This is a genomic window from Bradyrhizobium sp. UFLA05-89, assembly GCF_059803475.1.
In genome coordinates this window covers 1-47,824 of sequence record NZ_JBANBA010000070.1, presented here as the reverse complement: position 1 = coordinate 47,824, position 47,824 = coordinate 1, and the positions used below count along the sequence as shown (strand labels likewise).

The window sequence follows — 47,824 nt, the reverse complement described above, 5'->3', positions numbered from 1 at the left end:
GAACTCGCTTTCCACGGCATCCACACCTCCCGCAGAACAAAAGCGGAAAGTGTAACCCATGTGTCCGGTACGTACCGTCACCTATGTCTCAGGCTGCTCAATCAAAGACTTAAGACGAAGCGCCAACCTTCCAAAAAAACCTCGTGTCTGCACCGTGCCTGCAAATGCATTGCCGGCCCTCGCTTCCAGGATCGCGGCGCCGTAGTTGTTCGCCATGATGAGCAGCGCTGTCCGTTCCTCCAGCATGGTGCTGCCGTCGGCCAGATGCCGGCAGATGCTCTCCATGCGCCCGAATTCGTCGATGATGTGCTGATGCCGCCCCATAGCGGCGGACTCCGGCGGCCCGATGCTCGTCAAGGCCTGTTGATGACCGATGCGAGGCCCGGCATTGGAGGCAAATCCGAACCGGGCCTCGCGGCCGCCAACCCCGCGGGGGAATCGACGACGACAGTAGATCGCATGGTGGGCTGACACCCGCCTGACGAGGCCCGCCAACGTGAACCGGCGGGCCTCAGGTTCACCGCCTCAGCCACCTTCGGCGAGATGCGCACCATGGGCGCCTCTGACTGCCGTTCAGGCACGGTGACCGGCGCTTAATTCTTGATGGTTGATCCAAATAAAGAAGACCGCCTCGCGGCGGTCTTCCGAACAAACCAGGTGGTCGAGCGATTGCAGCGACCTATGGTGCCTTGCGGCGGCGCCTAACCAGCCAGTAGACCCCATAGCCCACCGCTAGGATGGGCAATCCTGCGCCCGCAATCGGACCTGGCGCACCGCGAGCACCACCTTGGTCATTATTGTTTTGACCTTGGCTATTTTGGGCGTTGGCCACATTCGGGATACCGAGCGCCAGAGCACCGGCCAGTGCAAACAGCGCCGCAATCTGAGCAAATTTCGTCATTTTGAATTATCCAATTGAAGCACAAATAATAGCCAGATCGATTAATTAGTCAATTTAAATGGCGCTATTAAATGTGGTCAACTTGTCGCAGAGCACGTCCCGAGGCAGCGCTGATCTTCGTGCGGTGCTTCATCGCTTACATAGCAGGCACGCGGATTCGCTTCGCCAGCTCGGCAGCGGCGCGCGACCTCCGGCGCAATAGCGTCATATATCCGCTGCGCTCACCGAAGCGATGCCTCTTGCAGGCAGATCCAAGCACCACGGCGAACGTCCCTTCGCAAATCCGGAAACCCCAGTTCGCGCAAGCTCGTCGAGCTCGCCGCCGGGATCGAGCCCGTCCAGGAACCCGTTCGCGGGCGATCTTGCGCTGATCGTTGGGCCTCCCCTCACGTGAACGGTTGGTGAATGCCTCATTCAGTGGCCGTTGCACGTGGGCGGCGTATACCCACTCGTCGGTGGAACTCGCATGAGTGCCCTTCGTTAGGGATCACGCAAGAGGGAGAACGACAGTGTTACTTATTCGTGCTGCACTACTGGCGCTGGCTACTCTGGGACCAATTTCGGCTGCAAGCGCCCAGGACGCTTCAGTCCAACAAGTCCAGTTTCGGGGCCGTCCGGACGGTGCATGTCCGCCCGGCTACGACTTCAATTTTTCGAACGGCCACTGCTATCCGAACAATTACCACGCCCCCGGCGCCTACAATCGGCCGGCACCCGAGTCATACGGCTACGGTTATTACCGACATCACAGATATGGCGCCTATCCGGAATATGGGTACGCGCCGAGATACTATGACCGCTAGGGCTTGAACGACCCGAGTGCCGCCGCACCACGAACCTGGCTCCCGAAGACGGAGCCCGCTAGCTGCGCGCGACCCTATCGTCGGTGCATGCAGGCGTGCACGTAATCTTTAAAGCCGGAGTCTTTCTTGGCTTTGACGAGACCCATTGCATGTGCCTCGTCGCGGCACATTTCCTTTTTCTCGACAATGTCTGGATGTCTCCCCGCCTTGCACTGAAAGCGGAAAGGTCCTGGCGGATATTGCCTGCAGTTCTGCGCTTCGGCGGCGATGATTAGGCTGCCGAAAACTATCGAAGCGCCGATCAGTTTTCTGATCATGAGGCACCCGATCGAACCAGATTTTTTAACCTCCGCCGTAGGACGAAACGGCCCCAGCACAACCCTAAATGCCGGGGCCGTTGGAGGTTGCTTGGCGTATTCGGGACCAAGCCGTGCGAGCCTAGACCGGCCCTGGATTTTGTTATGTCCACTTTTGGACAGACGGCGGTGGCCGCATTGTATCCGCCGGGCCGCAGGGGATCGTTGCGGGTGAAGCCCGTTTTCATCCTGCCTCGGCGGGCCTTTCCTCAATCAATGGAACCCAAATCATTGTGATTTAATTCACATTGAATTTCGGCAAGCAGAGGCAGTTTATTGCGTCTAATTGACATTGAAGGACGGCAATAATGCCAAAAGATAACTGCCTAATCGTTTTTGCTGCAGGAAGACAATTGGATCTGCTGCGCGGGGAAGCTTCTCGCATCGCCAAAGAAAATAAAGTGGACTGGCACATAGATCGCGCCGACATCGGCACGCTCTTTTGCTTCGAGGACGCCAAGGCGAAAAAAGCCTTCGCACTCACCTGCGATAACTTCGGCATCTCTTGCCGGGACGGTTAGCCGAGAAAAGCCCCGCCGAAAACGTGGGACCGAAGCTCCGCGCCCTGTAAGGCCCACGTGAGTTTGTCGCCGTAAGATGAGCCGAGCGAACGCCGGTGGCGCATCAAACCAATCTGCAGCCTGCGGCTTCTGACCTGTGAGCCCTCGCTGAAAGAACAGAAACAAGGCCTGCCATCGTGAACCGGCGGGCCTTATTGACTCCCGAGACCGTCACACGACCGTGGCATAACCGTTGCATATTAAATCAACCGGGATTTCAGTCCCCAGTTGGAGATTAGATCGCTGCGGGACCCGTGGCATTTCGAGCCCGGCAGCCCGATTTTTTGTTGCTCCGTGGCGCACGCACGCGTGCTCAAGATTAAGAACAAAAGGGCGAGAACATGAGCGATAAGCTACCGTCTGCGCCGAGATTTATGGTGCGGCAGGCTTCTCAGGGTTGGATGGTCTACGATCGACAACGTAAAGGCCCGGCATTGGTCGGGACCAGTCTGGCCCTAGCGGTTAATCTGACGAAAGACCAAGCCGAGCGTGTCCAGCGGTCGCTAGCTGCCGACCTGGGCCACAAGACGTCAATAGTGTCAAATAGAACCGGTCGCCTCTTCGTTAGTCGTTAGCGCAACGTGGCCCCGCTCCGGTTTTGGTATCTCACCCCCGCTAATGCGTCGCCAAAGCTCCCCCCGGTCGGACACTTGCACTGAAGAAAGCCCGCCATTGGCGACGGGCTCAAGGCTGAGGGAGAGGAGAGTAAGACGCCGTGAAGGCGCACCCCGAACGTACGGCGATTCCCAATGATGTGCTGTGTCGCAATTCACACTGTGGACAAGAAAGCATCCCTAGCGCTGAAGAATGAGAAGGGCCGGCGGCTGCCCTTCGACGATCCAACGGAAGCGGACGGTCAAAAGCTCTGCGCGACGTTGGCGAGTAATTGGCGCGGCGCCATCACCAAACTTCCGAAGCTTCGTAGAAAGCTTCGATTGTAGTCGGCGATGAAGCCCTCGCGTGCTTTTGGCACGTTCCTCATTCCGAGGTATTTCCCACGATGACGATGCTGGAGCCAGGCTCCACTTCCATGCCGGAAATCCAGTACTTGGCGTCTTCCCGAAGATGATTTGGCAGGAGTGATCGTACCCAGCGGTACATCTCTTGCTGTTTTTTTCGCGCCCTGCGCTCAACCAGCCAAACCGAAGCCCGATTAATGAATGAGCAACGCTGTTGGCATAAAATGAAATCAACTCGCTGCTGGAGACTCGACAATGACCGAGTACGTCATCAGGGAAGTTGGCTCTCGTCAGTGGCTCGTGTTTGCCGATCGACGATGCATCGCTTTTTGTGCCGATGAAAACGAGGCAGTGAAAGCGATGAACGGACACAGTGCGCGCACTCGCCTTGCGCGTGATGAGATAACGGCTCGGCCGCTCCAGGAAGCTATCACTCCTCAGTCGGGATCGGTTCTCCACACCCGCGAGGCACAGTAGCCCGCTGCCGTCCCGAAGTGCTGGGAATTGATAATCTTGCGAGGGTGCGTGCGTCGGCGCTTTGACGGCGGCATGCGTTTTGTCCGCTGCGAGAGCCGTACACCGCCCGGTCACCGCCCGATCAAGATCACAATCGGCGAGAGGGGCGTGAAGGGCTATTGCGCGGACTACCGGTGCAGCTATAGCGTGCGGGTGATCGTGGTGCCGTTGATCATCCCGCAGATCCCTGCACCGCGTTGACAGTCCAACCGGTTGATGCCGGCCGGACTCTCTGCACCCTAACCTCATGTATCACGACAGGAAATATGATCATGCGCACGATGCTAGTCATATTCACCTTGCTCGCAACCGGAACCGCTGCAGTCGCGGGCTCCGCCTCCCCCGTTTCATACGATTATCCCTGGTGCGTCTATGGTGGGGAGCTCGGCTATTCCGGTGACTGCTCTTATGAGACGAGGGAGCAATGCTTGGCCTCCGCGTCCGGCCGGTCAAACGTGATATGTAAAGAGAACCGGCGCGTTCTATTCCAGCAGCAGGCCGTGCCGCAGCAGGGTGTGCCACAGCCTCGGGCGTACCGGAGACATTGAAAACGGATGCCTCCACTCCGTATCGTCGAAGCGTAGGCCCGTCAGGCTCGAACCGGCAGGCCAAGGTCTTTCACCGCCTCAGCTGGCGGGTGGGCGCCGTCAGCGGTTGATGATTGCGTTTACGGTGCGATCGCCGCCGGCGCTTCTTGCTCTCGGCCGCCAGCGGTCTTTCGGCGCGTCGGATGTGCCGCGTCGCCCCGGCCGGCATTCGCTTCAGACCCTCTCGGCGTTCTCATGGGGCAAGACTTGATGCTCGGCCCCGCAGCTCAACAGGTTATAGGAGACCCCGATGACCACTGCCCGATGCGGTTGCGGCGCCGTGACGCTCTCGCTTCCCGGACCATCCCAACTCATCGTCGCCTGTCACTGCATCGATTGCCAGCGGCGAACCGGCGCGCCGTTCGGTGTGGGTGCGTTCTATCCCGCCGAGTCCGTCACCGTTTCAGGGGAACCGAAGGAGTTCACGCGCGCTGCCGCAAGCGGCGGGAAGGTCCAGAGCTATTTCTGCCCGGACTGCGGCTCAACGGTCTATTGGAAATCCAGCAATCTTCCCGCGTTCATCGGCGTTGCCATCGGCACGATCGCGGACGCAGATTATCCGGCTCCGGCCAGATCGGTTTTCGAGCAGTCGAAACATGCCTGGGTTGAAATCGGGGGGGGCTGGCGTTGAGCACTTCCAGCAAAGCAGCCTGCACAAGACCTCGGGTACGTCTGGCTGATATAGGCTGCATCCATCGACGAGGCTTCCGTCTATCGCGGGACGGAGTGGTCGTTGAGATAAGACTAACCGATCGCCAGCAGAGGTACGTTGCTGCGACGCACTCCCCGCTCCCCTCCTGCGCCATACCACGTTTTCCCGATGGCTGAACTCGAGCCACCATGTTACGTTGCGCGCACATCATTCCTCCTAGGTCTGATGTAGCGGGCTGTGGCCTTCGGACTGCCGCTCGCTGGATACTTTAGCCATTTGTGGCCCCGCCTCCGGACCATGGTTTAAAGTCCGTAGGGCGATGTTTTTTGATACGTTTCCCTCCGTTCTTCCCACAGACTCGGAGGCGGGTCCTTTTTGGCTTCGTCAGCCCTCAGCCGCAGGATCCGTCCGATCGGTCCGGATCCACGCCATCGCCAATTCCCACGCTACCGACAGCACGATCGGCCCTACGAAGAGGCCGACGATGCCATGGGCGAGCGTGCCGCCGATCACGCCGACGAAGATCACGATGGTCGGCGTATTGAGCCCGCGTCCCATCACCAGCGGCTTCAACATGGTGTCGATGAAGCCGACGAGGACGAGGAACACGGTCAGCAGCAGCGCCGTCGTGACGTCCTTTGCGGTCCAGATCCAGATGATCACGGGCAGGAGAACGAGGAAGGCGCCGATCTGCACGATCGACAGCAGCAGCACGATGAAGGCGAGAAGGCCGGCGCTTGGCACGCTCGCGAGCTTGAAGCCGACGCCTGCGAGCAACGCCTGAACGATCGCAACGCCGATCACCCCTTGCGACACGGCGCGGATGGTCGCGCCTGCGAGCTCCAGGAAATGCTCGCTCTGCTCGGGTACGATGCGAAACAAGAAGCCGCGCCCGGCTGCGACGAGCCGCGGACCATGGGGAAACAGGAAGCCGGCAACGAAGACCGAGACGAGAAACTGCAGCGTCCCGACGCTGGCATCGCCGGCGAGCGACAGCAGCGGTCCGGCCAGCGGCTGCAGATACGGCGCCACCTCGCGCAGCACGGCGCGGATGTTGTTGTAGGCCTGCTCCCAGAGCTCGTAGAGCTGCGGGCCGATGATTGGCCAGGATTTGATCTGCTCCGGCGCCGACTGGAGTGCGAGGTCGCCGGTGCCGAGCTGGCGCGCGAGCTCCCTCGCCCCCTCGACCGCACTCAACCCCAACCAGGTCGCCGGCCCGATGACGATGCCAAGCGTCATCAAGGTGAGGATCGCTGCGGCCGTCCTGGGACGGCCGCCAAGCAGCTTGGCGAGCCAGCTGAAGGCTGGATAGAACGCGACCGCCAGCACGGCGCTCCAGGTCAGGATCGGCACGAAAGGCCGGATAATGACGAACGTCCAGATGATCAGGAGCGCGAGCAGGCCGAGCCGGATCAGAAGCTGGACAATGTCCTCTCCCGTCAGGAACTGGCGGAGGGTCTTCACGGGCGCAGCTTTCCTTGCGACTATCTAAGCGATATCCCAGTGCCGGCGGCCGCCGCGATTTGCGCGCGGGGCAGGCCCTCGCCTTATTGCCAGCCGCGGGTCGGGCGTCAAGACGACCCGCCTGTGGGCGTTGCTTCGCTTAGGCGCAACTCGGCGGCCGGATTTGCCTAACCGCCGTTAACCGGATTTGCGCCGATCGATTTACGCGAGCGCAAGCGCGCGAAACCTACACTGGAGACCGTCACCTCAAACATGTTGCTGTGCCATGGCCAATACCGTCTGGACGATCGAAGAATTCTCCTGCCCGAGCTGCAGCATGAACTACACCGCGACGAGGGAAGAGCACGAGGCCAGGCACGCCGGCAGTTTCAAGTGCGGCGTCTGCAACGCGGTGGTCCACACCTGGTCCGGCAATCATCATTACTTCGGCTGGGCGGCCATCAAGGCGAAACCACCGGTGTTCGGCCGGCGGTGGGCAGGCGTGCGCTGATAGGCGCGGACACCGGTTGCACGAACCTCCCGATGTTCCCGGTCGAGCTCCGCCCGAATGTGCAAACCTTCACGCTCGGCGTGAATTGACGCTTCAACACCGGTCCCAGGTCAAGATATTGATCAGCGAAATTCGGCAACACCGGTCCGCCCGGCATACTCTCTGGTCTTCCCTGCGATGGATGCCTGCGAGGGGTGATGGGGAACCATGCGCGGTCGAGCGGCTTGTCAGGTTGCAATGAGCACCATGGCAAACCTACTCGCGCGCAAGCAGGAGCTGCTGGAACGGCTCAAGGGCGACCCCGGCCCGCATGAGCGCGATCAAATCGAACGCCTCATTGAGCAGGTCGATACCGCGCTCAATCTACTCGAGGACGGCGGCCAGGATTACGGCGACCACGACCGCAGCGACGGGCCCTGAAGGTCACCCTGCCGCGTTGCGGACCTGTTCCCACGGAACGAAATCCCCAGGCGGACCGTTGAGACGGTGGGCGGATCTCAGAAGCTTTGCAAGGGACCAGTGGATGTCGAATGATCCCGACCGACGCGAGCGCCACAGCGAATTCTCGATGGACGACTTCTTCCTGTTCGTCCTGTCGAGCAGCTTCTGCCTGCTGGTCGTCGCAGTCAGCCTCTTGATCCGGATGCCGCCCGGCTTGTGAGGGGTGCGCCAATTCCGAGCAGCGCCGTTTGCAGTCCGTTCACCCCTGAGCGGTTAGATCGGGTGCCTTTGCCCCTCCGCCGTAGGCCGCCATGCCGGATCTCAACGCCGTCCTTGCCAAGCTCAACGACCGTCTGCTCAGGCTCGAGGGCGAGCTGTTCGTGCTGCGCTCGCTGGCGCGGGCAACACTGACCGCTGGCGACGATCACGCGGCGCGCATGCGCAAGCTGGTCGAAGCTGCGAAGGTCGCGCTCGACGATGAGGCGCTGCGGCCACTGGACAAGCCGACAAGGAAATACGTCGAGGCTGCGAGCGCGATGGTCGAGGAGCTCCTGGTCGAGCCGACCAAGGCGCGGCCGCTGTTCACGGTCATCGATGGCGGCAAGGCCGACTAGGCCTCTGCGCCTTAGGCCACGGCGGGGTTAGACGTTTTCAGCCGGCTCAGGCCGGCCTCAATGATTGCAATCTCCTCGTCGACCTGACCGATGGGCAGGCTGAAATCATAGCCGGAGCGGCTCTTGAGATCGATTGCCAGCCGCTGGCGGTGCATCATCAGTGCGTCGAGGCCACGGCGATTCTTCAGCCTGACATAGGTGTCGACGATCTGCTCAATCGCGCTCGGCATCCGGTGATTCCAGGAAGAAATAGGCCGCACCGGATATGCACACCAGCGGGCCAACGTTTGTGTCCCGCTTCGCAATACAAATCCGCAACAGATTCGTCGATACGCCAGGCCGGTAGAGAACCCGTTACTACCTTGCTCATCCGGCGCGCGTTTGCGCGATGCGCGGACATGAAAAGGCCGCTGGCAATATCACCAGCGGCCAGCCGGGTTCGAAAACGGATTCGGGATGAAATGTCTGCCAGCCCCGGGCAAGGCCATCCTAAGAGCAGGCTGCCGGCTCGTTCTGCCCGAAATCGTACACAGGAACCTGGAATCCCCGGATCATTCCACCTCGACGCAGAAATAGGTCCGCGGCAGCTTGCGATAGGCGGAATACCGATAATAGGGCCGGTACGCGTAGCCATGCCGGAGTGCCGGCGGCTCCTCGCCGTAATAGGCGCCGTGATAGAAATTGTAGACCGGCCCGAGATTGCAGCGATATTCGTCCCACGCCGGTCCGACGCGCGGCGCCACGCCGATCTCCGGTGGAATTGCCGGCCAAAGCTCGCCCGCACGTACAGGTGGCGCGAGCGCGGCAGCGCCAACGATGGTGACGATGATGCATGCATTTCGCATTCGGCAGCTCCGAGAAGGCCGACGGCCTTGCGCATCGAAGCACGCGCGCAGCGGGCGGCGCAATGGCGGAGATATTGGGGTTAGACGACCTCGGATGCGAGCACGACCGAAGCGCGCCGGTTGTCACTTTTCCTGAGCGTGCATCAGGGACGAACCGACCAGCCCTATCAGGCCGCCAGCCAGCAGCACATATTGCAGCACGGCCAGCGCATGGCTCGGCGCTTCGGTCGAGCTGGTGATTTCATGGATGAGCACGGCCGACGCAACTCCGCTCATCAGCATCAATCTCGGCCATTTCGACACGGCGATCCCCTTCGCGTTGCGCGCCCGTTGGACGCTTCGAATGGACGGCCGGTTCGACAGACTTGCGTCCCGCGCATTGTTGATAACCGGCGCAAAGGGCGCGCGGGGGGTGACAGGGCCTTATGGCGTGTTATCCGGGGGTGACGAAAGCTCCCGAGACGGAACCGAGACCCCATGCGCATCACCTTGATCGGCTCCCGCCATTTCGGCGTGATCACCCTGAACATGCTCCGGGAGCACAGCGTGGACATCGCGCGGGTCGTGGTCGCCGATGGCGAGGACCGCCTCGCGACGACCGCCCGCTCGGCCGGCATCGAGGTGGTGGTCCAGGCCAACCCAAAGCTGGTGACCGCCGCCGAGATCGCGCCAAACACCGACCTGATCATCACCGCACACAGCCATGCCCGCGTCTCCAGGGAGGCGCTTGCGGCCTCGAGGCTTGGCGGCATCGGCTACCACCCGTCACTGCTGCCGCGTCACCGCGGCAAGGCGGCCGTGGAGTGGACCATCAAGGAGGGGGACCCGATCGCCGGCGGCACGATCTACCACCTCGCCGATCGCATGGACGCCGGCGCCGTCGCCGCCCAGGACTGGTGTTTCGTCAAGAAGGGCGAGACGGCGCGCGATCTTTGGGAGCGGGCGCTGGCCCCTCTCGGCCTGAAGCTGCTTGCGGAAGTCATCGACTACATCAAGGTCCACAAGGCGCTGCCGGCAAAGCCGCAAGACGAGCAGTTCGCGACCGCCGCGCCGAGCCTGTCGTAGGCGCTGCCGTGGGATTCATCCTTAACGTCCCGAATCTGGCCGATTCCGTGCCCAAAACGGGTCACGAACGCTCAAATAAACCATTGTTTCCACAGGAACAATTTTCACTTTGGCGATGCAGCAAATTTCTGTCACATTTTCCCCGAATAAGCGTCAGCATCACAGACATAGGCAGGACAGAAATTCATGCGTTTTGATCGCATTGCGTTGATTTTTACCGCCGCGATTGCCACCGGTTCGCTCGCGGCGCCCGCGTTCGCCCAAAATCCCTACGACGGCAACTGGCAGGTCACCATCGTGACCAAGAGCGGCTCCTGCGAAGCGACCGCAAGCTCCATGCTGACGGTTTCCGAGGGCCGGATCACGGCGCCCGGAGCTAACGTTTCCGGCACCATCGGCCGCGAAGGTCTTGTGAAAGTTTCGATCAATGGTGCATATGCCAACGGTCAACTCAGCGGCAACGCCGGATCGGGAAAGTGGAATGGAGCATCAGCAGGCATACCGTGCAGCGGGCGGTGGGAAGCATCGCGCCAATAAGCCAACCGAGGCTCGGGTTATGAACCGGCGGCTGCTCGTTGCGGCCGCCGTTTTGTTTGCGGCCTCAGTCGCAAATTCGGAAAGCAAGGCGCAGTCCGGCCCGTTCGCTGCCCTTGCCGGCAGTTGGAGTGGTGGCGGCACCGTCATGCTCGACGACGGATCGACCGAACGCATCCGTTGCCGCGCCAAGTACGCGCCCGCAGGTCCTGCGATGGAAATGTCGCTGACCTGCGCCAGCGACGCCTACAAGTTCAACCTCTCCGCCAGTGTCCGCGCGGAAGGCAATGCCATCACCGGCAGCTGGAGCGAGGCCAGCCGCAACATCAGCGGCGTGATCAAGGGCCGCGGCGGCGGCGCAAACTTCGAGGTCGTCGCCGAGACCGCCGGCTTCAACGCCAGCATCGCCCTGCACACGAGCGGCACCAAGCAGACGGTCACGATGCGGGCGGACAGCCAGTTCCGCGGTGCGAACATCGCGCTGTCGCGCTAGCTTCAATCCGTTATCGACACGCGATCCGGCCACCCCGCCGGATCGTTTTTTATGCCTCGGCGCGCGACCTCCGTCTCCGCGCCGCGCCGGAATGACATCAGGGCATGGCGCCCTTCCCGCGCAGCCGTGCATCGTTGCATCGACAGATTTGGCCGTTGCAAACTCGCGCCTGGTCGCCGATACCGGCCTGCCCTCTCACGTCCCCTCTCCTGCGCCGATGAGCATCACCCCGTCCAAACCGATGGCCGCGCTTTGGATGGCCGGCTGGCTGTCACTGACGCTGGTCATGGCGGTGGCCGGCCGCGAAGCCGCGCGGCAGATGAACGTCTTCCAACTGATGGAGGTGCGCTCGCTGATCGGTTTCGTCCTGCTCTATCCGTTCGTCTATCGCGCTGGCGGCTTTGCGACGCTCAAGACTGTTCGCCTGCCCCAGCACATCGTGCGCAACCTGATCCACTACGTCTCGCAGCTCGGCTGGTTCTTCGCGCTGACGCTGATCCCGATCGGTCAGGTGGTGGCGATCGAGTTCACCATGCCGATCTGGACCGCGATCCTGGCTGCAAGCTTTCTGTCCGAGCGCATGACGCCGTGGAAGATTGCCGCAATCGTGCTTGGCCTCGTCGGTGTGATCATCATCGTTCGGCCCGCCGCGGGCGAGATCAATCCCGGTCAGTTGATCGCGCTCGGCGCCGCCATGGGTTTTGGCGTGTCGATGGTGCTGGTGAAGTCGCTGGCGCGCACCGAGAGCGCGCTGGCGATCCTGTTCTGGATGATCGTCGTGCAGGCGGTCGCAGGCTTCTTTCCGGCCCTCTATGTCTGGGCCTGGCCGCCGACCTATCTCTGGGGCTGGGTGATGGTGGTCGCCATCTGTGGCACATTCGCGCATTACTGCCTCGCCAGCGCGATGCGCTACGCCGACGCCACGATCGTCGTGCCGATGGATTTCCTGCGGGTCCCCCTGACGGCGATGGCCGGCTGGCTGTTGTATTCAGAGCGGCTCGACGCGTGGACGGTGTTCGGCGCCGTGCTGATCCTGCTGGGCAATCTCCTGAATTTGAAGCCGACACAGGTTCCCGCCCGCGCGCAGTGAACCAATTCGATACGGCTCGCGACCAATCCAGGTGGCAAAGCGTGATCTGGATCACGCTGAAGGGGCGGCTTCTCGGGGCTTGCTTGGTTGTCGACAAGGGTTGGGCACTGTGGGTGCTGACGCGCGGCGTTTTCGTGTAAGTTTGCACCCGCATTTGCTGCTTCGAATTCGATTCTGTTGGGGATTTCACATGCGCTACCTCACCATCCTCGTTTCGCTGATCTGCATGGCGTTGTCGGTCAGCGCCGCGAAGGCCGATCGTCGTGTCGCCTTCGTGGTCGGCAACGGCGCCTACAAGAACGTCGCACAATTGCCGAACCCGCCGATCGACGCCAAGGCGATGGCGGCGACGCTGCGCAATGTCGGCTTCGAGGTGATCGAAGGGTCCAATCTCAGCCGCGACCAGATGACGGAAAAGCTGCTGGACTTCGGCCGCAAGGCGCAGGGCTCCGACATCGCGGTGTTCTATTATGCCGGCCACGGCATTGCCGTCGGCGGCACCAACTACCTCCTGCCGGTCGATGCCGACATCAAGTCGGAGATGGACGTCAAGTTAGGCGCCGCCATCAACATCGACCTGACCCTCGACCAGACCATGGGCGATGCCAAGGTGAAGCTGGTGTTCCTCGACGCCTGCCGCGACAATCCCTTTGCCGCCAAAATCAAGTCGAACTCCGCCACCCGCAGCGTGAACGTGCAGAGCGGCCTTGCCGAGATGAAGTCTGGTGAAGGCACCTTGATCGCGTTCGCGACCGGTCCGGGGCAAACGGCGCTCGACGGCCAGGAGGGCAACAACAGCCCGTTCACACGCGCGCTGATCGACAACATCACCAAGCCCGGCATCGAGATCCAGCAGGCGATGACGTCGGTGCGCGCCCAGGTCAACGAGGAGACTCACAAGGGTCAGCTTCCCTGGGGCCACACCAACCTGATCGGCGCCGTCTATCTCAATCCGTCGCAGCAGGGCCAGCAGGTGGCCAACGCCGCGCCGACCGCGACGGGGGCGGCCCCAACCGCTGCAGGCGGCAACGCGGACGCGGCCAATGTCGAGCTCGAGTACTGGCGCTCGGTGAAGGAATCCAACAAGCCGGAAGAGCTCAACGCCTATCTCTCCGCCTATCCGAACGGCCAGTTCAAGGCCCTGGCGCTGGCACGCATCGCCGCGATCCAGAACGGCCCGTCGACCGCGACCCGGACCCTGAACGCCGGCATCGATCCCGCAACCTTCACCGAAGAAGCGAGCCAGCTCACCGAAGACCAGATCGGCCTGGACAAGAACCAGCGCCGCGACGTGCAGCGCCGCCTCACCGGCCTCGGCTTCGACACCAAGCAGACCGGCGCGTTCAGCGACGAGACCCGCGGCGTGATCAAGCGCTGGCAGGCCGCCCGCGGCTATCCGGCCTCTGGCTACTTCAACAAGCTCCAGCACAAGGCGCTGCTCTCCGAGATCGTCGCCACGACCGCGCCGACCGCGAGTAACGGGAGCAGCCAGCAGCCTCCCCGTCGCGCCCCCAGCAACACCGCCAGCGCGCCTGCGCCCGCCCAGCGCAGCGGCGGCGGCGATGCCGCCGGCGCAGCCTTCATCGGCGGTGTCATGGGCGGCATGATGGGCGGCATGTTGCGGCGGTGAGACGCCAGTCCGTAGCTCCAAAGCAGCGACACAAAAAGCCCGGCTCGCGCCGGGCTTTGTTCTTTCTCAACCGTCATGATGCGCGCTCTCTTCACGGAGCGGTTCTGCCGCACAGCCCGACTGGACGGTTCGACAAAAACATCGAAAACAACCCCGTGCAAAGTAGCCGATGGTCGCGGATCATTGGCTTGCACATACCGCGGGCCGTTTGACACGTCGGGCAAAACAGCGGCGCGAGACGGCATGACAGTTTTGAGACGCGTTTGAATCAAGCACGAAATCCTGCGTTGCATTGATTTACATTTGCAACTCATGTGAGGGACAATCGTAAGGATGATCGGATGGCAAGACCAAAGTTGAAGAATACCGTCAACTGGCAGCCGGTGGTGATGCGGATGCTCTTTATCGATTGGCTTGGGAATACTTCAGGGGAGAGTTCGTTCCGAAGGACGCTGTCGCCGCCATCGCGCAGCTCAGGCAATGGGAGAGGACGAATCCAGAACTAGCACGGTTCAACATCGCGAAAATGAAATACGCCGAAGGCGATGCTTCTTTCATCGAAGAAATTCGAGCAGATTGTAGTGCCGGATTTGGACCATCCCTTTACCTGATGGGGGTGTACTCACTAAACCGGGTGGGGGGACAAGCAGGTCTAGCGAGCGCGGTTGAATATTTCGGGAGGGCGGCTCAGATGGGCCATCTGCCTTCGCAATATTTTGTATGGAAGATTAGCAAGTTGGGCCTTCGACGTCGTCTTACTACGGCTATTCCTGCGTTGCGCGCCGCTTTGGCCGTGGCGGCCGCCGCTTGGCGCAACGAGAGCAATGAGCGTACCCTTACTTGAGGCGGCTACAACGCGGCTGGCCAGGTAACGTCGGTGACCAATCCCCGCGGCCAGACCACGAGCTATCAGTACAACACCAGCGGCGATCTCACCGCGATCGTCAATGCCAACAACGCCACCGCGGCCAGCTTCACTTACGATGCTTATGACCGGGTCAAAACCTACACGGACTCGGAGGGATGGACGGCAACCTACGACTATGACGAATTACGGACGAATTACGGTGACAGTGCATTCAATTGACACCACTCTCTCTGGCCGGCATGCTGGGGCATGGCCCGTCTCGCCCGTGTCGTCATTCCCGGTCATCCGCATCACGTCACACAGCGCGGCAACGGCCGGGCGCGAACGTTCTTTGGCGACGCTGACTATGCGCTCTATCGCGACCTGCTCGCGGCGAATTGCCGGAACGCCGGCGTCGAGGTGTGGGCCTGGTGCCTGATGCCGAACCACGTGCATCTCATCCTGGTCCCCTCCGATCCCGACGGGCTGCGTCGCGCGCTCGCGCGCGTGCACCGGTCCTATGCCGGCGCGATCCAGGCGCGGCGCAAACGCACGGGGCATTTCTGGCAAGGGCGGTTCGGCGCGGTTGCCATGGACGAAGACCATCTCGCAGCAGCGCTACGCTACGTATCGCTCAACCCCGTGCGCGCCCGGCTGGTGCAGCGTGCGCAGGATTGGCGATGGGCGAGCACGCGCGCGCATCTGCGCGGCAAGGACGATGGGGTAACCATGCTGGCGCCGGTCAGGGACCGCTTCCCGCGCTTCGCCGATCTGCTCGACAGCGCGCCGGAGACCGACTTGTTCGCCCAACTGCGTGCAGCGGAGAGCATCGGCCGACCGCTCGGTAACGACCGCTTCATCGCCCGCCTCGAGCGATTGACAGGGCGACCTCTCAAACCGGCCAAGCGTGGACCGAAGCCTCAGACTGATGGCGATAGCGAATAGTTTTGTACACTGTCACCGTAATTTCGGAATCGACAGTTTTGCCCTTGCGCAGGTGCACTTCCTCTCCGAAGACCCAAGACAATTTATGGAAGGCGCCAACTTATACGCCTACGTTCTTGGGAATCCCGTTCAGTTTACGGATCATTTAGGATTGGCCACGTTCTGCGAGAAGGTCAGAGCGATTTGTCTGGCGGTCATGTGCTATGTTACCGGCTCGACGCCGCCGCGGATCGAAATAACGCCACCAAGACGACACGTCATTACGGGATCAAAAGATCCGAAAAAATGACAACAAAGCTTTGCCGTTCGATTAATCGTCAATTGGATTCCCTGCCATGAGTGGGTCCGACTTCAATGAGTTTCAGCAAGAGCCTGATTTGCCAGCGCTGTCTGCGGCCCACGAATTGTTGAAAGCGCACCCCGAAAGGGCGTTGCCCATGCTGGAAGAGTTGGCGGGCAGAGGATCATTGATGAGCATGGTATATCTGGGCGATGTTTATCGAAAAGGGTTAGGCGCCCCGCCTGATGTTGAACGTGCCAAGAGTTGGCTCAATCGCGCGACGAGCGAGGGATCGCGCGTAGCTCCACATCAACTCGGATTGCTGTGCTTGGATTTGAAAGAGTACCAACGCGCGGAAGAGATGTTCCGCCTTGGAGCGTCTTGGAACTACCTGCCGTCGTTATACCGGCTTGGCATGATGTTTGCGGATGGCACCGGGGTAACTCCGCAGCCAACTTTGGCCCGCGAGTTTTTTGAAAGAGCATCCTCCCTAGGGCACGTCTTTGCAAAACGGCGTCTAGCTGGCCTGTTGCTTCGAGGCAGGGGTGGACCCGTCGACTTCACTAGAGGCATCTGGTTGTTTGCCTCTGGGCTGGCTGAGGCTGTCATGGGTGCAGTCTCTGATCCCGAAGGTCAACGAATGAGAAGCTGATGGCATGCGGGGGTATCCCTAGCTCCTGGACTGCCCCCTGAAGTGAGACACGATAATTTCAGTGACAGGCATTTCGAGAAGGAGCTTGCTTAGCAAGCGTCTCGAAGGCCGAGCAGCCTCTACGGGGGCCCTCATGGTTCTCCGAGCGATGCGAAGCATCGTCCGGAGACGGCGCTTGCGCGCCTCCTCACCATGAGGGATTGGAGCCCTACTTCCCCGCAGCCTTGCGCAGCGCATCGTTGATCCGGTCTTGCCAACCCGGGCCGCTGGACTGAAAGAACTCCAGCACGTCCTGATCGATCCGCAAGGTGACCTGCTCCTTGATGCCGGGCGCCACGTTCTTCTTCGGCGGGGCCTCGGCGACCTTGGCGGTCACCTTCTTGAACGCGGCTTCGGCCTCCGTCCTGGCATCGCCCAGGGTCCGCGGCCGCCTCGGTTGATCCGCCATGCCTAGATTCCCTCAAACAGAGCAGTCGAAAGATAGCGCTCGGAGAACGACGGCACCACTGCCAGGATGGTTTTTCCCGCAGCTTCCGGCCGCTTGCCGATCTGGAGCGCGGCGGCGATCGCTGCGCCCGCGGAAATGCCGCCCGGGATGCCCTCATGCCGCGCCAGTGCACGCGAGGTTTCGATCGCGGTCGTCGAGTTGACCTTCACGATCTCGTCGATCACCGAGCGATCGAGAATGTCGGGAATGAAGCCGGCGCCGATGCCCTGGATCTTGTGCGGGGTGTGCTGACCGCCTGACAGCACCGGGCTCTCCTCCGGCTCGACCGCCACGACCCGCAACGACGGCTTGCGGGGCTTGAGCACCTGGCCGACACCCGTGATGGTGCCGCCGGTGCCGACACCGGCGACGAAGAAGTCGATATTGCCGCCGGTATCGTTCCAGATCTCCTCGGCGGTGGTGCGGCGGTGCACCTCGGGATTGGCGAGGTTCTTGAACTGCTGCGGCATCACCGAATTCGGCGTCGTCTTGAGCAGCTCCTCGGCGGTTGCGATCGCGCCCTTCATGCCCTGCGCCGCCGGCGTCAGCACGATTTCGGCGCCGAGGAAGGCCAGCATCTTGCGCCGCTCGATCGACATGGATTCCGGCATCACGAGCTTCAGACGATAGCCGCGCGAGGCGGCGACAAAGGCGAGCGCGATGCCGGTATTGCCGGAGGTCGGCTCGATCAGCACCGTATCGGGCTTGATGATGCCCGCCTTCTCCATTGCAATGATCATGGCCGCGCCGATGCGGTCCTTCACGCTCGCGGCCGGATTGAAATATTCAAGTTTCGCGAGAATGGTCGCATTCACCCCTTGCAGACCCGGCAACCTGCGCAGCCGCACGATCGGCGTGTCGCCGAAGGCGTCCACGATCGAGTCATAAACCCGGCCGCGGCCGGCTGAGTGCACTGCACCCGTGGTGGACGAAGCGTCCATGATGAACTCCCTATGACAACAATGTTCGCTTTGTCAGCGATCTTGTTCAGTTAGAGGCAGCGTGTGACGACACGCAAGCAACAATGAGAGGCATTGCCAATTCGCTGCATCGCAAAATCGCTCAAAGATTAAATATCAGAAAACCAACGTATTTGTGTTGCGACCTCGTCAACGAACTCTGCTTATGTTAGACTTACGTTTAACAGCAGGGAGGTCCCACGATGTCAGCAGTAGCTGAAGTCCTGTCGACCGTCGCACGTAACCGCGATCCACGTTGCAGCGAGTTGCCCACCTGTCCGGTCTGCGCCGACTCCATGGTCGCCGCCGAAGCTTCGGCCTATGTCTCGGACCAACTGATCAGCTATCTCTGGACCTGTGATACCTGCGGCTATGGCTTTGTGACCAAACATTCGGTCAAGCGGTTCACTTGCAATTGACGCCTAGCGTGGTGCGATGTCGCCCCTCGCCCAGTCTTCCCGCCTACGCTGATAGAATTCTTCGAACTTGCCGTGTTGGATCGCGTCCCTGATGCCCTGCATCAGGGACTGGTAATAGGCGATATTGATATCTGACAGCAGCATGGCGCCGAGCGTCTCGCCAGACTTGACGAGATGGTGAAGGTAGGCGCGCGCGTAGTTGCGCGCCGACGGCCATGCGCTTTCCTCATCGAGCGGCCGCGGATCGTCGGCGTGGCGCGCGTTGCGCAGGTTGACCTGGCCGAAGCGCGTGAATGCGACCCCGTGGCGGCCATTGCGCGTCGGCATCACGCAATCGAACATGTCGATGCCGCGTTTCACGGCTTCGAGAAGATCATCTGGCGTGCCGACGCCCATCAGATAGCGCGGCCGGTCGGACGGTAGCGCCGGGGCGGTCTCGTCGATCATCGCCAGCATCACCTCCTGCGGCTCGCCGACCGCGAGCCCGCCGATCGCGTAGCCGTGAAAGCCGATCTCGACCAGTCCTTCCGCGCTCGCATGCCGCAGCGACGGAACGTCGCCGCCCTGCACGATGCCGAACAGCATGTAGCCTTCAGGCGCGCTCTCGAATGCGCGCTTGCTCCGCTCCGCCCAGCGCAACGACAACCGCATCGCGCGCTCGATGTCGTCGCGCTCGGCCGGCAGCCGCACGCATTCGTCCATCTGCATGGCGATGTCGGAGCCGAGGTAGCGCTGCACCTCGATCGACCGCTCAGGCGACAACTCGACCTTGGCGCCGTCGATATGCGAACGGAAGGTGACCGCGTTCTCGCTGACCTTGCGCAAATCCGACAGCGACATCACCTGGAAGCCGCCGGAATCCGTCAGCATCGGGCCGTTCCACCCCGTGAACTTCTGCAAACCGCCAAGCGCCGCGATGCGTTCCGCGCCCGGCCGCAGCATCAAATGGTAGGTGTTGCCGAGGACGATGTCGGCGCCGGCCTCGCGTACCTCGCGCCAATGCATGCCCTTCATGGCGCCCGCGGTGCCGACTGGCATGAAGGCGGGCGTGCGCACCACGCCATGGGGCGTGGTCAGGCGGCCGGCGCGCGCAGCGCCATCGGTTGCGAGCAGCTCGAAATGATTGGGAAGACCGCGATTGGGAAGATTCATGGCGCTGCTTATTGCGTGCCGGCGGGTGCGGATCAACCACCTGTGCAAGCCTGGATCTGGTCCATGTCCCCGGCCCGACACAATTGAGCCGCCCAGCCGGCCTTCCGCTTGTTAAATAAAACGATACCGTATAGTTTTAACAAGGGGCAGGATGGGAATGCCGCAGGCGATATGCCGGCGGCCGCGTGCGTGTGGGTGACTTACGGCGAATGCCTTCCCCTTCATTTTTGACCGGATCGATCCTGTTCGATGACGGGATCTGCAGAACGGGCATGCGCCTGCTGCGCTTGGCCACCCTGCTCTGCGGCCTGGCGCTGGCCGGGTGCACGACCCTGCCGCGGACGCCCTACTCGGCGGCCGATGCGAGCAGCTCGCGCGTTCTCGATATCGACGGCCTGCGCCGCTACACCGACGAGCCCATCGACAAATTCCGCTCAGGCAAGGACGACGCCGCGGCGGCCACGACGTACCTGGCGCTGTCCGGCGGCGGCGCCGACGGCGCCTATGGCGTCGGCGTGCTGAACGGCTGGACCGCGGCCGGCAGGCGCCCCGCCTTCTCGGTCGTCTCGGGCGTCAGCACCGGCGGGCTCATTGCACCGTTCGCGTTCCTCGGGCCGCAATATGACGACACGCTCAGGGAGCTCTACACCAGCGGCATCGCGGAGAGCCTGCTGAGCGATCCCAGCATCATGCGCGTGCTGTTCGGCTCGGGCCTGTTCGGCAACACGCGGCTGCGCGAGCTGGTTGCCCGCTATGTCGGGCCGGAAATTTTGGCGCAGGTCGCGCGCGAGCATGCCAAGGGCCGCAAGCTGCTCGTCGTGACCACCGATCTCGACACCCAGCGCACCGCCGTCTGGGACATGGGCAGGATCGCCGCACTCGGTACGCCCGAGGCGCTCAAGCTGTTTCGCGACGTGATGGCGGCCTCCGCCAGCATTCCGCTGGTGTTTCCGCCGATCCTGATCGAAGCCGAAGGCCAGGGCCGGCGCTTTCAGGAGATGCATGTCGATGGCGGCGTCACGGCGCCGGTCCTGACGCTTCCCGAAGACCTACTGTTCCACGGGCGCCTGCCCGGCAACAGCCGGGTGAACATCTACATTCTCGTCAACAAGAAGATCGAACGCACTTTCGAGCTCGTACCCAATGGCACAATCGAGGTCGCCTCGCGCAGCCTGTCCTCGATCACCCAGTCACAGACACGCTCGGTGATCTTCTCGACCTACGATTTCGCGCGCCGCAATCACCTCGGCTTTCACCTGTCCTATATCGAGCGCGATTATCCGCCGCCGCCCTCGCAAGGATTCGACACGGCCTATATGCGCGCGCTCTATCAGTATGGGTACGAGAAGGCCGCGGCCGGCCGCGCCTGGAGCTCGACGCTTCCCTAAGGCCGCAGGAGCCGCGGCGGAACGGCGCGTTGCCGAGACAGTTGATGATGTGGCCGATTCGGCCAGATTCGCGGTGACGCCCCTCTTGCTGCGCGTTATAGAGCGATGACGACGATCACGACCGCGCAGGAATCATTGGGCATGGGATTGACTGCGATCAAGACGAGAGCGGCGAAACGGGAGGTCCCGAAATCGCGTGGCGGCCGGCCGACCAAGAGCGCGGCCATCGAGCGCGACCAGCGGCTGATCGAGGTCGCGACACGCCTGTTCCTCGATCGCGGCTATGACGCGACTTCGCTCGATGCCGTGGCGGAGGCGGCCCGGGTCAGCAAGCCCACCGTGTACGCGCGCTATGGCGACAAGCGCGGTTTGTTTGCCGAGGTTCTGAGGCGCGAGATCGCGCGCTGGCTGGCGCCGCTCGCCGAGGCCGCCGAGGTGCAACTCACGCGCCCCTCGGACATTTCGGTCGAGCAGCGCCTGGTCGAGGTCGGGCGCGAGATGCTGATGTTCACCTGCGGCCCCGACGCCGTCGCCTTCAGCCGCATGATGACGTCACAGGCCATCAACTTCCCCGACATCGCCAAGCTCGGCAAGGAGGAAGGCTGGATGAAGGCCGTCGCCACGACGGCGCGGTTCTTCGATCATCTGGTCGCGCAGGGCGCGATGGACCTCGAGGATACCGGTATCGCGGCCGAGGTCTTTCTCGACGTCGTGGTCGGCCATACCCACCGGATGGCGACGTTCGGGACACCGCTTGAGATGAAGACGGCCGAAAAGCGCATGCGCTCGGCGATCCGGCTGTTTTTGGCCGGTGCGCTCGGCCCCCCGGGCCGCGTCCAGGCCGCGACCAAAGGTGCTGTTCGGCGCCGCCCGTCCCGCTGACAGATTCGTGACCGGTTATCTCCGCCCGATGACGAATTGCACCTTGCTCGTAATAAAACGATACGGTATGGTTTTGTTTATAAGCAAGGTACGGGCTGATGCCTTCCCAGCCCCTGGCAGGCCCGCACCGTTCTTAAGACTTTGATCGCTGCAACATCCTACGCTGTTGCGGCGTTCCGCGGCCGGCCAGTTGCCCCCGGTCGGCCGCGCCCTTTCCTGCACCTCCGCACGGGTGAAGACGATGACGGCACCGATGCGCGCTCCGAAACGCTGGAAATCACTGCTCGTGCTCACTCTGTGGGCGGCCCTGCTCCCTGCGCCGGTTTATGCGGTGGCGGCGACGGCAGACGCGAGAGCCGCGCTCCGGAGCGAGGCCGACGACGGCGCCGCCCTGGACCAGCGGACGGTCGACCGCGAGCTCGCGCTGTTCCGCGACTCCGCGATCTCGCTGAGGCAGGCGATGGCGATCGCCGAGGCGCAGCATGCGGGTTCGACGACGGCGGACGTCAGTTTCGACGGGGCCGCCGCCTCGCCGGTCTACCGGGTAAAAACCTTGCACAACGACCGTGTCTGGCAACACGCGATCGACGCCACAACCGGCAAGATCGTCGGCGGCGGCGCGGCCTCACCGCTCGACGAGTTCGATGCAGATGACCGCAGCAACCTTGCCACCCTCAAGACCATCCAGCACCGCCTGGCCGACGCTGTGCGCGTGGCCGAGCACGCGGCCTCCGGCAAGGCGATCAGCGGCGGCATGGTCCGCGAGGGCGGCCGACTGAACTTCGCGATCGTCGTCATGAGCGGCACCGATCTCAAGGAGGTCATTCTCGAGCCGCCCGGCGCCGCGAGCCGGCGGTAATACGAGGCGCCTGCTCCATTACAGCCCCGGATCGGGCTGAAAAGCCGTTGACGACGCCAAGACTCTCCCGCATAAGTCGCCGCCATGATGACCGCGACGAAACGCACGACGAAAACCACCACGGCCTTCGGGGCCCGGGGAGGCGTGCGCGCGTAGTCACAGACTTAACGCATCAGCTCTACCGCAGCCCCGCACCGTGATGGTCCGGGGCTTTTTTGTTGTCTAAAGCTCAATGGAGGAGAATGTGAGTAACGATCCCGTCGTCGCGATTGTCGGCGTCACCGGTGCGGTGGGCGCCGAATTCATCGCCACCATGGACAAGCGTGGTTTCCGCGTCGGCAAGCTGAAGGCGCTGGCAAGCGCCCGCTCCGCCGGCAAGACGGTGTCGTTCCGCGGCCAGCCGGTCGTGATCGAAGAACTCGGCGAGCGTTCCTTCGACGGCGTCGACATCGCGCTGTTCTCCGCCGGCGGCAGCATCTCGAAGAAGTACGCGCCGATCGCGGTGAAGTCCGGCGCGGTCGTGGTCGACAACTCCTCCGCCTTCCGCATGGACCCGAACGTGCCGCTGGTGATCCCCGAGATCAACGCGAGCCGCATCCGCGACCACAAGGGCATCATCGCCAACCCGAACTGCGCGGCAATCACTGCGCTGGTGCCGCTATGGCCGATCCACCAGAAGAACCGCATCAAGCGTGTGATCATTTCGACCTATCAGGCCGCCAGCGGCGCTGGTGCTGCCGCGATGGAGGAGCTCGTCGAGTCGACCCGCGCAAACCTCAACGGGCAGGTTTACACGCCCAAGGTGATGCCGCACCCCTACGCCTTCAATCTCTTCAACCACAACACCGCCGTTGATCCCGAGACCGGTTACAACGACGAGGAGACCAAGGTCATCAAGGAGACCCGCAAGATCTTCGAAGACGAGAAGATCGCCATCGGCGTCACCTGCGTCCGCGTGCCGGTGCTGCGCGCCCATTGCGAGGCCATCACCTTCGAATGCGAGAAGCCGATCACCGAGGACCAGGTCCGCGCGATCATGGCCCAGGCGCCCGGCGTGAAGGTCGTCGACGACCGCGCCAAGAACTACTTCCCGATGCCGATTGACGCTTCCGGCCAGGACGACGTTCTCGTCGGCCGCATCCGCAAGGATCTGAGCGACCCGAGCGGGCATTCGATCTCGATGTTCGTGGCCGCGGATCAGCTGCTCAAGGGTGCAGCACTCAACGCAGTGCAGATCGCGGAGCTGCTGCCGCAGCGCGTGATTGCGTAGCGGAAGAGTTGTAGATGCGTAGGGTGGGCAGAGGCGCGCAAGCGCCGTGCCCACCTCTTCTCTCGCGCAGTCAAGAAAGACGGTGGGCACGCTTCGCTTTGCCCACCCTACAACGTGCGGCTAATTGCTTGTGCCCCGAAACAGCAGGCACGCATCGCCATACGAATAGAAGCGATACCCCTCCGCGATCGCATGCGCGTAGGCGGCCTTCATCGTCTCGATCCCTGAAAACGCCGACACCAGCATGAACAGCGTCGAGCGCGGCAGGTGAAAATTGGTCAGCAAGATATCGACGGCACGGAAGCGATAGCCGGGGGTAATGAATATCGCCGTGTCGGCTGCGAATGGCTGGATCGTGCCATCCTCGTCAGCCGCACTCTCCAGTAACCGCAGCGACGTGGTGCCGACCGCGACGATGCGGCCGCCGTTCTTTCGCGTTGTGTTCAGCACATCCGCCGTCTCGGCCGAGATCGTACCCCATTCGGCGTGCATCTTATGGCCTTCGGTGTCGTCGACCTTCACCGGCAGGAACGTTCCGGCGCCGACATGCAGCGTGACGCGGTTGAGGCCGACGCCGCGCGCGCGTAACGCCTGCTCCAGCGCCGGCGTGAAATGCAGGCCGGCTGTCGGCGCTGCGACGGCGCCCTCATTGGCCGCGAACATGGTCTGGTAGTCGGCCAGATCCTGGTCATCCAGCGTGCGCTTCGAGGCGATGTAGGGCGGCAGCGGCGGGCTGCCGAGATCTGATATCGCCTGGTCGAGCGTAGGCCCATGAAACGAGAACGACAACGTCACCTCGCCTTCCGCACCCTTGGCCTCGACCTCGGCGTCGAGATGACCGAGCAGGCAGACCTTGCCTTCATTGCCGAACCGGATGCGGTCGCCGGCGACGAGCTTTTTCGCCGGCTTCACCAGCGCCTGCCAGCGCGAGCCGTCGAGACGCTTGATCAGCGTCGCCTCGATCTTCGGCTCAGTCTCGCGGCCGATGCGGCGGCCCTTCAATTGCGCCGCGATCACCTTGGTGTCGTTGACGACGAGCTGGTCGCCCGGCTTCAGCCACTGCGGCAGGTCGGAGATGAGGTGATCGCGCAGCGCGCCGCCCTCCACGACCAGCATCTTGGCGGAGTCGCGCGGATGCGCCGGGCGCAGTGCGATGCGCTCGGTGGGCAGGTCAAAGTCGAAGAGATCGGTGCGCATTTGGACTCGGCCGCGGTACAGCCAGCCGCTCATCCTGAGGAGCGCGGAACGCGCGTCTCGAAGGATGAAGGCCCGACTGCTGCTACAGCGGTGGCCTCATGGTTCGAGACGGCGCTTCGCGCCTCCTCACCATGAGGGGAAACACTTACTCCTTGTCCGCCGCCATGCGCGCCTTGACGATCTTGTCGGGATTCATCACGGGCTCGCCGCGCTTGATCTTGTCGACATTCTCCATGCCCGCGGTGACCTTGCCCCACACGGTATACTGGTTGTCGAGGAAGCGGGCGTCGTCGAAGCAGATGAAGAACTGGCTGTCCCCGGAATCGGGATTGGCGGCGCGGGCCATCGAGGCGGTGCCGCGCACATGCGGCTCCTTGTTGAACTCGGCCTTCAGCTTCTTGCCGGAGCCGCCGGTGCCGGTGCCGTGTGGGCAGCCGGTCTGCGCCATGAAGCCGTCGATCACGCGATGGAACACGATGCCGTCGTAGAATCCCTCGCGTACCAGCTCCTTGATGCGTGCAACATGGCCAGGCGCGAGGTCGGGCCGCATCTCGATGGTGACGGGGCCCTGCGTGGTCTCGAGGATCAGGGTGTTTTCGGTGACGCTCATGCTTTTCTCTCTGGGGTTGGGGGTGAAGTCTTCCGGCCGTGGAACTGGACCGCGAATGGACGCCCCGCAGCGGCGCCGGCCATCGTTTCGGTAAATGGCATCGGCGTGCAGCGTTGCAATGCCTCCATCACCGCGATCCGGTATTCGAGCCGGTCATTATCTGAGGCATCCTTGGACTCGTAGGTGATCCTCGGGTGGCCCAAAATCTCTCCGGCGCGGTTAAAGCTCACGACGACCGTGATGTCGATGGGGCGGGCCTTCGAGGGCGGCGGCGGTTTCCAGCAACGGCCCAACCGCACGAAGATATCGCGGATGGTGTTGACCTGCTCGTCCTGCGCCGCTGCACTCGTGATGCCAAGCAGGAGCACCGCGGCAGCTACGAGGAGCTTTTCACCGCGGCGCGTCATCGCCTCTCCTATTTGATGTCGGAGGCGACCTGCACCTTCACCATCTTGTCGGGGTCGGTGACGGTGCCGCTGCCGGAACCAGGCGGTGCCTTCTTCAGCTTGTCGACGACGTCCATGCCCTGCACGACTTCGCCGACTACGGTGTACTGGCCGTCGAGACTGCCGCCGTCCGCGAACATGATGAAGAACTGCGAATTGGCGCTATCGACGCTGTCGCCGCGGCGGGCCATCCCGACGACGCCGCGGGCGAAATGCACCTTGGAGAATTCCTGCTTCAGGTTCGGATATTTCGAGCCGCCGGTGCCGTTGCCGTTCTGGCCGTCGCCGGTCTGCGCCATGAAGCCGTCCATCACGCGGTGAAACGGCACGTTGTTGTAGAAGCCTTCGCGCGCGAGTTGCTTCAGCCGCTCGGCATGCTGGGGCGCAAGATCCGTGCGCAGCTTGATGACGATGCGGCCCTTGGTCGTGTCGATGACGAGCGCGTTGGCCTTGTCGAGGCCCGCCGGCAGGGTCTGAGCGACGGCAGGGGCAATGCCGATCAGCGCGGCAAAGATCGTGGCAAGAATTGCGAGACGACGGATCATGAAAACTCCGGATCAGATGAGATGAAACGCGCGCCGCTAGCCGGCGAATTTTGCCTTGAGCAGGCTTGCGACGAGCGGCGGCACGAATGCCGAGACATCCCCGCCCATGCCGGCGATCTGGCGCACCAGTGTGGCGGTGATCGGGCGGACCATGGGTGAGGCCGGCAGAAAGACGGTGTGCACCTCCGGCGCCATGGCCTCGTTCATGCCGGCAAGTTGCATCTCGTAGTCGAGGTCAGTGCCGTCGCGAAGCCCCCTGATCATGATGGTCGCACCGTGCTTTCGCGCCGCGGTCACGGTCAGGTCGTCGAAGGTCGTGGCTTCGAAGGCGCAGCCGGCCTGGGCAGCGATCGGCCCGCAGACGTCGTAGAGCATCTTGAGCCGTTCCTCGGTCGAGAACAGCGGCTTCTTGCCGGGGTGCACGCCAAGCGCAACGACCAGACGGTCGCACAGGGGAACGGCATGCCGGACCACGTCCAGATGGCCGTTGGTGATGGGGTCGAAGGAACCCGGATAAAAGGCGATACGCGGCATGGCCTCCTCCTACCGCGCCCTGCATTGCCCGGCAAGCCGGCAGGTTCCCTGCCCGCTTTTCCCGCAAGAAATGTCGGAACCCCCTGAACTGTTTCGTCCTGAGGGCAGCGACGAAACAAAACGGATCGCGAACGAAACCATTTCCCGTATCCGCGAAGACGTCCGGAAACTGGCCATGGTTACTAATCCGCGCAACGAAATGACGGGCCGCAAACAGGCGCAGCGGCCGCATCACAGGGGACCGTCTATGATCAAGACTCTTTCAGCGATCGCTGTTGCTGCATGCGTTGCCGCGGCTCTTACCGTGCTGCCCGGTTTCGCTCCGACCGTCGAAGCCAGCGTGCCGCAGCCCCTCGCCAAGGGTGACCGGCTGGATATCCGCGTCATCGGCAAGGATTGCTCGCAGCAGGCCTGGCCGAATTTCGAAGCCTCCTGCCTGCGCCGCGCCGGCACCAAGGCAAACGTCCGCGAGGTGCGCCTGGTGACCGCCGACCGGACGCCGTAGGCAAGCTGCCTAATCCGGCGTCACACAAACCCCATGGAAATTTGCGGCGTCTCGTCGCAGACTGAGCTGACGACCGCGCCCTCCGGATAGCCCGGCGGGCGCGTCGCCATCAGGGGGTTGCCATTGACCAGTACGCCTGCTGTCGCTACCGGCCACCATCCCAATCCGCTGCCCCTTGCCATGACCATGGGCGCCCTGGGGGTCGTCTACGGCGATATCGGAACAAGCCCCCTTTATGCCTTGAAGGAGGCCGCCAAGGCGGCAGCCCATGGCGGGACGGTCACCCAGGACGCCGTGCTCGGCGTTGCGTCCCTGATCCTGTGGGCGCTGCTCCTGATCATCTCGCTGAAATACGCACTGCTGATCCTGCGCGCCGATAACCGCGGCGAAGGCGGCATCGTGGCGCTGCTGGCACTGCTGCATGCGCGTCACGCCCAGCCGGGCACATGGCGTGCACATCTCCTGGTGGTCGGCCTCGTTGGCGCCGCCCTGCTCTATGGCGACGGTGCGATCACGCCGGCGATCTCGGTGCTGAGCGCCATCGAAGGTCTGAAAGTGGATGCGCCATCGCTCGCGCCGGTCGTGGTGCCGATCACGATCGCCATCCTGATCGGCCTCTTCATGATGCAGAAGCAGGGCACCGGCTTCATCGGCCGGATCTTTGGCCCCGTCATGCTGGCCTGGTTCGGCGTGCTCGCCGCACTCGGCATCCACGGCATCGTCAAGGCGCCAGCGGTGCTCGCCGCGCTGAGTCCGCTCTATGCCTTTGAATTCCTGATCCACCAGGACTTCCACATTTCCTTCGCGATCCTCGGCGCGGCCTTCCTGGCGGTGACCGGGGGCGAAGCGATGTATGCCGACATGGGGCATTTCGGGCGCTTGCCGATCCGGCTGGCCTGGTTCGCCATCTGCCTGCCGGCCCTGGTGCTCAATTATTTCGGACAGGCCGCGCTCCTGATCACCGACCCCACGATGATCGAGAATCCGTTCTTCCAGCTCTGCCCGGATTCGCTGCACTACCTGCTGGTCGCCTTCTCGGCTGTTGCGACCGTGATCGCCTCGCAGGCCATCATCTCAGGCGTGTTCTCGCTGACCCAGCAGTCGATCCAGCTCGGCTTCCTGCCGCGGATGCAGATCCGTCACACCCAGAGCGATGCGATCGGCCAGATCTATGTACCGCTGGTGAACTGGCTGCTGGCCGCCGCAACGCTCGGCGCGGTGCTCTCCTTCGGCACGTCGGACGCGCTTGCCGGCGCCTACGGCATCGCGGTGTCGCTCCTGATGGCGATCACCACGCTGCTCGCCGCGCTTGTCGCGATCCAGTGGGGTTATTCGCCGTGGCTGGTCGTTGCGGTCAACGGCTTCTTCTTTGCGATCGACGTGATCTTCTTCGCGGCCAATTCGATCAAGCTGTTCGAGGGCGGCTGGTTTCCGCTGCTGCTCGCCGGCCTCGTCGCCTTCCTGATGCTGACCTGGCGCAGCGGCGTCAAGCTCGTCGAGCGCGCCCGCGCGAAGCTCCGCCAGCCCGAGGAGGATCTGATCGAGACCGCCGTCAACAAGTGCCGCGCCAGGCTTCCCGGCACCGCCGTCTATCTCGCCTCGGCGCCGAAAGGCGTGCCGCTGGCGCTGACGCAATTCGTCAAGCACAACCGCGTGCTGCACGAACGCGTGCTGCTCGTGACCGTCCTGATCGAGGAAATCCCGCACGTGCCCGACGAGGAGCGCACCGAGGTTATCGAGATCATCCCGGCGATCACGCGCGTGGTCATGCATTACGGCTTCATGCAGAACCCGACCATCTATGAGGGACTGAAGCTCGCCTGCCGGCAGGGCAAGCTGCCGGGCATCGACCTCTCCGACATCACCTACTATGTCGGCCGCGAGACCATCATCCCGAGCGAGGACATTCCGGGCATGTGGGTATGGCGAGAGTCGCTGTTTGCCTTCCTGCAACGCAACGCCGAACGTTCCGCCGCGTTTTTCGGCGTGCCGACCGGACAGGTGGTGGAGTTCGGTACGGAGCTGGAGATCTAGCGGATGGCGAATAGCCAATAGCGAATGGAAATCTGTCCATTCGCTATTCGCCAAACACTACTCGCCATTCTCGCCGTTGCCATTCTCGGTCTCTTCCGTGATGTGCTCGACCGAGACGACGTGCTCGTCGTCGGCGGTGTCGAACACGATCACGCCCTGCGTCGAGCGGCCGGCGATGCGGATGCCTTCGACCGGGCAGCGGATCAGCTGGCCCTTGTCGGTCACCAGCATGATCTGGTCGGCCTCTTCCACCGGGAAGGACGCCACCAGATTGCCGTTGCGGTTGTTGACGCTCATCGCGACGATGCCTTTGCCGCCGCGTCCCGTGGTGCGGTACTCGTAGGACGACGTCCGCTTGCCATAGCCGTTGACGGAGACGGTCAGCACCACCTGCTCGGCCGCCGACATCTCGACATAGCGCTCCTGCGGGAGCTGGAAGCTGCCGGACGTCTCCTCGGCCTCGGCGTCCGCTGCGGCCTCATCAGCCACACCTTCGCCGGCGACCGCGCGGCGCATCTTCAAGTACGCCGAGCGTTCGTCCGAGGTCGTGTCGACATGGCGCAGGATCGCCAGCGAGATCACCTTGTCGGCCTCCGCCAGCGCGATGCCGCGCACGCCCATCGATGTGCGCCCGGTGAACACGCGCACGTCCGTGACGGGGAAGCGGATGCACTGGCCGCCGGCGGCGGTCAGCAGCACGTCGTCGCGCTCGGTGCAGATCTGCACGTCGACGATCGATTCATTGTCGTCGAGCTTCATCGCGATGATGCCGGAACGGCGCACATCGACGAAGTCGGACAGCTTGTTGCGCCGGACATTGCCGCCGGTGGTAGCGAACATCACGTCGAGCTGGCCCCAGGTGGATTCATCCTCCGGCAGCGGCATGATGGTGGTGATGCGCTCGCCCTGCTCGAGCGGCAGGATGTTGATCAGCGCCTTGCCGCGCGCGTTGGGGGCGGCCATCGGCAGGCGCCAGACCTTCTCCTTGTAGACCTGCCCGCGTGACGAAAAGAACAGCACCGGCGTGTGCGTGGAGGCCACGAACAGGCGCGAGACGAAGTCCTCATCGCGGGTCTGCATGCCGGCGCGGCCCTTGCCGCCGCGGCGCTGCGCCCGATAGGCCGACAGTGGCACGCGCTTGACGTAGCCGGCATGCGAGACGGTGACGACCATGTCCTCGCGCTGGATCAGGTCTTCGTCCTCGACCTCGCCTTCCTGCTCCATGATCACGGTCCGGCGCGGCGTGGCGAATTCCGCCTTCACCTCGGCGAGCTCGGTCTTGACGATGTCGAGGATACGGGCGCGCGAACGCAGGATGTCGAGATAGTTGCCGATCTCGCCGGCGAGTTTTGAGAGCTCCTCGCCGATCTCGTCGCGGCCGAGCGCGGTGAGGCGCGCCAGACGCAGCTCCAGAATTGCCCTGGCCTGCTCCAGCGACAGACGGATGGTGCCGTCCGCGTTGATGCGGTGGCGGGGATCATCGATCAGCGTGATGATGTCCTCGACATCACGCGCCGGCCAGTCGCGCGTCATCAGGGTATCGCGCGCGGCGGCCGGCGTGGGCGAAGTCCGGATCACGCGAATGATCTCGTCGATATTGGCGACGGCGATCGCAAGACCAACCTGCTCATGGGCGCGTTCGCGCGCCTTGCGCAGCTTGTACTTGGTGCGGCGGGTGACGACCTGCTCGCGGAAGCCGACGAAGATCGTCAGCATATCCTTCAGGTTCATCGTCTGCGGACGGCCCGAGTCGAGCGCAACGCTGTTGACCCCGAAGCTCGTCTGCAAAGGCGTGAACTTGTAGAGCTGGTTCAGCACCACGTCGGGCATGGCGTCGCGCTTGAGCTCGACGACGACGCGGTAGCCGTCGCGGTCGGACTCGTCGCGCAGGTCGGAAATGCCCTCGATCTTCTTTTCCTTGTAGAGCTCGGCGATACGCTCGACCATCGTCGCCTTGTTCACCTGATACGGGATCTCGGTGATGACGATCGCCTCGCGTTCCTTGCGAATGGTCTCGAACTCGACCTTGCCGCGCATCACGATCGAGCCGCGGCCGAGGTGGTAGGCGCTGCGGATGCCCTGGCGCCCCAGGATGATGCCGCCGGTCGGGAAATCCGGACCTGGGATAATGTGGTTCAGTTCGTCGATGGTGAGCGAAGGATTGTCGATCAAGGCCAGGCAAGCGTCGATCACCTCGCCCAGATTGTGCGGCGGGATGTTGGTGGCCATGCCGACGGCGATGCCGCCGGCGCCGTTGACCAGCAGGTTCGGGAACCGCGCCGGCAGGACCACCGGCTCCTTGGTCGAGCCGTCATAATTGTCCTGGAAGTCGACCGTCTCGCTCTCGATGTCCTCGAGCAGTTTGAGCGCGATCTTGGTCAGGCGCGACTCGGTGTAGCGCATCGCCGCCGGCGGATCGCCGTCGACCGAGCCGAAATTGCCCTGCCCGTCCACGAGCAGTTCGCGCATCGAGAAGGGCTGCGCCATGCGCACCAGCGCGTCATAGATCGCCTGGTCGCCGTGCGGGTGGTATTGGCCCATGACGTCGCCGACGATGCCGGCGGACTTCTTGTGCTTCTTGTCGGGCGTATAGCCCTCCTCGTTCATCGAGAAGAGGATGCGCCGGTGCACCGGCTTCAAGCCATCACGCGCATCGGGCAGCGCGCGCGCCACGATCACGCTCATGGCGTAATCGAGGTAGGACTTCTTCATCTCGTCGAGGATCGAGATCGGGCGAATATCCGAAGGATGCTCCGGCTTGTCGCCGGGCTTGTCGTTATCGTCGTCAGCCAAGGGGAAATCCGGTGAGTTCTTGTCCGGGAATCATATAGCGCATCGGGGGTCTGATAACCACCCTCGCGCAGTCCCGGGAGGCGCTTTTTCCGCTTATTTTTCCAACGACTTACGGCTTCTGCGAAGACTCGGCAGGAGGGAGCGGAAAGGCCCCTCTGGAACCCTGCCTTATGAGCCCAATATCACCTGATGCATGATGCGTCCCGGCAGCAGCGTGAACAGCCCTGCGATCACCAGTGCGCCGGCGAACATGAAGATCATTATGCGCCGGTGATCGGCGACGCGATGGGTATGCGCCCGCCACACCGCGAGCGGCAGCATCACAAGCGTGAAGATCGAGAGCAGATGAATCGGACTGAACGGCCCGACCAGCCGGATCTGGTGGATCCAGAACGATGACGCGGCCACGATGGCCATCAGCGCCACCCAGATCCAGCCGACGGTCCGGTGCGGCAGCGTCCCCTTGGGCGCCGCGAACTGGACGACGCCAAGCGCAAAAGCGGCCATCGCCGCAAAGGCATGGAGCGGAATGGCTGGAGCAGCGTCAAGCAGAGGCGCGAGGGTCATGGCTGAGGCGTCCTGGCGATGGCGCCTGAGAAGCCGGCGCGAGCAATGTAAATAGCATTAACATGAAGTTAATACCATTCACATCGCCCGACATCAAATCCTCAGGCGCAACATCAGCGCGGCCGGTAAATACCAGCTTGATCAAAAGATTGGTAAGAGACGCTGACCCTTTGTGCGAAGGCGCCGAACCAGGCTCTTAGGACGGCAAGTCAGCTCAGAACGGAATGTCGTCATCCATATCGCTGTTGCGGCCACCGCCCGCCGCGACAGCGCGGCGCGGCGCGCTGCTCACCGGGCCAGAGGAGCCGAAGTCGCCGCCCGGCTCCTCGCCAAAGCTGCCGCCTCCTCCGCCACCGCGACCGTCGAGCATCGTGAGGTTGGAGTTGAAGCCCTGCAGCACCACCTCGGTCGAGTATTTTTCGGCACCGCTCTGGTCGGTCCATTTGCGGGTCTGGAGCGCGCCTTCGACATAAACCTTGGCGCCCTTCTTCAGGTACTGCTCGGCGACCTTCGCGAGCCCCTCGTTGAAGATCACGACACGGTGCCACTCGGTCTTTTCCTTGCGCTCACCGGTCGCCTTGTCCCGCCAGGTCTCCGACGTCGCGACGCTCAGATTGGCGATCGGCCGCCCGTCCTGGGTGCGGCGGATTTCCGGATCCTTGCCGAGGTTGCCGACCAGAATGACCTTGTTGATGCTTCCCGCCATCGCCGCTCTCCACTCCAAACTGCGAAATTGCTCGAAAAAGCCGGAGCCGTGCCAAAACCGCTCGCTGCCGCTTGCTGAAGGACCCTATACGCTGGCGGACGTCGCCGAGCCCGCGGTCCCGCAGGTTATCCCCACATATAGCACCTGGGCAGGCAGCGTTCCAGCTTTGTTCCTATGGGCGGCGACCGGATGCGCGCGCAACATGGGGTTGCATACTCGAAAAATCACCGGAACCGCATGGAACTTTTTCGGGTTCCAGCGCGCGCGAAATACCGCTTAACATTCATTAACTTAGGAACCTCCCAGTTCACTCGCGACTGTTGCTTTTTGGAGACGGACTCTACCTCCAAATCAGACTACGCTTGGTGCGACATCAATTCATTGGGCGTCGCGCCTGATTGACCGCTTCGGGGACTAAAGAAGCGGGTACAGCCGGAGGGACAGAAATGAAGAAGATCTTGGTGGGGGTCGTTGGTGCCGTTGCGCTGAGCCTGTCGGCTCCGGCGAGCGCAGCGGATCTCGCGGCGCGTCCATACGTGAAGGCTCCGCCCCCGGCGGTCGCCGCAATCTACGACTGGAGCGGCTTCTACATCGGCATCAACGGCGGCGGCGGCTCGGCCCACAAATGCTGGGACTTCGTGGACAGCACCGGCTTCGTGACTGGCGTCCCCGGCAGTCTCGTGGGTGAAGGCTGCCACAACGCAACCGGCGGCACGGTCGGTGGTCAGATCGGCTATCGCTGGCAGACCAGCCAGTGGGTGTTCGGCTTCGAAGGCCAGGGCAACTGGGCCGACTTCCGGGGCGACAACACCAGCGCCGTCTTCCTGACCGACCGCAACCGTTCGCGCATCGACTCCTTCGGCCTGATCACTGGCCAAATCGGCTATGCCTGGAACAACGTGCTGTTCTATGTGAAGGGCGGCGGTGCGGTTGTCGGCGACAAGTATGACGTCTTCGACGTCCCAAGCGGCGCGCTGCTGGCTTCGGCTCGCGAAACGCGTTGGGGTGGTACAGTCGGCGCCGGCCTGGAATTTGGCTTTGCGCCGAACTGGTCGGTGGGCGTCGAGTACGACCACCTCTTCCTCGGCCACCGCACCATTGGCTTCACAACGCCCGGCGGTTTGTCGTTCGGCAGCGACCGAATCGGCCAGGACGTCGATATGGGCCTCGTCCGCCTGAACTATCGTTGGGGCGGCCCGCTCATCGCGAAGTACTGATCTCCGCCAAAACTATTCTTCTCGAAAAGGCCGGCTAACGCCGGCCTTTTTGCTGCGCGCATGCATTCGGCGAGAATAGGTCAGCTACACTTACACGTTTTGGCGTGGTGTGGCTTCTCGGGTACACAACTATGGGCTTCACTGGTGTAAGCACGACCTCAGTTGGACCAGAGCGTCCGCTGTCCTTCCGCGCACGGAAGGCAAAAACAGAAACTGGGACTGGGATTAAGTTGAAAATGAAGAAGGTTTTGTTGGCTTCGGCCAGTTTGTTCGCACTCAGCGCGTTCGCTCCGGCCATGGCTGCCGATCTGGCGGCCCGCCCCTACACCAAGGCTCCGGTGGCCGCAGCGGCGGTCTATAACTGGACCGGCTTCTACCTCGGTGGCTTCGGCGGCTACGCCTGGGAAAACACCTCCACTGACCCGAAGTTGAAGGGTGGTTTCGCCGGTGGCACGGTCGGCTACAACTGGCAGACCAGCAACATCGTGTTCGGTCTCGAAGCCGATGGCGGCTGGGCTGACGTGAATGCCTCGGCGACCGCACTCGGCGTCACGGTGAGCTCGAAGACCGATGCGCTCGGCACCGTGCGCGGCCGCGTCGGCGTCGCCTTCGATCAGGTCCTGCTCTACGCGACCGGCGGCTACGCCTGGATCGACAACAAGATCAGCGTCTCGGCCCTCGGCGTGACCGTCTCCGACAGCAAGTTCCACTCGGGCTGGACGGTCGGCGCGGGCGTCGAAGCCTTCTTCGCCCCGCAGTGGTCGGTGAAGGGCGAGTACCTCTATCGCAGCCTCGGCAGCGAGAACTATTTCACCGGCACCGTTCCCTCGGGCACGCTCAACCTGCACACGTTCCAGGTCGGCGTGAACTACCACTTCGGTGGCCCGGTGGTTGCGAAGTACTGAGCTTCGCCTGACGCGAATTCTCGACGGAAAGACCGGCCTTGCGCCGGCCTTTTTTTGTTCCGGACGGGCCTTGCGCCCTCGCTACTGCCAAGTGCCGCCAGCGCCACAACAATCCGTTGACGATTCGCAACTCGCACTGGAAATCCGCTCTCGTTCTTCCTACGTTCGCAGCCTACCCAACGGCGTCCATCCCCGGTTCCGGGCGAGGCGCGCCTGAACGCCGGCGCGGCCGCGCAGCGTGGGAATCTCCTTGGGGACCACTGGGATGGACGAAGTGATCAAGGCGAAGCGCCAACAACAGAACGCGGGATCACACCTGCGCGCAATTACGATCCGTGGCGCGCGCGAGCACAACCTCAAGAACATCGACGTCGAGATTCCCCGCGACAAGCTCGTGGTGTTCACCGGGCTGTCTGGCTCCGGAAAATCCTCGCTCGCCTTCGACACCATCTACGCCGAGGGCCAGCGCCGCTATGTCGAGTCGCTGTCGGCCTATGCCCGCCAGTTTCTGGAGATGATGCAGAAGCCGGACGTCGACCAGATCGACGGCCTGTCGCCCGCCATTTCGATCGAGCAGAAGACGACCTCGAAGAACCCGCGCTCAACCGTCGGCACGGTGACTGAGATCTACGACTATATGCGCCTGCTCTGGGCGCGCGTCGGTGTACCCTATTCGCCCGCAACCGGCCTGCCGATCGAGAGCCAGACCGTCTCGCAGATGGTCGACCGCGTGCTGGCGCTGACCGAAGGTACCCGCCTCTATCTGCTCGCCCCGGTCGTGCGCGGCCGCAAGGGCGAGTACAGGAAGGAGCTTGCGGAATGGCTCAAGAAGGGCTTCCAGCGCGTCAAGATCGACGGCAGTTTCTACGAGCTGGCTGAAGCGCCGACGCTCGACAAGAAATTCCCGCACGACATCGACGTCGTCGTCGACCGCATCGTGGTGCGCGCCGATATCGGCCAGCGCCTCGCCGAGAGCTTTGAGACTGCGCTGAAGCTGGCCGAGGGCCTCGCCGTCGTCGAGTTCGCGGACGCACCGGCGGCCGCTCCCACCGAGGAGAAAAAGAAGACCGCCAAGATCCACGACAAGAGCGGGCCAGAGCGCATCCTGTTCTCGGAAAAGTTCGCCTGCCCGGTTTCCGGCTTCACCATCCCCGAGATCGAGCCGCGGCTGTTCTCCTTCAACAACCCCTACGGCGCCTGCCCCGCCTGCGGCGGCCTTGGCGTCGAGCAGCATGTCGACGAAGACCTCGTCATCCCCGACAAGGAGCTCGCGATCGGCAAGGGCGCGATCGCGCCCTGGGCCAAATCGTCGTCCCCCTACTACACGCAGACGCTGACGGCGCTCGGCAAGCACTACAAGTTCACGCTGACAACCAAGTGGAAGGATCTGCCGAAGAAGACGCAGAACGCGATCCTCCATGGCTCGGGCGAAGACGAGATCAAATTCTCCTATGAAGACGGCGTCCGCTCCTACGACACCAAGAAGCCGTTCGAGGGCGTCATCACCAACATCAACCGCCGCTATCGCGAGACCGAGAGCGAGTGGGCGCGCGAGGAGCTGGCGAAGTATTTCCACGACGTCCCCTGCGAGGCCTGCAAGGGCTTTCGGCTCAAGCCGGAGGCGCTCTGCGTCAAGGTCGGCGGCAGGCATATCGGTGAGATCTCCGAGCTCTCGGTGAAGCGCGCCGGCGAATGGTTCGAGGGCGTGCCCGAAGCGCTGAACAAGCAGCAGAACGAAATCGCGGGACGCATCCTCAAGGAAATCCGCGAGCGCCTCACCTTCCTGCTCGACGTCGGCCTCAACTATCTCACCCTCTCCCGCTCCTCCGGCACGCTGTCCGGTGGCGAGAGCCAGCGCATCCGCCTGGCCTCGCAGATCGGCTCGGGGCTGACAGGCGTGCTCTACGTGCTGGACGAGCCGTCGATCGGCCTGCACCAGCGCGATAATGCGCGCCTGCTCGATACGCTCAAGCGCTTGCGCGACCTCGGCAATACCGTGGTCGTGGTCGAGCATGATGAGGACGCCATTCGCCTCGCCGACTACGTCCTCGACATCGGCCCCGGTGCGGGCATGCATGGCGGCCACATCGTCGCCGAAGGCACGCCCGCCGAGATCATGCGCAACCCGAAATCGCTCACCGGCAAGTATCTCACCGGCGAGCTCGAGGTCGAGGTGCCGGAGCGGCGCCCGCCGAACCATCGCCGCACCATCAAGGTGGTGAATGCGCGCGGCAATAACCTCAAGAACGTCACGGCGGAGATTCCGCTCGGCCTGTTCACCTGCGTCACCGGCGTCTCCGGCGGCGGCAAGTCGACGCTCCTCATCGACACGCTCTACCGCGCCATCGCCCGCAAGCTGAACGGCGCCAGCGAAGGCGCAGCTCCACACGACCGCATCGAGGGCCTCGAGCACATCGACAAGATCATCGACATCGACCAGTCGCCGATCGGCCGCACCCCGCGCTCCAACCCCGCGACCTACACCGGCGCCTTCACGCCGATCCGCGAATGGTTCGCCGGCCTTCCCGAAGCGAAGGCACGCGGCTACGAGCCCGGCCGATTCTCGTTCAACGTCAAGGGCGGCCGCTGCGAGGCCTGCCAGGGCGACGGCGTCATCAAGATCGAGATGCACTTCCTGCCCGACGTCTACGTCACCTGCGACGTCTGCAAGGGCAAGCGCTACAACCGCGAGACGCTGGAGGTCCTGTTCAAGGGCAAGAGCATCGCCGACGTGCTCGACATGACCGTCGAGGAAGCCGCCGAGTTCTTCAAGGCGGTACCGCGCGTCCGCGAAACCTTCAATACGCTGCACCGCGTCGGCCTCGACTACATCCATGTCGGCCAGCAGGCCACCACGCTCTCCGGCGGCGAAGCCCAGCGCGTCAAGTTGGCGAAAGAGCTGTCAAAACGCGCCACCGGTCGCACGCTCTACATCCTGGACGAGCCCACGACGGGCCTGCACTTCCACGACGTCAAGAAGCTGCTGGAGGTGCTGCACGAGCTGGTCGCGCAGGGCAATACGGTCGTCGTCATCGAGCACAATCTCGAGGTCATCAAGACGGCCGACTGGGTCATCGATCTCGGCCCCGAAGGCGGCGACGGCGGCGGCGAGATCGTCGCCTGGGGTCCGCCGGAAGACATCGTGAAGGCGCCGCGGAGCTACACAGGGAAATTCCTTGAGCCGGTGCTGAAGAAGGCGGGCAAGCCGAAGCGCAGGAGCACGAGCGAGGCAGCGGAGTAGGCGATTGGACTGCATGCGTTCGCGTCAGATCGGCGTAGACCGGACGAGTGAAGCGACATCCGGGACTATAGAGTCCGTTTTACGGCCCCGCATATCGCTTCGCTCACGCGGACTACTCAATCGCCAGGCCGAGCACTCGTGGCGCTGACTGCATGGGAGAACCGACATGTCCGCCGGGCTCGTCCAAACCTACCGCGCTTTCGCCCACAATAATGCCTGGGCGAACCATCGGCTGCTCACCGCCTGCGCCGCGTTGTCCCAAGCTGACTTCGAAGCCGAACGGACCGGCTTCTTCCCGAGCATTCAACGAACGCTGAACCATATCCATGTCATTGACCTCTTCTATGTAGACGCGCTCGAGGGAGGATGGCTCGGACCGGCTGCCTGGAAGAACGAGATTCCGTATCCTTCAATTGCCGCGCTGAAACCCGCGCAAGCCGCAACCGACCAGCGCTTGATCGCCGTCTGCGACGCGCTGACGCCTGAGCTTCTCAATGGCTCTGCCCGGATCAACCGCGACACGCGCGTCCAAACTGAACGCCGCGACCGGCTGCTGATGCATCTGTTTCAACATCAGATCCATCATCGCGGGCAGGCGCACGCCATGCTGTCCGAAACGAACGTTGCGCCGCCTCAGCTCGACGAATTCTTTGCGGAGGGAGAAGCGCCGCTGCGGGCTGCCGAGTTCGCCGAGCTCGGCTGGGCCGAGGACACGGTGTGGAAATCCTAGCTGGACGGATCGAACAGCGTCAGCTCTCTCTTCGTAGGGCGGATTAGCGGAGCGTAATCCGCCAACTTGTCTTCGGCGAAAGCGGCGGGTTACGCTCCGCTAAGCCGCCCTACGTCTGGATTTCATGCCCTACTCCCTCGCCATCTTCGATCTCGACGGCACGCTGGCCGACAGCTTTCCGTGGTTTCTGCGCACCATCAACGACGTCGCCGATCGCTTCGGCTTTCGCCGCGTGGCCGATGAGGAGGTCGAGAGCCTGCGGCATGCTTCGACGCGCGAGATCCTGCGGCGGCTCGAGGTGCCCTTGTGGAAGCTGCCGGCGATCGCGCGGCATGCGCGGCGGCTGAAGGCGGAGGCAACTGCGGAGATTTCCCTGTTCGCCGGCGTCGAGGCCATGCTGCACACGCTTGCCGCAAGCGGCGTACAGCTCGCGATGGTGACATCGGACAGCGAAGTCAATGCGCGCGAGAAGCTAGGTGCGACAGCGAGCCTGTTCGCGCATTTCGACTGCGCCGCCTCGCTGTTCGGCAAGCCCGCCAAATTCCGCCGGGTCATCCGTCGCGCCGGCGTGCAGCCAAACCAGGTGATCGCGATCGGCGACGAGGTCCGCGATATCGAGGCGGCGCGCGCGGTGGGGACTGCGTGCGGAGCGGTATGCTGGGGTTATGCGGCGCCGGCGGCGTTGCGGGCGCTGGCGCCCGATCACACGTTTGAACAGATGGACGAGATAGCGGACGCATTGTGCCGCAAGCTTAGGGTGGGTTAGCTCTACTGCGTCACAAGCCCCCCTTCCCTCATCCTGAGGAGCGCGGAACGCGCGTCTCGAAGGATGGCCGCGGGTGAGATCCCGGCCTTCATGGTTCGCCCGGCGATGCGCAGCATCGTCCGGAGACGCGCTCCGCGCTCCTCACCATGAGGGTCTTGTAACGCAGTAAAACTAGCTAACAACCCATCCTATGCGCCAACAAGGAGGTGACGATGCCCATCACGGAAGCCGCCCGTCTGAAGCTTTTGGCGCCGCCAGTCGGCAAGGTGCGCGTCGTGCTCGATACCGATACCTACAACGAAATCGACGATCAGTTCGCGCTCGTCCAGATGCTGCTCTCGAAGGAGCGCTTCGACGTCGAGGCGATCTACGCCGCCCCGTTCTTCAACAAGCGCGCGACCAGCCCGGGCCACGGCATGGAGCTGAGCTACCAGGAAATCCTGCGTCTGTTGGAGCGTTTGAACATCTCACCCGACGGCCTGGTTCATCGCGGCGTCACCGACTATGTCGGCCCTCGGAAGGAGGCCCGCGAGGCGCCCGCGGTCGAAGACATGATCGCGCGAGCGCGGGCCGGATCGCCTGACAAGCCGCTCTACATCGTTGCCATTGGTGCCATCAGCAACGTCGCCTCAGCACTTCTCAAAGCGCCCGATATCAGGGATCGCGTCGTGGTGGTGTGGCTCGGCGGCCATGCGCTGGAATGGCCACACACGATCGAATTCAATCTCAAGCAGGATGTCGGGGGTGCCCAGGTGCTGTTCGACAGCGGCGTGCCCCTGGTGCTGGTGCCGTGCAAGGGCGTCACCTCGCATCTTCACAGCACGGTGCCGGAAATCGAGCGCTATGTCGAACCTTGCGGCAGCATCGGCGCGTTCCTGGCGATGCGCTTCAAGGACTACGCGCCCGATCACCTCGGCTGGTCGAAGGAAATCTGGGACATGGCGCCGGTCGGCTGGCTCCTGAACCCGGATTGGGCGCCGAGCGTTATCATCCCGGCGCCTGTCGTAACGGAGCAGATGACGTGGAGCATCGATCGCAGCCGACATGCGATCAGGTACGTGACCTACGTGGACCGGAATCCGATCCTGAGGGACTTCTTTTTGAAGTTGAAGGCATTTGCCGAAGCGAAGAATTCGTAGCCGCCTAAAGCGCGATGGGTTTTGGTTGAATCGATTGGCCACGGGCTTGCTCAACCTCTCCCGCCTGCGGGAGAGGTCGGCGCGAAGCGCCGGGTGAGGGCTCTCTCCACTTGGGGATTGTTCACCTGAGGAGACACCCTCTCCCCAGCCCTCCCCCGCAGGCGGGGGATGGAGTGCACCTTCGTTGAGGCAACAATCAAGCTTAATCCCATCATGCTCTATGCCATCACGCGCCACCTGCCCGGCGCGCGCAGCCCTGATGACAACGGACGGACCGCGACCACCGCGCTCTCGGAGGCGCAGGCTGGCTGGGGCGCGAACTTGCTGGATACCTTACACGTCGCCGTAGGCCGCCTCGACCGGGCGCGTGGCGCGGCCATAGCCCATGATCATGAACAGCGCGCCGATGATCGAGAGGTTTTTCAGCGCGTCAACCAGCATCTTGCCGTTCTCGGGCGGGGTCTGGTTCCAGAAGTCGTAGAACAGGAACGTCGAGATCGCGACGTAGATGATCAGCAGCATCGCAAAGAAGCGCGCGCCGAAGTTCAGCGCGATCATCAGCCCCGCGATGATCTCGAGCCCGCCGACGGCGATCGCGAGCAATTGCGGCGTCGTCATGCTGGTGGCCTGCTCGACCTGCTGCGCATAGGGCGCGATCATCTCGGGCACGGTGACCTTGCTGGCGATGAAATCGGCCGTCGCCTGTATCGCGAACAGCTTCGTGGCGCCCGTATAGATGAACAGCACGGCGAACAGGATTCGCCCGAAAGTCACGAACGCTGGCATGGTCGGCCTCTTGGCATTGCTTTAAGGGCGGGACGCTGACGCGACGACGACGCGATTATGAAGATTCTACGGGCGGTTTTCAAAGGAGAAATCCGGAAGTTGTCATCCTTGCCGGGGACCACCGCGCTACTTTGCATGGGGTTGTTTTCGATATTTTTGGTTGGAGTCCCCGAAGCCCCTCCCAGAGGCGAGTAACAAACGGTCCCGCGGAAACTTCCCCCTCGCCCGAATTCGAGCTGCGCTCGAATTCGGTTTCCTCCGCCAAGCGGGGCGAGGTGCCCCCTTACGTAAACAAACTCGGCTGCTGCCGTGCCGCCCGCTCCTGGGCCTCCACCACGGCAACCGCGGTCATGTTGAGGATGCCGCGCGCGGTGACACCCGGCGTGAGGATGTGTGCCGGCCGCGCCGGGCCGATCAGGATCGGCCCGACGGGAAGCGCGTCCGCGAGCACCTTGATGGTCTGGTAGGCGATGTTGGCCGCATCCAGCGTCGGCATGATCAGGATGTTGGCCTCGCCTTCCAGGTTCGAGTGCGGCAGGACCAGCTTGCGTGCCGCCCCCGACAGCGCGGTATCGGCCTGCATCTCGCCATCGGCCTCGATCTCCGGATGCTTCTCCTTCAGGAGCTGGATCGCCCGGCGCATCTTGCGCGATGAGTCCGTGTCATAGCTGCCGAAATCCGAGTGTGACACGAAGGCGACCTTCGGCTTCAGCGTGAAGCGCTGCACGTGGATGGCCGCGAGCGCAGCGATCTCGGCCAGCTCCTCCGCGCTCGGATTGGGCCGCACCTGGGTATCCGCGATGAAGAACGCGCCCTTGGTGGTGATCAGCAGCGCCAGCGCCGCATAGTCGCTGATCCCGCTCGAGAAGCCGATGATCTCGCGGACGTGGCGCAGATGGCTCATGTAGCGGCCCTCGACGCCGCAGAGCATCGCATCTGCCTCGCCGCGTCCCACGGCAAGCGCCGCGATCACGGTGTTGTTGGTGCGCACCACGGTGCGCGCTCCCTCCGGCGTGACGCCGCGGCGGCCAGCGACCTCGACATAGGACTGCACATACGAGCGGTAGCGGGGATCGTCCTCGGGGTTGACCAGGTCGAAATCCTTGCCCGCCTTGATCGAGAGACCGAAGCGCTTGATGCGGGCCTCGACCACAGACGGACGGCCGACCAGGATAGGACGCGCGAGCTTCTCCTCCAGCACCACCTGCGTGGCGCGCAGCACGCGCTCGTCCTCGCCCTCGGCGTAGATCACGCGCACCGGCTGGGTCTTGGCCTTGGCGAACATCGGCTTCATGACGATGCCGGAGCGGAAGGCGAAGCGCGTGAGCTGGGCGGCATATTCGTCGAAATTGGTGATGGAACGCGTCGCAACCCCGGATTCCATCGCGGCCTTGGCGACCGCCGGCGCGATGCGCAGGATAAGCCGAGGATCAAATGGGCTCGGGATCAGCGAGCCCGGGCCGAAGCCGCCCGCCTCGCCGGTGTCGAAGCTGCCTTGTGAGACCGCGTCCGATGGTGCCTCGCGCGCGAGCTGCGCGATGGCATCGACCGCTGCATGCTTCATCTCCTCATTGATCGCGGTGGCGCCGACGTCGAGCGCGCCGCGGAAGATAAAGGGGAAGCAGAGGACGTTGTTGACCTGGTTCGGGTAGTCGGACCGCCCGGTGCAGATCATGGCGTCGGGACGCGCCTTGCGCGCCTCCTCCGGCATGATCTCCGGCGTCGGGTTCGCAAGCGCCATGATCAGCGGATGGTCGGCCATCGCCTTGGCCATATCGGGCGTCAGCACGCCCGGTGCCGAGAGCCCGATGAAGATATCGGCCCCGCCGATCACGTCGGCCAGCGTGCGCTTATCGGTCTTCTGGGCATAGACCGCCTTCCAGCGGTCCATCAGAGTGTTGCGCCCGTCATAGACGAGGCCGTCGATGTCGCAGACCCAGATGTTCTTGCGCTGTGCGCCCATCGAGACCAGGAGGTTCAACGTCGCGAGCGCCGCCGCCCCTGCCCCCGACGCGACGATCTTGACGTCCGAGAGCTTCTTGCCGTTCAGCCGCAGGCCGTTGCTGATCGCGGCGGCAACGATGATCGCGGTGCCATGCTGGTCGTCATGGAAGACCGGAATCTTCATGCGCTCCTTCAACCGCGCTTCGATCTCGAAACATTCGGGTCCCTTGATGTCCTCGAGATTGATGCCACCGAAGGTCGGCTCCAGCGCCGCCACCGTCTCGACCACGCGTTCGATGGTGTCGGCGGCGATCTCGATGTCGAAGACGTCGATGCCGGCGAATTTCTTGAACAGGACCGCCTTGCCTTCCATCACGGGCTTGGAGGCCAGCGGGCCGATATTGCCGAGGCCCAGGACCGCGGTGCCGTTGGAGACCACAGCGACCAGGTTGGCGCGGGACGTCAGCGTGGCGGCTTCGGCCGGATTGTTGGCGATCTCGGTGCAGGCGGCGGCGACGCCCGGCGAATAGGCGAGCGCAAGGTCGCGCTGGTTGGCGAGAGGCTTGCTCGCCTGGATCTCGAGCTTTCCGGGCCGCGGCAGACGGTGATAGGCCAGCGCCGCCTGGTGGAGATCTTCAGAATAAGACGACATGCCGTGCCTCGCCTCGCGTTTTGCAGCCCAAAGGTCTCTTCCCTGACCGGCCCGCCCTAAAAGGCGGTATTCCGGATCATGGAAACGGGATCAAGCACGGCCGGCGGCTTGGTGGCAACATCCGATTGCAGCCCCATCAACAGACCGCGCCGTCAAACATTTGAAAACCATAGCTTTCCCTGGACCGTGCAAGCTATTGCGAATATGGCAGGTTGTTCTGCCCTGAGCCAGCAACTGGAGCTGACCGCATGAGACGAATCCTGACCGGCCTGATCGCGCTTGCCGTTCTGGTGGGAGGCGGATGGCTCGGCTTCAATCTCTACGTTCAGCACCGCGCCACCGCCGAGGTCGAGGCGAGCTTCGACCAGATCCGCAGCCGCGGCGGCAAGGCGAGCCATGGCAAGGTGGCGTTCGACCTGATGACGCGGACCCTGACGGTCGAGGACATCGCCATCGAGCCGGGACAGCCACCGCTCGCCGGGCTCAAGGTCGCCAGCATCAAGGCGGCCGGCATCCGCCAGACCGACGAGGCGCATTTTTCGGCCGAGACGATCGACATCGCAGGCGCCGAGCTTGCCATCGACGGAGCCGCCGGCCCGGCGAAGGTAAAGGCAACGTACAAGATCCCGCAGATCACGGTGACCGGCTACTCCGGCCCGACCCGCGCCCAGGGCGCGCCGGCCTCACCCTCGCTGGTCGACGCCTACCGCTTCGCGCTCGAGCAGTATGCGAGCATCACGGCGGCCTCGGTCTCGGTGCCGACCGTGAGCGTCACCATGAATACCGGCTCAAACGCGGCCGGCAGCGGCGAGATCACCTATTCGGGACTCGCGATCCGCAACGTCAACCGCGGGAAGGTCGATACGGCGAAGATCGATCGCGCCGTTTTCAGCTTCGGCACGCCACAGGCGGCCAAGCCCGACAAGCTCGTCGGCGAGTTTTCCGACATGGTCATCGACGATGTCGACGTGAGTGCCGTGCTCGCTGCCCTCGATCCAGAGAAGGCCAATGACGACAGCTATCATCAGGCCTACCGGAGGATTTCGGTCGGCCCCTATGTGCTGACATCGACACAAGGAGTGCGCGCGCAAGTCGATGGGATCGCCATCGAGGACCTCGGATTTCAGCCGTCAAAATTCCGGCCGGCCGAGTTTCTGGCCTTGCTGCCAAACGACCCATCGTCTCCACCGACGCCTGCGCAGGGGCGCGAGATGATGGAGAAGGTGGCCGCGATGTATGAGGGCCTGCGCGTCGGCAAGATCGAGATCAGCAATCTGTCGATGGGCACGCCGCAAGGGACCGCCCGTCTGAATGCGATCAAATACGCCCAAGGCGAGCTCTCGCTCGAGGGCCTCGACGCACCCGCGCCACAGGGGCAGTTCAAGGTGGAGCGCTTCGCGCTGAAATCCTTCAGCGTGGCGAGCCTGATGCGCTGGGCAGCGAGCGTCGCGAGCCCCGGGAAGGCGCCCTCGCCGGATCAGATGCTCGGTCTGTTCCGGGTGCTGGAAGGCGCCGAGGTCAAGGGGGTTGCCGCGCCCTATAAGACCACCAAGAAGCTGGTCACAATCGACACGCTGAGCGTGAACTGGGGGCAAATGGTGGGCTCAATCCCGACCAAGGCCCACATCATCGCCAAACTGGTCACGCCGACCGATCCATCCGATCCGAAGCAGCTTCCATTGATCGCCGGCGGGATCGACAAGCTCCCGATCGACCTCGATCTCGGCGCAGCCTGGACCGAGCAGTCCAACAGCTTCGCGCTGGCGCCGGCGACCCTCGACATCGGAGGTATCGCAAGAGCACAATTGCGCGTCGCACTCGGCAACGTACCGCGCGGGCTGTTCTCTGCCGACTTGGCGCAGCTCATGGGCCAGGTAGCCCAGGTCGAGACTGGCACCATTGAGTTCGCACTGCGCGACAGCGGCGGCGTCGATTCCGCGGTGACGCAGTATGCACGGGGGAAAAATCTCAGCCGCGACGCCGCGCGCCAAGCGCTCGCCGACAGCGTCAGGGTGCATCGCGCGGAAGTCGCCGCGGCCAATCCGGATGCGGGCACGGCGGTGGATGCCATCGCAAGCTTCGTCGAAACACCCGGTCAGACGCTCACCATCAAGCTCACGCCGCGTGCCAAGGTGCCGCTGATGCAATTGATGCAACTGTTGCAGATCGAGCCGCAGACCGCGCTCGCGCAATTCAAGATCGAGGCGTCGACGGGGTTGTAGGGCGCATCTTTCGCGGGTTCGGTGAAAATTAGACTCGTGGACAGCCCTCATTCTTCGTCATTGCGATTGCAGCGAAGATTCCATGGGGAGTGGATAGCGACCGGGTCTGAGGCCAGACTGAGGTTGCTGAATCCATTCAACCTGG

Annotated in this window: 51 protein-coding genes and 2 pseudogenes; 33 read left to right on the top strand and 20 right to left on the bottom strand. The window is 63.1% G+C overall.

The features are described 5' to 3' along the window. Positions 1 to 81: 81 nt before the first annotated feature. The 3 genes from SO139_RS29620 to SO139_RS29610 all read right to left on the bottom strand — a co-directional run bounded on the left by SO139_RS29620 (position 82) and on the right by SO139_RS29610 (position 2,021). A complete protein-coding gene (locus SO139_RS29620) occupies positions 82 to 324 on the bottom strand; it encodes a hypothetical protein (protein WP_449382506.1) in 243 nt (80 codons plus the stop codon). A gap of 355 nt (positions 325 to 679) precedes the next feature. Next, positions 680 to 901 (bottom strand): hypothetical protein, encoded by a 222-nt coding sequence (locus SO139_RS29615; RefSeq protein ID WP_449382507.1) that lies wholly within the window; start codon positions 899 to 901, stop codon positions 680 to 682. Positions 902 to 1,778: 877 nt separating this feature from the next. Then, positions 1,779 to 2,021, bottom strand: coding sequence for a hypothetical protein (locus SO139_RS29610; protein ID WP_449382508.1), 243 nt, complete (start codon positions 2,019 to 2,021; stop codon positions 1,779 to 1,781). 347 nt (positions 2,022 to 2,368) lie between these two features. Here SO139_RS29610 and SO139_RS29605 point away from each other — a divergent pair, with 347 nt between their 5' ends. The 5 genes and pseudogenes from SO139_RS29605 (at position 2,369) to SO139_RS29585 (ending at position 5,362) form a co-directional block, all read left to right on the top strand. Further along, positions 2,369 to 2,581 carry a hypothetical protein gene (locus SO139_RS29605; protein ID WP_449382509.1) on the top strand — a complete coding sequence of 71 codons (213 nt, stop codon included), beginning with the start codon at positions 2,369 to 2,371 and terminating at the stop codon, positions 2,579 to 2,581. Between the two features lie 1,253 nt (positions 2,582 to 3,834). Next, positions 3,835 to 4,056 (top strand): hypothetical protein, encoded by a 222-nt coding sequence (locus SO139_RS29600; RefSeq protein ID WP_449382510.1) that lies wholly within the window; start codon positions 3,835 to 3,837, stop codon positions 4,054 to 4,056. Between the two features lie 48 nt (positions 4,057 to 4,104). Next, positions 4,105 to 4,296 (top strand): hypothetical protein, encoded by a 192-nt coding sequence (locus tag SO139_RS29595; protein WP_449382511.1) that lies wholly within the window; start codon positions 4,105 to 4,107, stop codon positions 4,294 to 4,296. A gap of 65 nt (positions 4,297 to 4,361) precedes the next feature. Beyond that, positions 4,362 to 4,643 (top strand): DUF3551 domain-containing protein, encoded by a 282-nt coding sequence (locus SO139_RS29590; protein WP_498541063.1) that lies wholly within the window; start codon positions 4,362 to 4,364, stop codon positions 4,641 to 4,643. A gap of 289 nt (positions 4,644 to 4,932) precedes the next feature. Beyond that, positions 4,933 to 5,362, top strand: a pseudogene (locus SO139_RS29585) (GFA family protein). A 356-nt stretch (positions 5,363 to 5,718) separates the two neighbouring features. Here SO139_RS29585 and SO139_RS29580 read toward each other — a convergent pair. Then, positions 5,719 to 6,798: an AI-2E family transporter gene (locus SO139_RS29580; RefSeq protein WP_449382513.1), complete on the bottom strand. Its 1,080-nt coding sequence runs from the start codon at positions 6,796 to 6,798 to the stop codon at positions 5,719 to 5,721. 265 nt (positions 6,799 to 7,063) lie between these two features. Between SO139_RS29580 and SO139_RS29575 the strand changes: the two genes are divergently transcribed. The 4 genes from SO139_RS29575 (at position 7,064) to SO139_RS29560 (ending at position 8,343) form a co-directional block, all read left to right on the top strand. Further along, positions 7,064 to 7,288: a hypothetical protein gene (locus tag SO139_RS29575; protein WP_449382514.1), complete on the top strand. Its 225-nt coding sequence runs from the start codon at positions 7,064 to 7,066 to the stop codon at positions 7,286 to 7,288. 246 nt (positions 7,289 to 7,534) lie between these two features. Further along, positions 7,535 to 7,708, top strand: coding sequence for a hypothetical protein (locus SO139_RS29570; protein ID WP_449382515.1), 174 nt, complete (start codon positions 7,535 to 7,537; stop codon positions 7,706 to 7,708). Positions 7,709 to 7,811: 103 nt separating this feature from the next. After that, entirely contained in the window at positions 7,812 to 7,949 is a 138-nt protein-coding gene (locus SO139_RS29565; RefSeq protein ID WP_449382516.1) for a hypothetical protein, read from the top strand. A 91-nt stretch (positions 7,950 to 8,040) separates the two neighbouring features. Next, positions 8,041 to 8,343, top strand: coding sequence for a hypothetical protein (locus SO139_RS29560; protein ID WP_449382517.1), 303 nt, complete (start codon positions 8,041 to 8,043; stop codon positions 8,341 to 8,343). 11 nt (positions 8,344 to 8,354) lie between these two features. Here the strand turns inward: SO139_RS29560 and SO139_RS29555 are convergent, their stop codons facing one another. The 3 genes from SO139_RS29555 to SO139_RS29545 form a co-directional block, all read right to left on the bottom strand. Then, complete coding sequence (locus tag SO139_RS29555) at positions 8,355 to 8,573, bottom strand: hypothetical protein (RefSeq protein ID WP_449382518.1); 219 nt, start codon at positions 8,571 to 8,573, stop codon at positions 8,355 to 8,357. 321 nt (positions 8,574 to 8,894) lie between these two features. Next, on the bottom strand, positions 8,895 to 9,188 hold the full coding sequence (locus tag SO139_RS29550) for a hypothetical protein (RefSeq protein ID WP_449382519.1): 294 nt from the start codon (positions 9,186 to 9,188) through the stop codon (positions 8,895 to 8,897). A gap of 123 nt (positions 9,189 to 9,311) precedes the next feature. Continuing rightward, complete coding sequence (locus SO139_RS29545) at positions 9,312 to 9,464, bottom strand: hypothetical protein (protein ID WP_449382520.1); 153 nt, start codon at positions 9,462 to 9,464, stop codon at positions 9,312 to 9,314. A gap of 201 nt (positions 9,465 to 9,665) precedes the next feature. Between SO139_RS29545 and SO139_RS29540 the strand changes: the two genes are divergently transcribed. From SO139_RS29540 to SO139_RS29495, 10 genes and pseudogenes are all read left to right on the top strand, one after another. Further along, positions 9,666 to 10,253: a formyltransferase family protein gene (locus tag SO139_RS29540; protein WP_449382521.1), complete on the top strand. Its 588-nt coding sequence runs from the start codon at positions 9,666 to 9,668 to the stop codon at positions 10,251 to 10,253. Positions 10,254 to 10,439: 186 nt separating this feature from the next. Further along, positions 10,440 to 10,790 carry a hypothetical protein gene (locus SO139_RS29535; protein ID WP_449382522.1) on the top strand — a complete coding sequence of 117 codons (351 nt, stop codon included), beginning with the start codon at positions 10,440 to 10,442 and terminating at the stop codon, positions 10,788 to 10,790. After that, entirely contained in the window at positions 10,735 to 11,280 is a 546-nt protein-coding gene (locus tag SO139_RS29530) for a hypothetical protein (RefSeq protein ID WP_449382523.1), read from the top strand. The genes SO139_RS29535 and SO139_RS29530 overlap by 56 nt, the downstream gene beginning before the upstream one ends. A gap of 217 nt (positions 11,281 to 11,497) precedes the next feature. Further along, the gene (locus SO139_RS29525) at positions 11,498 to 12,370 is read left to right on the top strand and encodes a DMT family transporter (protein ID WP_498541065.1); all 873 of its coding nucleotides are present in this window, start codon (positions 11,498 to 11,500) and stop codon (positions 12,368 to 12,370) included. A gap of 190 nt (positions 12,371 to 12,560) precedes the next feature. Next, entirely contained in the window at positions 12,561 to 14,000 is a 1,440-nt protein-coding gene (locus tag SO139_RS29520) for a caspase family protein (protein WP_449382524.1), read from the top strand. A gap of 373 nt (positions 14,001 to 14,373) precedes the next feature. Further along, positions 14,374 to 14,844, top strand: coding sequence for an SEL1-like repeat protein (locus SO139_RS29515; RefSeq protein ID WP_498541064.1), 471 nt, complete (start codon positions 14,374 to 14,376; stop codon positions 14,842 to 14,844). Positions 14,845 to 14,862: 18 nt separating this feature from the next. After that, a pseudogene (locus tag SO139_RS29510) lies at positions 14,863 to 15,087 on the top strand (hypothetical protein); the annotation flags it as partial. Positions 15,088 to 15,117: 30 nt separating this feature from the next. Beyond that, complete coding sequence (locus tag SO139_RS29505) at positions 15,118 to 15,792, top strand: transposase (RefSeq protein WP_449382526.1); 675 nt, start codon at positions 15,118 to 15,120, stop codon at positions 15,790 to 15,792. After that, positions 15,776 to 16,081: an RHS repeat-associated core domain-containing protein gene (locus tag SO139_RS29500; RefSeq protein WP_449382527.1), complete on the top strand. Its 306-nt coding sequence runs from the start codon at positions 15,776 to 15,778 to the stop codon at positions 16,079 to 16,081. Before SO139_RS29505 ends, SO139_RS29500 begins: the two co-directional genes overlap by 17 nt. A 46-nt stretch (positions 16,082 to 16,127) precedes the next feature. After that, complete coding sequence (locus tag SO139_RS29495; protein ID WP_498541062.1) at positions 16,128 to 16,724, top strand: tetratricopeptide repeat protein; 597 nt, start codon at positions 16,128 to 16,130, stop codon at positions 16,722 to 16,724. 208 nt (positions 16,725 to 16,932) lie between these two features. Here SO139_RS29495 and SO139_RS29490 read toward each other — a convergent pair whose 3' ends face one another. Both SO139_RS29490 and cysK read right to left on the bottom strand, forming a co-directional pair. Beyond that, on the bottom strand, positions 16,933 to 17,172 hold the full coding sequence (locus SO139_RS29490) for a BrnA antitoxin family protein (RefSeq protein WP_449382529.1): 240 nt from the start codon (positions 17,170 to 17,172) through the stop codon (positions 16,933 to 16,935). A 2-nt stretch (positions 17,173 to 17,174) separates the two neighbouring features. Continuing rightward, the gene (gene cysK, locus SO139_RS29485) at positions 17,175 to 18,152 is read right to left on the bottom strand and encodes a cysteine synthase A (RefSeq protein ID WP_449382530.1); all 978 of its coding nucleotides are present in this window, start codon (positions 18,150 to 18,152) and stop codon (positions 17,175 to 17,177) included. 221 nt (positions 18,153 to 18,373) lie between these two features. Here cysK and SO139_RS29480 point away from each other — a divergent pair, with 221 nt between their 5' ends. Next, on the top strand, positions 18,374 to 18,589 hold the full coding sequence (locus tag SO139_RS29480) for a hypothetical protein (protein ID WP_449382531.1): 216 nt from the start codon (positions 18,374 to 18,376) through the stop codon (positions 18,587 to 18,589). A gap of 3 nt (positions 18,590 to 18,592) precedes the next feature. On the opposite strand, the gene tgt is transcribed toward SO139_RS29480, so the two are convergent. Next, positions 18,593 to 19,741: a tRNA guanosine(34) transglycosylase Tgt gene (gene tgt / locus SO139_RS29475; RefSeq protein ID WP_449382532.1), complete on the bottom strand. Its 1,149-nt coding sequence runs from the start codon at positions 19,739 to 19,741 to the stop codon at positions 18,593 to 18,595. 272 nt (positions 19,742 to 20,013) lie between these two features. Between tgt and SO139_RS29470 the strand changes: the two genes are divergently transcribed. The 4 genes from SO139_RS29470 to SO139_RS29455 all read left to right on the top strand — a co-directional run bounded on the left by SO139_RS29470 (position 20,014) and on the right by SO139_RS29455 (position 24,140). Continuing rightward, entirely contained in the window at positions 20,014 to 21,129 is a 1,116-nt protein-coding gene (locus SO139_RS29470) for a patatin-like phospholipase family protein (protein WP_449382533.1), read from the top strand. Positions 21,130 to 21,270: 141 nt separating this feature from the next. Beyond that, the gene (locus SO139_RS29465) at positions 21,271 to 22,011 is read left to right on the top strand and encodes a TetR/AcrR family transcriptional regulator (protein ID WP_449382556.1); all 741 of its coding nucleotides are present in this window, start codon (positions 21,271 to 21,273) and stop codon (positions 22,009 to 22,011) included. A 241-nt stretch (positions 22,012 to 22,252) separates the two neighbouring features. Next, positions 22,253 to 22,870, top strand: a complete 618-nt coding sequence (locus SO139_RS29460; RefSeq protein WP_449382534.1) for a PepSY domain-containing protein — start codon at positions 22,253 to 22,255, stop codon at positions 22,868 to 22,870. A gap of 232 nt (positions 22,871 to 23,102) precedes the next feature. Further along, on the top strand, positions 23,103 to 24,140 hold the full coding sequence (locus SO139_RS29455; RefSeq protein ID WP_449382535.1) for an aspartate-semialdehyde dehydrogenase: 1,038 nt from the start codon (positions 23,103 to 23,105) through the stop codon (positions 24,138 to 24,140). A 120-nt stretch (positions 24,141 to 24,260) separates the two neighbouring features. On the opposite strand, the gene queA is transcribed toward SO139_RS29455, so the two are convergent. The 5 genes from queA to coaD form a co-directional block, all read right to left on the bottom strand. Beyond that, the gene (gene queA, locus SO139_RS29450; protein WP_449382536.1) at positions 24,261 to 25,337 is read right to left on the bottom strand and encodes a tRNA preQ1(34) S-adenosylmethionine ribosyltransferase-isomerase QueA; all 1,077 of its coding nucleotides are present in this window, start codon (positions 25,335 to 25,337) and stop codon (positions 24,261 to 24,263) included. Positions 25,338 to 25,482: 145 nt separating this feature from the next. Continuing rightward, on the bottom strand, positions 25,483 to 25,947 hold the full coding sequence (locus SO139_RS29445) for a peptidylprolyl isomerase (protein WP_449382537.1): 465 nt from the start codon (positions 25,945 to 25,947) through the stop codon (positions 25,483 to 25,485). Then, positions 25,944 to 26,354 (bottom strand): UCP034077 family protein, encoded by a 411-nt coding sequence (locus tag SO139_RS29440; RefSeq protein ID WP_449382538.1) that lies wholly within the window; start codon positions 26,352 to 26,354, stop codon positions 25,944 to 25,946. Before SO139_RS29440 ends, SO139_RS29445 begins: the two co-directional genes overlap by 4 nt. Before the next feature lie 8 nt (positions 26,355 to 26,362). Beyond that, the gene (locus tag SO139_RS29435) at positions 26,363 to 26,938 is read right to left on the bottom strand and encodes a peptidylprolyl isomerase (protein ID WP_449382539.1); all 576 of its coding nucleotides are present in this window, start codon (positions 26,936 to 26,938) and stop codon (positions 26,363 to 26,365) included. Between the two features lie 36 nt (positions 26,939 to 26,974). After that, positions 26,975 to 27,472: a pantetheine-phosphate adenylyltransferase gene (coaD, locus tag SO139_RS29430; protein WP_449382540.1), complete on the bottom strand. Its 498-nt coding sequence runs from the start codon at positions 27,470 to 27,472 to the stop codon at positions 26,975 to 26,977. A 247-nt stretch (positions 27,473 to 27,719) separates the two neighbouring features. Between coaD and SO139_RS29425 the strand changes: the two genes are divergently transcribed. Next, positions 27,720 to 27,977: a hypothetical protein gene (locus tag SO139_RS29425; protein ID WP_449382557.1), complete on the top strand. Its 258-nt coding sequence runs from the start codon at positions 27,720 to 27,722 to the stop codon at positions 27,975 to 27,977. Positions 27,978 to 28,157: 180 nt separating this feature from the next. Beyond that, positions 28,158 to 30,011 carry a potassium transporter Kup gene (locus SO139_RS29420; RefSeq protein WP_449382558.1) on the top strand — a complete coding sequence of 618 codons (1,854 nt, stop codon included), beginning with the start codon at positions 28,158 to 28,160 and terminating at the stop codon, positions 30,009 to 30,011. Positions 30,012 to 30,068: 57 nt separating this feature from the next. Here SO139_RS29420 and gyrA read toward each other — a convergent pair whose 3' ends face one another. The 3 genes from gyrA to SO139_RS29405 form a co-directional block, all read right to left on the bottom strand. Beyond that, on the bottom strand, positions 30,069 to 32,804 hold the full coding sequence (gyrA, locus tag SO139_RS29415; protein ID WP_449382541.1) for a DNA gyrase subunit A: 2,736 nt from the start codon (positions 32,802 to 32,804) through the stop codon (positions 30,069 to 30,071). Between the two features lie 168 nt (positions 32,805 to 32,972). Continuing rightward, positions 32,973 to 33,371, bottom strand: a complete 399-nt coding sequence (locus SO139_RS29410; RefSeq protein WP_449382542.1) for a DUF2306 domain-containing protein — start codon at positions 33,369 to 33,371, stop codon at positions 32,973 to 32,975. Between the two features lie 214 nt (positions 33,372 to 33,585). Then, positions 33,586 to 34,077, bottom strand: a complete 492-nt coding sequence (locus tag SO139_RS29405) for a single-stranded DNA-binding protein (RefSeq protein WP_449382543.1) — start codon at positions 34,075 to 34,077, stop codon at positions 33,586 to 33,588. Between the two features lie 446 nt (positions 34,078 to 34,523). Between SO139_RS29405 and SO139_RS29400 the strand changes: the two genes are divergently transcribed. The 6 genes from SO139_RS29400 (at position 34,524) to SO139_RS29375 (ending at position 42,075) form a co-directional block, all read left to right on the top strand. Beyond that, complete coding sequence (locus SO139_RS29400) at positions 34,524 to 35,294, top strand: outer membrane protein (protein WP_449382544.1); 771 nt, start codon at positions 34,524 to 34,526, stop codon at positions 35,292 to 35,294. A gap of 236 nt (positions 35,295 to 35,530) precedes the next feature. After that, entirely contained in the window at positions 35,531 to 36,199 is a 669-nt protein-coding gene (locus tag SO139_RS29395; RefSeq protein ID WP_449382545.1) for an outer membrane protein, read from the top strand. Positions 36,200 to 36,464: 265 nt separating this feature from the next. Beyond that, on the top strand, positions 36,465 to 39,440 hold the full coding sequence (uvrA, locus tag SO139_RS29390) for an excinuclease ABC subunit UvrA (RefSeq protein ID WP_449382546.1): 2,976 nt from the start codon (positions 36,465 to 36,467) through the stop codon (positions 39,438 to 39,440). Between the two features lie 166 nt (positions 39,441 to 39,606). Next, the gene (locus SO139_RS29385) at positions 39,607 to 40,170 is read left to right on the top strand and encodes a DinB family protein (RefSeq protein ID WP_449382547.1); all 564 of its coding nucleotides are present in this window, start codon (positions 39,607 to 39,609) and stop codon (positions 40,168 to 40,170) included. A 124-nt stretch (positions 40,171 to 40,294) separates the two neighbouring features. Beyond that, complete coding sequence (locus tag SO139_RS29380; RefSeq protein WP_449382548.1) at positions 40,295 to 40,936, top strand: HAD-IA family hydrolase; 642 nt, start codon at positions 40,295 to 40,297, stop codon at positions 40,934 to 40,936. Positions 40,937 to 41,148: 212 nt separating this feature from the next. After that, on the top strand, positions 41,149 to 42,075 hold the full coding sequence (locus tag SO139_RS29375; protein WP_449382549.1) for a nucleoside hydrolase: 927 nt from the start codon (positions 41,149 to 41,151) through the stop codon (positions 42,073 to 42,075). A gap of 333 nt (positions 42,076 to 42,408) precedes the next feature. Here the strand turns inward: SO139_RS29375 and SO139_RS29370 are convergent, their stop codons facing one another. Further along, positions 42,409 to 42,861 carry a DoxX family protein gene (locus tag SO139_RS29370; RefSeq protein ID WP_449382550.1) on the bottom strand — a complete coding sequence of 151 codons (453 nt, stop codon included), beginning with the start codon at positions 42,859 to 42,861 and terminating at the stop codon, positions 42,409 to 42,411. 283 nt (positions 42,862 to 43,144) lie between these two features. After that, positions 43,145 to 45,457 (bottom strand): NADP-dependent malic enzyme, encoded by a 2,313-nt coding sequence (locus tag SO139_RS29365; RefSeq protein ID WP_449382551.1) that lies wholly within the window; start codon positions 45,455 to 45,457, stop codon positions 43,145 to 43,147. A gap of 248 nt (positions 45,458 to 45,705) precedes the next feature. On the opposite strand from SO139_RS29365, the gene SO139_RS29360 reads away from it, so the two are divergent. Further along, on the top strand, positions 45,706 to 47,679 hold the full coding sequence (locus SO139_RS29360; RefSeq protein ID WP_449382552.1) for an aq_1923 C-terminal domain: 1,974 nt from the start codon (positions 45,706 to 45,708) through the stop codon (positions 47,677 to 47,679). Positions 47,680 to 47,824: the final 145 nt, after the last annotated feature.

Excerpts from the sequence above, each read along its gene's own strand:
- SO139_RS29365 (WP_449382551.1), bottom strand. The coding sequence starts at position 45,457 with ATGTCGTCTTATTCTGAAGATCTCCACCAGGCGGCGCTGGCCTATCAC.
- SO139_RS29620 (WP_449382506.1), bottom strand. The coding sequence starts at position 324 with ATGGGGCGGCATCAGCACATCATCGACGAATTCGGGCGCATGGAGAGC.
- SO139_RS29565 (WP_449382516.1), top strand. The coding sequence starts at position 7,812 with ATGTCGAATGATCCCGACCGACGCGAGCGCCACAGCGAATTCTCGATG.
- SO139_RS29400 (WP_449382544.1), top strand. The coding sequence starts at position 34,524 with ATGAAGAAGATCTTGGTGGGGGTCGTTGGTGCCGTTGCGCTGAGCCTG.
- SO139_RS29525 (WP_498541065.1), top strand. The coding sequence starts at position 11,498 with ATGAGCATCACCCCGTCCAAACCGATGGCCGCGCTTTGGATGGCCGGC.
- SO139_RS29535 (WP_449382522.1), top strand. The coding sequence starts at position 10,440 with ATGCGTTTTGATCGCATTGCGTTGATTTTTACCGCCGCGATTGCCACC.
- SO139_RS29520 (WP_449382524.1), top strand. The coding sequence starts at position 12,561 with ATGCGCTACCTCACCATCCTCGTTTCGCTGATCTGCATGGCGTTGTCG.
- SO139_RS29500 (WP_449382527.1), top strand. The coding sequence starts at position 15,776 with ATGGCGATAGCGAATAGTTTTGTACACTGTCACCGTAATTTCGGAATC.
- SO139_RS29410 (WP_449382542.1), bottom strand. The coding sequence starts at position 33,371 with ATGACCCTCGCGCCTCTGCTTGACGCTGCTCCAGCCATTCCGCTCCAT.
- SO139_RS29605 (WP_449382509.1), top strand. The coding sequence starts at position 2,369 with ATGCCAAAAGATAACTGCCTAATCGTTTTTGCTGCAGGAAGACAATTG.
- uvrA (WP_449382546.1), top strand. The coding sequence starts at position 36,465 with ATGGACGAAGTGATCAAGGCGAAGCGCCAACAACAGAACGCGGGATCA.
- SO139_RS29380 (WP_449382548.1), top strand. The coding sequence starts at position 40,295 with ATGCCCTACTCCCTCGCCATCTTCGATCTCGACGGCACGCTGGCCGAC.
- SO139_RS29540 (WP_449382521.1), top strand. The coding sequence starts at position 9,666 with ATGCGCATCACCTTGATCGGCTCCCGCCATTTCGGCGTGATCACCCTG.
- queA (WP_449382536.1), bottom strand. The coding sequence starts at position 25,337 with ATGCGCACCGATCTCTTCGACTTTGACCTGCCCACCGAGCGCATCGCA.
- SO139_RS29460 (WP_449382534.1), top strand. The coding sequence starts at position 22,253 with ATGACGGCACCGATGCGCGCTCCGAAACGCTGGAAATCACTGCTCGTG.
- SO139_RS29360 (WP_449382552.1), top strand. The coding sequence starts at position 45,706 with ATGAGACGAATCCTGACCGGCCTGATCGCGCTTGCCGTTCTGGTGGGA.
- SO139_RS29575 (WP_449382514.1), top strand. The coding sequence starts at position 7,064 with ATGGCCAATACCGTCTGGACGATCGAAGAATTCTCCTGCCCGAGCTGC.
- SO139_RS29550 (WP_449382519.1), bottom strand. The coding sequence starts at position 9,188 with ATGCGAAATGCATGCATCATCGTCACCATCGTTGGCGCTGCCGCGCTC.
- SO139_RS29560 (WP_449382517.1), top strand. The coding sequence starts at position 8,041 with ATGCCGGATCTCAACGCCGTCCTTGCCAAGCTCAACGACCGTCTGCTC.
- SO139_RS29405 (WP_449382543.1), bottom strand. The coding sequence starts at position 34,077 with ATGGCGGGAAGCATCAACAAGGTCATTCTGGTCGGCAACCTCGGCAAG.
- SO139_RS29370 (WP_449382550.1), bottom strand. The coding sequence starts at position 42,861 with ATGCCAGCGTTCGTGACTTTCGGGCGAATCCTGTTCGCCGTGCTGTTC.
- SO139_RS29395 (WP_449382545.1), top strand. The coding sequence starts at position 35,531 with ATGAAGAAGGTTTTGTTGGCTTCGGCCAGTTTGTTCGCACTCAGCGCG.
- SO139_RS29545 (WP_449382520.1), bottom strand. The coding sequence starts at position 9,464 with ATGAGCGGAGTTGCGTCGGCCGTGCTCATCCATGAAATCACCAGCTCG.
- SO139_RS29615 (WP_449382507.1), bottom strand. The coding sequence starts at position 901 with ATGACGAAATTTGCTCAGATTGCGGCGCTGTTTGCACTGGCCGGTGCT.
- SO139_RS29455 (WP_449382535.1), top strand. The coding sequence starts at position 23,103 with ATGGAGGAGAATGTGAGTAACGATCCCGTCGTCGCGATTGTCGGCGTC.
- SO139_RS29445 (WP_449382537.1), bottom strand. The coding sequence starts at position 25,947 with ATGAGCGTCACCGAAAACACCCTGATCCTCGAGACCACGCAGGGCCCC.
- SO139_RS29495 (WP_498541062.1), top strand. The coding sequence starts at position 16,128 with ATGAGTGGGTCCGACTTCAATGAGTTTCAGCAAGAGCCTGATTTGCCA.
- SO139_RS29600 (WP_449382510.1), top strand. The coding sequence starts at position 3,835 with ATGACCGAGTACGTCATCAGGGAAGTTGGCTCTCGTCAGTGGCTCGTG.
- SO139_RS29470 (WP_449382533.1), top strand. The coding sequence starts at position 20,014 with ATGCGCCTGCTGCGCTTGGCCACCCTGCTCTGCGGCCTGGCGCTGGCC.
- SO139_RS29530 (WP_449382523.1), top strand. The coding sequence starts at position 10,735 with ATGGAGCATCAGCAGGCATACCGTGCAGCGGGCGGTGGGAAGCATCGC.
- SO139_RS29590 (WP_498541063.1), top strand. The coding sequence starts at position 4,362 with ATGATCATGCGCACGATGCTAGTCATATTCACCTTGCTCGCAACCGGA.
- SO139_RS29505 (WP_449382526.1), top strand. The coding sequence starts at position 15,118 with ATGGCCCGTCTCGCCCGTGTCGTCATTCCCGGTCATCCGCATCACGTC.
- cysK (WP_449382530.1), bottom strand. The coding sequence starts at position 18,152 with ATGGACGCTTCGTCCACCACGGGTGCAGTGCACTCAGCCGGCCGCGGC.
- SO139_RS29555 (WP_449382518.1), bottom strand. The coding sequence starts at position 8,573 with ATGCCGAGCGCGATTGAGCAGATCGTCGACACCTATGTCAGGCTGAAG.
- SO139_RS29570 (WP_449382515.1), top strand. The coding sequence starts at position 7,535 with ATGGCAAACCTACTCGCGCGCAAGCAGGAGCTGCTGGAACGGCTCAAG.
- tgt (WP_449382532.1), bottom strand. The coding sequence starts at position 19,741 with ATGAATCTTCCCAATCGCGGTCTTCCCAATCATTTCGAGCTGCTCGCA.
- SO139_RS29465 (WP_449382556.1), top strand. The coding sequence starts at position 21,271 with ATGGGATTGACTGCGATCAAGACGAGAGCGGCGAAACGGGAGGTCCCG.
- SO139_RS29610 (WP_449382508.1), bottom strand. The coding sequence starts at position 2,021 with ATGATCAGAAAACTGATCGGCGCTTCGATAGTTTTCGGCAGCCTAATC.
- coaD (WP_449382540.1), bottom strand. The coding sequence starts at position 27,472 with ATGCCGCGTATCGCCTTTTATCCGGGTTCCTTCGACCCCATCACCAAC.
- SO139_RS29375 (WP_449382549.1), top strand. The coding sequence starts at position 41,149 with ATGCCCATCACGGAAGCCGCCCGTCTGAAGCTTTTGGCGCCGCCAGTC.
- SO139_RS29425 (WP_449382557.1), top strand. The coding sequence starts at position 27,720 with ATGATCAAGACTCTTTCAGCGATCGCTGTTGCTGCATGCGTTGCCGCG.
- SO139_RS29440 (WP_449382538.1), bottom strand. The coding sequence starts at position 26,354 with ATGACGCGCCGCGGTGAAAAGCTCCTCGTAGCTGCCGCGGTGCTCCTG.
- SO139_RS29490 (WP_449382529.1), bottom strand. The coding sequence starts at position 17,172 with ATGGCGGATCAACCGAGGCGGCCGCGGACCCTGGGCGATGCCAGGACG.
- SO139_RS29385 (WP_449382547.1), top strand. The coding sequence starts at position 39,607 with ATGTCCGCCGGGCTCGTCCAAACCTACCGCGCTTTCGCCCACAATAAT.
- SO139_RS29435 (WP_449382539.1), bottom strand. The coding sequence starts at position 26,938 with ATGATCCGTCGTCTCGCAATTCTTGCCACGATCTTTGCCGCGCTGATC.
- SO139_RS29420 (WP_449382558.1), top strand. The coding sequence starts at position 28,158 with ATGACCATGGGCGCCCTGGGGGTCGTCTACGGCGATATCGGAACAAGC.
- SO139_RS29480 (WP_449382531.1), top strand. The coding sequence starts at position 18,374 with ATGTCAGCAGTAGCTGAAGTCCTGTCGACCGTCGCACGTAACCGCGAT.